This is a genomic window from Latilactobacillus fuchuensis (assembly GCF_900258455.1).
GTDB lineage: Bacteria > Bacillota > Bacilli > Lactobacillales > Lactobacillaceae > Latilactobacillus > Latilactobacillus fuchuensis.
In genome coordinates this window covers 1,190,290-1,247,960 of sequence record NZ_LT984417.1, presented here as the reverse complement: position 1 = coordinate 1,247,960, position 57,671 = coordinate 1,190,290, and the positions used below count along the sequence as shown (strand labels likewise).

The 57,671-nt window shown below is 42.5% G+C and carries 56 protein-coding genes (1 of these 56 running past the window's edge); 48 read left to right on the top strand and 8 right to left on the bottom strand.

Annotated features, from left to right (window positions below; all coding sequences use genetic code 11):
• From LFUMFP_RS05880 to rpsA, 3 genes are all read left to right on the top strand, one after another.
• Positions 1 to 356 carry the 3' portion of a LysM peptidoglycan-binding domain-containing protein gene (locus LFUMFP_RS05880; RefSeq protein WP_025082343.1) on the top strand. It extends 304 nt beyond the left edge of the window, so the window shows 356 of its 660 coding nt (coding positions 305–660); its start codon lies off the left edge, out of view; its stop codon occupies positions 354 to 356.
• A 64-nt stretch (positions 357 to 420) separates the two neighbouring features.
• Positions 421 to 1,086, top strand: coding sequence for a (d)CMP kinase (gene cmk, locus LFUMFP_RS05875; RefSeq protein ID WP_025082342.1), 666 nt, complete (start codon positions 421 to 423; stop codon positions 1,084 to 1,086).
• A gap of 91 nt (positions 1,087 to 1,177) precedes the next feature.
• The gene (rpsA, locus tag LFUMFP_RS05870; RefSeq protein ID WP_025082341.1) at positions 1,178 to 2,389 is read left to right on the top strand and encodes a 30S ribosomal protein S1; all 1,212 of its coding nucleotides are present in this window, start codon (positions 1,178 to 1,180) and stop codon (positions 2,387 to 2,389) included.
• A gap of 438 nt (positions 2,390 to 2,827) precedes the next feature.
• On the opposite strand, the gene LFUMFP_RS05865 is transcribed toward rpsA, so the two are convergent.
• The 5 genes from LFUMFP_RS05865 to LFUMFP_RS05845 are packed head-to-tail and all read right to left on the bottom strand — an operon-like array spanning position 2,828 to position 7,975.
• Positions 2,828 to 3,559 (bottom strand): ABC transporter ATP-binding protein, encoded by a 732-nt coding sequence (locus tag LFUMFP_RS05865; protein WP_025082340.1) that lies wholly within the window; start codon positions 3,557 to 3,559, stop codon positions 2,828 to 2,830.
• 13 nt (positions 3,560 to 3,572) lie between these two features.
• Entirely contained in the window at positions 3,573 to 4,343 is a 771-nt protein-coding gene (locus LFUMFP_RS05860; protein WP_106483251.1) for an ABC transporter permease subunit, read from the bottom strand.
• 17 nt (positions 4,344 to 4,360) lie between these two features.
• Positions 4,361 to 5,335 carry an aliphatic sulfonate ABC transporter substrate-binding protein gene (locus tag LFUMFP_RS05855; protein ID WP_106483250.1) on the bottom strand — a complete coding sequence of 325 codons (975 nt, stop codon included), beginning with the start codon at positions 5,333 to 5,335 and terminating at the stop codon, positions 4,361 to 4,363.
• Positions 5,328 to 6,845: an AMP-binding protein gene (locus LFUMFP_RS05850; RefSeq protein ID WP_025082337.1), complete on the bottom strand. Its 1,518-nt coding sequence runs from the start codon at positions 6,843 to 6,845 to the stop codon at positions 5,328 to 5,330. The genes LFUMFP_RS05855 and LFUMFP_RS05850 overlap by 8 nt, the downstream gene beginning before the upstream one ends.
• Positions 6,782 to 7,975 carry an acyltransferase gene (locus LFUMFP_RS05845; protein ID WP_106483249.1) on the bottom strand — a complete coding sequence of 398 codons (1,194 nt, stop codon included), beginning with the start codon at positions 7,973 to 7,975 and terminating at the stop codon, positions 6,782 to 6,784. The genes LFUMFP_RS05850 and LFUMFP_RS05845 overlap by 64 nt, the downstream gene beginning before the upstream one ends.
• A 233-nt stretch (positions 7,976 to 8,208) precedes the next feature.
• On the opposite strand from LFUMFP_RS05845, the gene der reads away from it, so the two are divergent.
• From der to LFUMFP_RS05830, 3 genes are all read left to right on the top strand, one after another.
• Positions 8,209 to 9,519, top strand: a complete 1,311-nt coding sequence (gene der / locus LFUMFP_RS05840; RefSeq protein ID WP_056950739.1) for a ribosome biogenesis GTPase Der — start codon at positions 8,209 to 8,211, stop codon at positions 9,517 to 9,519.
• A gap of 206 nt (positions 9,520 to 9,725) precedes the next feature.
• Positions 9,726 to 10,001: a non-specific DNA-binding protein Hbs gene (locus LFUMFP_RS05835; protein WP_106483248.1), complete on the top strand. Its 276-nt coding sequence runs from the start codon at positions 9,726 to 9,728 to the stop codon at positions 9,999 to 10,001.
• Positions 10,002 to 10,107: 106 nt separating this feature from the next.
• Positions 10,108 to 11,382 carry a tetratricopeptide repeat protein gene (locus LFUMFP_RS05830; RefSeq protein ID WP_025082334.1) on the top strand — a complete coding sequence of 425 codons (1,275 nt, stop codon included), beginning with the start codon at positions 10,108 to 10,110 and terminating at the stop codon, positions 11,380 to 11,382.
• Between the two features lie 186 nt (positions 11,383 to 11,568).
• Here the strand turns inward: LFUMFP_RS05830 and LFUMFP_RS05825 are convergent, their stop codons facing one another.
• Positions 11,569 to 12,462 carry a YitT family protein gene (locus LFUMFP_RS05825; protein ID WP_106483247.1) on the bottom strand — a complete coding sequence of 298 codons (894 nt, stop codon included), beginning with the start codon at positions 12,460 to 12,462 and terminating at the stop codon, positions 11,569 to 11,571.
• A gap of 140 nt (positions 12,463 to 12,602) precedes the next feature.
• Here LFUMFP_RS05825 and LFUMFP_RS05820 point away from each other — a divergent pair, with 140 nt between their 5' ends.
• The 11 genes from LFUMFP_RS05820 to LFUMFP_RS05770 all read left to right on the top strand — a co-directional run bounded on the left by LFUMFP_RS05820 (position 12,603) and on the right by LFUMFP_RS05770 (position 22,035).
• Positions 12,603 to 13,820 carry a CCA tRNA nucleotidyltransferase gene (locus LFUMFP_RS05820; RefSeq protein WP_025082333.1) on the top strand — a complete coding sequence of 406 codons (1,218 nt, stop codon included), beginning with the start codon at positions 12,603 to 12,605 and terminating at the stop codon, positions 13,818 to 13,820.
• A 48-nt stretch (positions 13,821 to 13,868) separates the two neighbouring features.
• Positions 13,869 to 14,330 (top strand): hypothetical protein, encoded by a 462-nt coding sequence (locus LFUMFP_RS05815; RefSeq protein WP_025082332.1) that lies wholly within the window; start codon positions 13,869 to 13,871, stop codon positions 14,328 to 14,330.
• Between the two features lie 112 nt (positions 14,331 to 14,442).
• Positions 14,443 to 16,326, top strand: a complete 1,884-nt coding sequence (locus tag LFUMFP_RS05810) for an ABC-F family ATP-binding cassette domain-containing protein (RefSeq protein ID WP_106483246.1) — start codon at positions 14,443 to 14,445, stop codon at positions 16,324 to 16,326.
• 21 nt (positions 16,327 to 16,347) lie between these two features.
• Positions 16,348 to 17,298 (top strand): thymidylate synthase, encoded by a 951-nt coding sequence (locus LFUMFP_RS05805; protein WP_106483245.1) that lies wholly within the window; start codon positions 16,348 to 16,350, stop codon positions 17,296 to 17,298.
• 11 nt (positions 17,299 to 17,309) lie between these two features.
• On the top strand, positions 17,310 to 17,807 hold the full coding sequence (locus LFUMFP_RS05800) for a dihydrofolate reductase (RefSeq protein ID WP_106483244.1): 498 nt from the start codon (positions 17,310 to 17,312) through the stop codon (positions 17,805 to 17,807).
• Positions 17,808 to 17,965: 158 nt separating this feature from the next.
• The gene (locus tag LFUMFP_RS05795) at positions 17,966 to 18,811 is read left to right on the top strand and encodes a DegV family protein (RefSeq protein ID WP_025082328.1); all 846 of its coding nucleotides are present in this window, start codon (positions 17,966 to 17,968) and stop codon (positions 18,809 to 18,811) included.
• A gap of 91 nt (positions 18,812 to 18,902) precedes the next feature.
• Entirely contained in the window at positions 18,903 to 19,814 is a 912-nt protein-coding gene (locus LFUMFP_RS05790) for an SGNH/GDSL hydrolase family protein (protein WP_025082327.1), read from the top strand.
• On the top strand, positions 19,814 to 20,449 hold the full coding sequence (locus LFUMFP_RS05785) for a YpmS family protein (RefSeq protein WP_025082326.1): 636 nt from the start codon (positions 19,814 to 19,816) through the stop codon (positions 20,447 to 20,449). Before LFUMFP_RS05790 ends, LFUMFP_RS05785 begins: the two co-directional genes overlap by 1 nt.
• Positions 20,450 to 20,458: 9 nt before the next feature.
• A complete protein-coding gene (locus LFUMFP_RS05780) occupies positions 20,459 to 20,683 on the top strand; it encodes a YozE family protein (protein ID WP_025082325.1) in 225 nt (74 codons plus the stop codon).
• An 11-nt stretch (positions 20,684 to 20,694) separates the two neighbouring features.
• The gene (gene lepB / locus LFUMFP_RS05775; RefSeq protein ID WP_025082324.1) at positions 20,695 to 21,222 is read left to right on the top strand and encodes a signal peptidase I; all 528 of its coding nucleotides are present in this window, start codon (positions 20,695 to 20,697) and stop codon (positions 21,220 to 21,222) included.
• A 123-nt stretch (positions 21,223 to 21,345) separates the two neighbouring features.
• On the top strand, positions 21,346 to 22,035 hold the full coding sequence (locus tag LFUMFP_RS05770; protein ID WP_025082323.1) for a glycerophosphodiester phosphodiesterase: 690 nt from the start codon (positions 21,346 to 21,348) through the stop codon (positions 22,033 to 22,035).
• A 150-nt stretch (positions 22,036 to 22,185) separates the two neighbouring features.
• On the opposite strand, the gene LFUMFP_RS05765 is transcribed toward LFUMFP_RS05770, so the two are convergent.
• Entirely contained in the window at positions 22,186 to 23,352 is a 1,167-nt protein-coding gene (locus LFUMFP_RS05765) for a hypothetical protein (protein WP_106483243.1), read from the bottom strand.
• Positions 23,353 to 24,098: 746 nt separating this feature from the next.
• On the opposite strand from LFUMFP_RS05765, the gene LFUMFP_RS05760 reads away from it, so the two are divergent.
• From LFUMFP_RS05760 to budA, 20 genes are all read left to right on the top strand, one after another.
• Positions 24,099 to 24,530, top strand: a complete 432-nt coding sequence (locus LFUMFP_RS05760) for a MarR family winged helix-turn-helix transcriptional regulator (RefSeq protein ID WP_158697731.1) — start codon at positions 24,099 to 24,101, stop codon at positions 24,528 to 24,530.
• 31 nt (positions 24,531 to 24,561) lie between these two features.
• Positions 24,562 to 25,770, top strand: a complete 1,209-nt coding sequence (gene lepB, locus LFUMFP_RS05755; protein WP_106483242.1) for a signal peptidase I — start codon at positions 24,562 to 24,564, stop codon at positions 25,768 to 25,770.
• Between the two features lie 106 nt (positions 25,771 to 25,876).
• Positions 25,877 to 26,200 carry an LPXTG cell wall anchor domain-containing protein gene (locus tag LFUMFP_RS05750; protein WP_025083267.1) on the top strand — a complete coding sequence of 108 codons (324 nt, stop codon included), beginning with the start codon at positions 25,877 to 25,879 and terminating at the stop codon, positions 26,198 to 26,200.
• Position 26,201: 1 nt separating this feature from the next.
• On the top strand, positions 26,202 to 26,951 hold the full coding sequence (locus tag LFUMFP_RS05745; RefSeq protein WP_106483241.1) for a WxL domain-containing protein: 750 nt from the start codon (positions 26,202 to 26,204) through the stop codon (positions 26,949 to 26,951).
• Between the two features lie 35 nt (positions 26,952 to 26,986).
• Positions 26,987 to 27,715 (top strand): WxL domain-containing protein, encoded by a 729-nt coding sequence (locus LFUMFP_RS05740; RefSeq protein ID WP_035439057.1) that lies wholly within the window; start codon positions 26,987 to 26,989, stop codon positions 27,713 to 27,715.
• 46 nt (positions 27,716 to 27,761) lie between these two features.
• Positions 27,762 to 28,748, top strand: coding sequence for a WxLIP family cell surface protein (locus LFUMFP_RS05735; protein WP_035439066.1), 987 nt, complete (start codon positions 27,762 to 27,764; stop codon positions 28,746 to 28,748).
• Positions 28,749 to 28,871: 123 nt separating this feature from the next.
• Positions 28,872 to 31,415 carry a DUF11 domain-containing protein gene (locus tag LFUMFP_RS05730; RefSeq protein ID WP_025083271.1) on the top strand — a complete coding sequence of 848 codons (2,544 nt, stop codon included), beginning with the start codon at positions 28,872 to 28,874 and terminating at the stop codon, positions 31,413 to 31,415.
• Positions 31,416 to 31,707: 292 nt separating this feature from the next.
• A complete protein-coding gene (gene ylqF / locus LFUMFP_RS05725) occupies positions 31,708 to 32,565 on the top strand; it encodes a ribosome biogenesis GTPase YlqF (protein ID WP_035439058.1) in 858 nt (285 codons plus the stop codon).
• Entirely contained in the window at positions 32,558 to 33,319 is a 762-nt protein-coding gene (locus LFUMFP_RS05720) for a ribonuclease HII (RefSeq protein WP_106483240.1), read from the top strand. Before ylqF ends, LFUMFP_RS05720 begins: the two co-directional genes overlap by 8 nt.
• Before the next feature lie 61 nt (positions 33,320 to 33,380).
• Positions 33,381 to 34,247 (top strand): DNA-processing protein DprA, encoded by an 867-nt coding sequence (gene dprA / locus LFUMFP_RS05715; RefSeq protein ID WP_106483239.1) that lies wholly within the window; start codon positions 33,381 to 33,383, stop codon positions 34,245 to 34,247.
• Between the two features lie 90 nt (positions 34,248 to 34,337).
• Positions 34,338 to 35,201: an NAD(P)H-binding protein gene (locus LFUMFP_RS05710; RefSeq protein WP_106483596.1), complete on the top strand. Its 864-nt coding sequence runs from the start codon at positions 34,338 to 34,340 to the stop codon at positions 35,199 to 35,201.
• Between the two features lie 2 nt (positions 35,202 to 35,203).
• Positions 35,204 to 35,638, top strand: coding sequence for an Rrf2 family transcriptional regulator (locus tag LFUMFP_RS05705; RefSeq protein WP_106483238.1), 435 nt, complete (start codon positions 35,204 to 35,206; stop codon positions 35,636 to 35,638).
• Positions 35,639 to 36,108: 470 nt separating this feature from the next.
• On the top strand, positions 36,109 to 38,193 hold the full coding sequence (gene topA, locus LFUMFP_RS05700; RefSeq protein WP_106483237.1) for a type I DNA topoisomerase: 2,085 nt from the start codon (positions 36,109 to 36,111) through the stop codon (positions 38,191 to 38,193).
• Positions 38,194 to 38,214: 21 nt separating this feature from the next.
• A complete protein-coding gene (gene trmFO, locus LFUMFP_RS05695; protein ID WP_025083277.1) occupies positions 38,215 to 39,525 on the top strand; it encodes an FADH(2)-oxidizing methylenetetrahydrofolate--tRNA-(uracil(54)-C(5))-methyltransferase TrmFO in 1,311 nt (436 codons plus the stop codon).
• Between the two features lie 67 nt (positions 39,526 to 39,592).
• Positions 39,593 to 40,498 (top strand): tyrosine recombinase XerC, encoded by a 906-nt coding sequence (xerC, locus tag LFUMFP_RS05690; protein ID WP_081779535.1) that lies wholly within the window; start codon positions 39,593 to 39,595, stop codon positions 40,496 to 40,498.
• Between the two features lie 107 nt (positions 40,499 to 40,605).
• A complete protein-coding gene (hslV, locus tag LFUMFP_RS05685) occupies positions 40,606 to 41,151 on the top strand; it encodes an ATP-dependent protease subunit HslV (protein WP_025083279.1) in 546 nt (181 codons plus the stop codon).
• A gap of 11 nt (positions 41,152 to 41,162) precedes the next feature.
• The gene (gene hslU / locus LFUMFP_RS05680; RefSeq protein ID WP_158697730.1) at positions 41,163 to 42,584 is read left to right on the top strand and encodes an ATP-dependent protease ATPase subunit HslU; all 1,422 of its coding nucleotides are present in this window, start codon (positions 41,163 to 41,165) and stop codon (positions 42,582 to 42,584) included.
• 22 nt (positions 42,585 to 42,606) lie between these two features.
• Entirely contained in the window at positions 42,607 to 43,482 is an 876-nt protein-coding gene (locus tag LFUMFP_RS05675) for an aldose 1-epimerase family protein (protein WP_025083281.1), read from the top strand.
• 168 nt (positions 43,483 to 43,650) lie between these two features.
• Complete coding sequence (gene alsS / locus LFUMFP_RS05670; RefSeq protein WP_106483236.1) at positions 43,651 to 45,333, top strand: acetolactate synthase AlsS; 1,683 nt, start codon at positions 43,651 to 43,653, stop codon at positions 45,331 to 45,333.
• Positions 45,334 to 45,350: 17 nt separating this feature from the next.
• On the top strand, positions 45,351 to 46,070 hold the full coding sequence (gene budA, locus LFUMFP_RS05665; RefSeq protein ID WP_025083283.1) for an acetolactate decarboxylase: 720 nt from the start codon (positions 45,351 to 45,353) through the stop codon (positions 46,068 to 46,070).
• 112 nt (positions 46,071 to 46,182) lie between these two features.
• Here the strand turns inward: budA and LFUMFP_RS05660 are convergent, their stop codons facing one another.
• A complete protein-coding gene (locus LFUMFP_RS05660; protein ID WP_025083284.1) occupies positions 46,183 to 47,025 on the bottom strand; it encodes a pyruvate, water dikinase regulatory protein in 843 nt (280 codons plus the stop codon).
• Between the two features lie 208 nt (positions 47,026 to 47,233).
• On the opposite strand from LFUMFP_RS05660, the gene rpsU reads away from it, so the two are divergent.
• From rpsU to rpoD, 11 genes are all read left to right on the top strand, one after another.
• Positions 47,234 to 47,410 carry a 30S ribosomal protein S21 gene (gene rpsU / locus LFUMFP_RS05655; protein WP_004270806.1) on the top strand — a complete coding sequence of 59 codons (177 nt, stop codon included), beginning with the start codon at positions 47,234 to 47,236 and terminating at the stop codon, positions 47,408 to 47,410.
• Positions 47,411 to 47,433: 23 nt separating this feature from the next.
• Positions 47,434 to 47,877 (top strand): GatB/YqeY domain-containing protein, encoded by a 444-nt coding sequence (locus tag LFUMFP_RS05650; protein ID WP_025083285.1) that lies wholly within the window; start codon positions 47,434 to 47,436, stop codon positions 47,875 to 47,877.
• A gap of 239 nt (positions 47,878 to 48,116) precedes the next feature.
• Entirely contained in the window at positions 48,117 to 48,593 is a 477-nt protein-coding gene (ybeY, locus tag LFUMFP_RS05645; protein ID WP_025083286.1) for an rRNA maturation RNase YbeY, read from the top strand.
• On the top strand, positions 48,571 to 48,972 hold the full coding sequence (locus LFUMFP_RS05640; protein WP_025083287.1) for a diacylglycerol kinase family protein: 402 nt from the start codon (positions 48,571 to 48,573) through the stop codon (positions 48,970 to 48,972). Before ybeY ends, LFUMFP_RS05640 begins: the two co-directional genes overlap by 23 nt.
• A gap of 33 nt (positions 48,973 to 49,005) precedes the next feature.
• Positions 49,006 to 49,908: a GTPase Era gene (era, locus tag LFUMFP_RS05635; protein WP_025083288.1), complete on the top strand. Its 903-nt coding sequence runs from the start codon at positions 49,006 to 49,008 to the stop codon at positions 49,906 to 49,908.
• Between the two features lie 8 nt (positions 49,909 to 49,916).
• The gene (gene recO / locus LFUMFP_RS05630; protein ID WP_106483235.1) at positions 49,917 to 50,735 is read left to right on the top strand and encodes a DNA repair protein RecO; all 819 of its coding nucleotides are present in this window, start codon (positions 49,917 to 49,919) and stop codon (positions 50,733 to 50,735) included.
• Positions 50,736 to 50,974: 239 nt separating this feature from the next.
• The gene (glyQ, locus tag LFUMFP_RS05625) at positions 50,975 to 51,889 is read left to right on the top strand and encodes a glycine--tRNA ligase subunit alpha (protein WP_025083290.1); all 915 of its coding nucleotides are present in this window, start codon (positions 50,975 to 50,977) and stop codon (positions 51,887 to 51,889) included.
• On the top strand, positions 51,882 to 53,966 hold the full coding sequence (glyS, locus tag LFUMFP_RS05620; RefSeq protein ID WP_025083291.1) for a glycine--tRNA ligase subunit beta: 2,085 nt from the start codon (positions 51,882 to 51,884) through the stop codon (positions 53,964 to 53,966). The genes glyQ and glyS overlap by 8 nt, the downstream gene beginning before the upstream one ends.
• 20 nt (positions 53,967 to 53,986) lie before the next feature.
• The gene (locus tag LFUMFP_RS05615; RefSeq protein WP_106483234.1) at positions 53,987 to 54,349 is read left to right on the top strand and encodes a DUF488 domain-containing protein; all 363 of its coding nucleotides are present in this window, start codon (positions 53,987 to 53,989) and stop codon (positions 54,347 to 54,349) included.
• A gap of 153 nt (positions 54,350 to 54,502) precedes the next feature.
• Complete coding sequence (gene dnaG, locus LFUMFP_RS05610; protein ID WP_035439061.1) at positions 54,503 to 56,374, top strand: DNA primase; 1,872 nt, start codon at positions 54,503 to 54,505, stop codon at positions 56,372 to 56,374.
• A gap of 24 nt (positions 56,375 to 56,398) precedes the next feature.
• Positions 56,399 to 57,508 carry an RNA polymerase sigma factor RpoD gene (gene rpoD / locus LFUMFP_RS05605; protein ID WP_025083293.1) on the top strand — a complete coding sequence of 370 codons (1,110 nt, stop codon included), beginning with the start codon at positions 56,399 to 56,401 and terminating at the stop codon, positions 57,506 to 57,508.
• Positions 57,509 to 57,671: the final 163 nt, after the last annotated feature.

Below are 57,671 nucleotides of genomic sequence, written 5' to 3'. Positions count from 1 at the left end.
CAATTAGCGAGAGTAAAGCGAAAGTTGCCAGTGAAGACAAAGCTAAGGCAGCCAGTGAAAGTAGCGCTAAAGCGGCCAGTGATGAACAAGCCGCCGCTGCAAGTAGTAGTCAGGCAGCCGCTGAGAGTCAACAAGCTGCAAGTGCTAGTCAAGCAGCTGCTGATAGTAGTAGTGCTGCTGAAACGAGTAGCAGTAGCTCTGAATCAGCAACTGGGACTTACACGCTTAAATCGGGCGAAGGCCTGTACCGTGCAGCGGTTAATAACGGGATGACGTTAGATCAATTATTAGCGTTAAATCCAGGATTAACCTCTAGTTCAAGTGTTGCACCAGGGACGCAACTCAATATTAAATAATAACAATTGAAGGCCTGGAGGATTTTCTCCAGCCTTTTTTAATGATTTTTAGGAGGATTTTTGAATGCAAATTGCAATTGATGGACCAGCATCATCTGGTAAGAGTACCGTTGCGAAGATTGTTGCGACGCAATTAGGTTTCGTATACGTAGATACCGGTGCGATGTATCGGGCGACAACCGTGCTTGCGAATCGTTTGGGGCTAGATTACGGGGATGAAGCGGGTTTGATGGCTAAATTAGTGGACGCTCAAATTGAATTCCAACCCGATCAAGCGGGTCAAAAAGTTTTCCTAAATGGTGAGGACGTCACATTGACGATTCGGACACCCGAAATTACTAATAACGTCTCACAAGTGGCAGCCTTAGCAGCGGTGCGAACAGAAATGGTTAAACGTCAACGGCAGATTGCCGATCAAGGACAAGTTGTGATGGACGGTCGGGATATCGGAACTACGGTGTTGCCCGATGCTGCGGTCAAGATTTTTATGGTCGCCAGTGCCAAAGAACGTGCACAACGCCGATACGCTGAAAACATCACTAAGGGCATCGATACGCCATTAGCAACGTTGCAAGCTGAAATTGAATTAAGAGATCAAAAAGATAGTACGCGGGCCGTTTCACCATTGCGGAAAGCGGCCGATGCGGTTGAAATTGACACGACTAAATTAACAATTGAGCAAGTTGTCGCTGAAATATTAGCGATTACGAAACAAAAGATGCCAAATTAGTGAATTACCAAGGGAAAAAACTGGTAATTCAGCGGGAATTCAACTAAAATAGAAGTGTATAGACAGTCAGTCGTTAAGGAGGATTTTAGGTATGAGTGATGCTAACTTGAATGAAACTCAGAGCAGCGAAGCTATGGCAGCTGCTTTGAACAGTGTCCACGAAGTCAAAATTGGGGACGTTGTTCAGGGTGAAGTTTTAGCAATTGAAGATCGCCAAGTCATTGTTGGAATTCAGGGCACTGGTGTTGAAGGGGTCGTTCCTCAAAAAGAACTCTCAAGTCAACCCATTGACCAATTATCAGATATCGTTAAGGTTGGGGATGAAATGGCCTTAGTCGTTATTTCAACAATTGGTAATGATAAAGAAAATGGTAGTTATTTATTATCAAAACGTCGTTTAGAAGCACGTAAAATTTGGGCTGAAATTGAAGCTAAATTTACGAATCAAGAAACCGTAACAGCGACTGTCTCAAGCGTTGTTAAGGGTGGTTTAGTCGTTGATGTTGAAGGCGTTCGTGGTTTTGTACCCGCTTCAATGATCTCAGACCGTTTTGTCCGTAACTTGGATGGTTATAAAGGCCAAGAAATGACCTTACAAATTATTGAAATTGAACCAAGTGAAAATCGTTTAATCTTATCACGTAAAGCGTTAGTTGAACAAGAACGTAAAGCACAATTGCAAGCCGTTTTTGAAAAACTATTACCTGGTGATATTATCGAAGGTGAAGTTGCGCGTTTAACCAACTTTGGTGCCTTTATTGATTTAGGCGGCGTTGACGGTTTAGTCCACGTTTCTGAAATTTCATATGACCATATTAAACAACCAGCAGATGTTTTGACGGTTGGTGAAACGGTTAAGGTGAAGGTCTTAGCATTAGATCAAGAAAAAGGCCGGATTTCATTATCGATTAAAGATACACAACCTGGTCCTTGGGATGAAATTGCTGAAAAAGCACCTGTTGGAAGTGTTTTAGAAGGCGTTGTCAAACGTTTGACAACTTTCGGTGCTTTTGTTGAAGTATTCCCAGGTGTTGAAGGTCTTGTGCATATTTCACAAATCTCACATCAACACATTGCGACACCAAACGATGTTTTAGAAGAAGGTCAAACAGTTCAAGTTAAAGTCTTGAATGTTGATCCAGATCAACAACGTTTAGGTTTATCAATCAAAGCGTTACAAGAAAAACCAGCGGGTGCGAAAGATTCTGAACCAAAAGATGTTGCACCATCTGATTATCAAATGCCAGAAGAAGAATCTGGTTTTAGTATCGGCGATTTGATTGGTAAATCATTAGATAAATAAGTGCTTACTCAAGTTGGTCAGGCTTTGAGGATTAACCTACAAATCAGCGTTATGATTTGTACTCTGAATCATAACGCTGATTTTGTAGTTAACCGGAAAAGGCTACTTGAGAAGCACGTTATAATCGAAGTGCTAAATACAGCCGATCAGCTTCTGAGTATAGCCTAGAATTGTGAGTTATGACTGGGGTTAGTCATAACTTGCGATTCGTAGCTAGACGGAAGAAGTTGGCTGGGAAGCACGTTATGATCGAAGTGCCGTCACTCACGGGTAGTTTCGGAGCATTAGCCTAGTCTGGTGAATAAAGGCCGCACTATGGACTTTGTTTGCCAGACGTAGCTGAGCACAGGAAACTGTGAGTAACTGCACGTTATCAATTATCTAGCAATTCAAAAAAGGTGTTTATCCTGAGTTTTCAGGATAAACACCTTTTTTTGGTTATCCAGCCGGTTGAACTTGGCTGGTTTCGAGTTGGCTAATGATTTGTTGAACGATCGCTTTAAATGCTGGACTATGCCGATCTCGTGGACGCGGTAGATTAATCGGAATTTCTTGGAGCAATTGTTGTTGGCCGACAATCACGATTTTAGAAGCGAGCGCAACGGCTTCTTCAATATCATGGGTCACCAATAGGGCGGTTAATTGTTGGGCTTTCCACAGGTTTTCAATGAGTTGTTGCATTGATTGTCGGGTGAAAGCGTCTAAGGCGCCAAACGGTTCGTCAAGCAATAGTAGCTCGGGATGGTGTAATAAGATACGTGCTAAGGCAACACGTTGTTGCTGGCCACCAGAGAGGGTTAGCGGGTATTGATGTTGATTGGCCGTCAGATCAACTTGGGCTAAGGTGGTTGCTAATTGTTCAGAGGTGATTTTAGCTTGGCCAATACTGAGATTTTGTGCGACGGTTTTCCAAGGGAGCAACCGAGGATTTTGGAACATGATTCGGGTCATGGCGTTGGTGGTTGTGACGCGCTGCTGGTTTTGCCAGATGCTGCCTGAACTAGGGGCACTTAAACCGGCGATCATCCGCAGTAATGTACTTTTACCAGCACCACTTTTCCCGATAACGGCGATAAAGTCGTTTTGCTGAATGGTCAAATCAATCGGATTTAGAATGGTTTGGCCGTTGAATTTTTTGGTAACTGCTTTTAATTCCAGAACTGTTTGCATTTTAAAACCACCTTTATTCATTAATTTGCCAGTGATTGGCTTCATTTTCGAAAAACTTAGCAATTAAATCTGATATTTTACCGAGTAACGCATAAATCAAAATACTGACGAGAATCACATCCATCTGCATGAATTCACGGGCGTTCATCGCCATATAGCCGATACCAGAATCCGAAGCGATCGTTTCGGCGACGATTAGTGTCGTCCACATAATGCCGAGCGCGTAACGTAGCCCGACTAGGATGGCCGGCAGCGCACTCGGAAAGATAATATCGGTGAAGAGTTGCCAACGACTCAACTGGTAAACGTGGCCCATTTCAATCAATTCTGGATCAACGCTTTGAATCCCGTGTACCGTGTTGGCGTACAGGGGAAAGAAGACGCCAACGGCCACTAGAAAAATCTTACTGGTTTCGCCCACCCCGAACCAGGCGATGACGAGCGGGAGTAATGCGAGATGCGGGATGTTGCGGATCATTTGGATGGTCGAATCGAGTAATTGGTTGGCACGGTGGGAGAGGCCGGTCAGTAACCCGAGTAGTAAGCCTAGACTGGCACCAATGCCGAGACCTAAAGTGGCACGGTAAAGACTGATAGTGACGTTTTTGAAGAGTTCCTGGCCCTGTACCAAGGTGTAAGCTGTTTTGATGATAGTCGAAGGGGCCGGGAAAAACTTAGTGGAAATTAAATTGAACTGACTCGCGACTTGCCAAATCAGTAGTAAACTGACGGGCAGTAATGCCGGTAAACAGAAATTGAGGAGCTTAGTTTTGAACTTTTGCATGACACACCTACTGACTATTAATTTTCGATTTTAGCGGATTGAACATCAACTTTCTTTTTGATTAATTTTAAATCGTAGAAAGTATCGGCGATGGATTGTTGTTCTTTCAAAATTTCGGTGGAGATTGATTCTAGCCCGTAAGTCCGGCGGTTGACCATCAAGGTAATCGTCGCTTGATCCATCTTCAACGCTTTAGCGAGATTTTTAATCAATTGGCTTTTATTTTGATTGGCGCGTTTGAGGGCCTTATTGGTCTGACTGACGACTAGTTTAGTCACGTCAGGATTAGCGGTTGTAAAGGATTTAGTGGATAAAATGAAATCACGATCGGTCGTATAACCTTCGGCGGTCGTTAGGATTTGCGCGCCGATATCAGTTTGTGCCGAAGCGGTATAGGGGTCCCATGTGACCCAAGCAGCAACGGAGCCCTTTTCAAAGGCAATCCGGGCGGCACCAGCGTCTAGATATTGAACATCAACATCGTTCAAAGTCAGGCCAGCTTTTTTGAGGGCTCTGATTAAGAAGTAATGAGCGCTAGTGCCTTTCGCAACTGCAATCTTTTGGCCTTTCAAGGCTTTGACTGATTTAACGGTACTATTTTTAGGAATCAGGATTGCACTACCTTGGTATTTAGAATAACCGGCAGCGGCATAGACGATTTGCGCGCCACTGCTTTGCGCAATCACCGGTGGCGTGTTACCAGTCCGACCGAAGTCAATTGAACCGGTTTTAAGCGCTTCTTGTAAGGCGCTACCGTCGACGAATTCATGCCATTTAACGGTGTAGTTTTCCTTTTCCAACGCTTTTTCAAGACCACCATCGAGTTTGGCAATCTGGAAAATATCGCCTTTTTGATAGCCAATCGTAATCACGGTTTTGGCTTCGGCTGTTTGATTACCGTAGAGATAGTGGTAGCCAAAGGCGGCGCCGATTAACCAGATGCTACAGAAAAGTGCGACGGCCAGTTTTTTAAACCAATGTGTTTTAGCCATAATGGGCCACCTCCTGTAAATTAAAATCAGTTAATTGATGCCGTTTAACTTTGCCGGTCGGACCACTGGGCAAGGCTTGGACGAAATGAATGATTTCGGGCTGTTTAAACCGGGAGAGGTTGTGTTGGCAATGTTCGATAATGGCTTGGTGATACGCTTCGAGTTGTTGTGCATCGGTTGAGTGATTGGTGAGGATAATGTAAGCACTGACGCGTTCGCCGAGAATCGGATCCGGTTGGCCAGTCACACAAACTTGTTCAACGAAGGGTAATGCTAATAAAATATTCTCGACTTCTGTGGGGCTTAATTTTTCACCCCCGCGATTGATCACGTCTTTTTGCCGACCGTTGATGAAGACGTAACCTTCGGAATCCTGATAACCGAGGTCGCCGGTTATCAGCCAACCTTGATCGAAGTCGGTGTTTCCTAAACTGTTTTGATAGGCCGTAATCACGTTAGCCCCACGAATGGCGATTTCACCCATTTGGTTGGCGGGTAAGGTTGAATGATCGGCTGCGACAATTTTTAAATCAAGACCAAGGGGTACGCCAACGGAGCCTAACTTACGGTGTTGGAGTGGATTGGCGCAAATTTGGCTGGCAGCTTCGGTCATGCCGTAGGATTCGATTAACGGTACTTGAAAGGTCTTTTCAAATTGACGTGCCGTCGTAATGGCGAGTGGGGCTGAAGCTGATCGAATGAAGCGCAAGTGATGATTGATTGCGTACTGGGGGGCTTTTTTGAGTAAGATGTTGATGATGGTTGGGGCTAATGAGACCCACGTGATTTGCGCGGTTTGAACCGTGGCCCAGAATTGGCTGGCACTGAATTTAGGGGCAATCACTAGTTGTCCGCCGGAAACCGTCGTGGCCAATAAGGAAATGACTTGGGCGTTAATGTGAAAGAGCGGTAAACAGAGATAGGTGCGATCCGCGGCGGTCAATTGATGGCCCGCGATGATGTTTTGAATAGCTGCCAATAGTTGAGCGTGGGTTAAGCCAACTGCTTTGGGGGTCCCAGTCGTGCCTGACGTATACATATAAATCGCTAACGAATTTTCGGTCGGCACGCAATTAGTGGGTTGGTGATGGTTAATTGATTGACGTTGCCAGTAATGACTAGTCGCTAATTCAGGATTGATACTCAATCGTAGGTGGGGTTCGGGGGTACTAAAATGAGTGTCGTCGGCGAAAATAACGGCAGCGTAAGTTTGTTTGGCTAAGAGTTGGTGCGCTTCGTTATTGGGAATTTGGGGGTCAACGGCGGTAATCGTTAAACCCGTGATTAAGGCGGCGAGATAAGTAATGTAGAATTGGTAAGAATTGGGCAAGCCTAACATGAGGTAGTCGCCAGTTTGTAAACCTTGATTATTAAAAAAAGTGAGACAGTGTTGTAAATCACGACTAACGGTTGCCGCATCGAAAACGTGTTGTGCGGCTAAATCAGTTACTCGTGTTTTGGCTGTTGATTGTAAGAGTTGTTTTTGCAGGGTTGCGCTGAGTTTAGACATGACGAGGACCTCGTTTTAAGTATTTTTTTGGGACGACCGATACAATAAGCTAAGTAGGGCGTTTGGTAACAGAGATAGGCAATCCCGAAGGATAAACCGTAGATGACAAGGAGCGCAATTGGTGTGATTAAGATCAGCGCCAGGGTGCTCAGGTGAGTATTGGCTAAGAACCATTTGAAACCAGTAATCGCAATCGGTTGGGCAAGATAAATGCCGAATGATAGCTGGGCGCCGAGTGCGACCCATTTTGAAAACCAGCGCCAATGTGGTTCTAATCGGTGAGCGGCCCAACGTCGACCTAAATATAGGATGATCAGAATGAAAAGGCAGGCGTATAAAACAAATAACGGTTGATGAACGGATTTAGAAGCAATATCACCTAAATGGAGAATGAAACGATCATAATAGTAATAAAGCCAGATGGCTGGCACGGCGATCCATAAAAGATGAATGAGCTTGGGACCGTGACTATCGAGCCATTCAGTCAATTCTTGGTAGTTCAAGCAGGTGATAGCACCGGCGATGAAATAGAATTGATAAGTCCCGACGAAAACGCCGTAATGGGAGAGTAGGTAAGGCCAGTGGCTGGTATCGAGGTGGGGAATCACGAATTTAATCAATAGGGTAATGAGAATTTGACACCAGAAACTACTGTAGAGAATGACGCGGTGGTAACGTTGATTGTGTTGCAACCATTTGAATAATGGCGGAATAATCAGATAGAGTTGCATCGTGACGAGTACATAATAGAGATAGCCTAAATCACCGTGTAATAAATGCGGGCCCAGTTGCTGATAAAAGGTCAGCGTTAACGGGGATTGACCGTGCAACATGAGATAGACCAGATTCCAAGCGAGATAGGGAATCCCAATCAGCCAGAATCGTTTACGCCAGAACTTCAATAAGCTGACGGGTCGACGACTGAGACTAAAAAAGAGTACCAAACCACTAACAAACATAAAACTGGTTCGGGTAAAATGAAAAGAGGCGTGCAAACCACCAAAAATTTGGTAAGTTAGGCTAGTTGGATCGAATTGTTTTTTGACGATGCCGATGGTGTGAATCGCTAAAACGCCAATGATAAAAAAGAAACGCATAAAGTCGATTTCATAAAGGTGTTTCTTGTTCAAAAGCAGGAGCCCCTTTGTTAAGTATTAGTTATTATGAATAACTTGATGAGTACTTTACCGGTTAAATGTGACTTTTCTGTAAGTTTTAGATGGTTAAAATCGGATTTAATTTTGAATAAAATGGGATAGTGGCCTTTTTTTAGGAATTGCGGAATCGGCGCCATAAATATGCTATAATTGATTGTTATAGCTTGATCTCGGAATTATTATCAAGTTTGAAAGGAATGATTATTATGACAAAACCAGTTGTCGCGATTGTTGGTCGCCCGAATGTTGGGAAATCAACCATCTTTAATCGAATTGCCGGCGAACGGATTTCGATTGTTGAAGACACACCAGGGGTTACTCGTGATCGCATTTACACGAATAGTGAATGGTTAGGCCACGAATTTAGTTTGATTGATACCGGTGGGATTGAAATTAGTGATGCACCATTCGTTGAACAAATTAAGCAACAAGCAGAAATTGCCATTGAAGAAGCCGATGTGATTATCTTTTTAGTCAGTGCACGTGAAGGCGTGACGGATGCGGATGATCGCGTTGCTCAAATTCTTTACCGGGCCGATAAACCAATTCTATTAGGGGTTAACAAAGCTGATAATCCTGAACAACGTCAAGATATCTTTGATTTTTACAGCCTCGGCTTCGGCGATCCAATTGCCGTTTCCGGGAGTCATGGTCAAGGGATTGGGGATTTATTAGACGCTGCGGTGGCTAAATTCCCAACTGAAGATCAAGAAGAAGAAGACGACAGTATCAAATTTAGTTTGATTGGTCGTCCGAACGTTGGTAAATCATCATTGGTTAACGCGATGCTCAAAGAAGAACGGGTCATTGTGTCGAGTATTGAAGGCACGACGCGGGATGCGATTGACACCAAGTTTATGGCTGAAAACGATCAAGAATTTACGATGATTGATACGGCCGGGATTCGTAAACGGGGCAAGGTCTACGAAAATACTGAAAAGTATGCCGTCTTACGGGCTTTACGGGCGATTGACCGTTCTGACGTTGTCTTGGTTGTCTTGAATGCTGAAGAGGGTATTCGTGAACAAGATAAAAAAGTCGCAGGGTACGCGCATGAAGCCGGCCGTGGGATTATCATTGTCGTCAACAAATGGGATACTTTGGAAAAAGATAACCATACAATGAAGGAATTCGAAGACCATATTCGGAGCCAATTCCAATACTTAGACTACGCACCGATTATTTTTGTTTCCGCTAAAACGGGCGTCCGTCTACAGAACCTACCAGCGATGATTGAACAAGTTAGTGAAAATCAAAACCGGCGGATTCAATCGTCCCTATTAAATGATGTCTTAATGGATGCGACAACCGTCACACCAACACCAGCGATTAATGGGAAACGATTACGGATTTATTACATGACACAAGTGGCGGTCAAGCCACCAACGTTTGTCGTTTTTGTGAACGATATTAATCTACTTCATTTCTCATATCAACGCTTCCTCAAAAATCAATTGCGTAAAACCTTTGACTTTACCGGTACACCAATTCATTTGATCCCTAGACAACGAAAATAGGTCAATTTTAACCGAATTTAGCTAATATGATTAACTAAATGGTGACGAAAGCCTTTTTTTAAGCAAAAAGCCTTGCTATCACTAGGTTTATATGATAAATTAAAAAATGAAATGGTGATCAAATCATTGTTTCGTCATTTTTGACCACTCAAAAATGGTTTCGGTAGACAATACTGATTATCTGTGATGAGCAGGAGGTGAAAACTATGGCAAACAAAGCACAATTGATCGAAGGCGTTGCAACAAAGACTGGTTTAACCAAGAAAGATGCAACTGCTGCAGTTGATGCAGTATTTGGTTCAATCCAAGATACTTTGAAACAAGGCGACAAGGTACAACTTATCGGTTTTGGTACATTCGAAGTACGTGAACGCGCAGCTCGTAAGGGTCGCAATCCACAAACTGGTGCAGAAATTAAGATTCCTGCAAGCAAAGTACCTGCATTCAAGCCAGGTAAAGCATTAAAGGATTCTGTTAAATAAGAATTCAAACTTAGGACTGGGATCTCCCAGTCCTTTTTTAGTGTCAATTAACGGTTAAGTGAGTCGAATTGTGATAGAATAGGACAATTGAAAAAGGGTGGTTGAAATGACGAATTCAGAAGAGATGTTAACAGCATTAGAAGATAATAATTTAGAAGCCGCGGATAAATTTTTTAAACAAGCGCTAACGGCTGATGATCCAGATACGTTGTATAGTTTGGCTGAAGAACTGTACGCAATGGGTTTCTTAGAACAATCTGAAGCAATTTATCAACAATTACTCAAACAGTTTCCCGATGAAGACCAAATTCGGACGACATTGGCGGATATTGCGGTCAGTAATGGACAGCACGACGAAGCGTTGGCTTATTTAAGTGACATTACGCCGGAGTCAAACGCTTATGCGGAAAGTTTATTGACAGCCGCTGACGTTTATCAAACCATGGGACTGCCAGAAGTCAGTGAACAAAAATTATTAACGGCGATTCGTGCCTTTCCTGAAGAACCTGTGATGCAATTTGCCCTGGCTGAATTATATTTCGAATTAGGGGAATACCGGAAAGCGGCTAATTATTACGAAGCCTTGATTGACCAAGACGTGACGGAACTTGGCCAAGTCGATATTCAAAAACGGTTGGCAACGAGTTATGCCAGCAGTGGCGCGTTTGAAGAAGCGCTTGAAATCTACGAGAGTCTGCGTCAAGAATTTTTAACGGCGGACGATCAATTCCAAATGGGCTTTTTATATCTCCAGATTAAAGATTACGAACGGTCAATTAAGTTATTGACGGCCTTGCAAAAATCAGATCCACAATACACATCACTGTATGCGTATCTAGCAACTGCTCAAGCGGCAATCAATCAACTGGAAGCGGCTCTAGTAACCGTCCAAACCGGGATTGGCTACGATCAATATAGCGAAGTCCTTTACCAAAAAGGCAGTGAATTAGCGCTCCAATTGGGAGACGATGTGGTGGCTGAACAAATGTTGACGAAGGCGCTAGCGATTAATCCCGATAATATGGGTGAAATCAATGCGTTGAGTGCGGTTTATCGCCGGCAAAATCGCCATGCTGAAAATATCAGCTTGGTTCAAGAGGCTATCGAAAATCATAAACCAACGGCGGAATTATATTGGTCATTGGCGCAATCTCAATTTGCCGAAGAACAAATGACGGCGGCGCGGGAGAATTATTTATTAGCCTATCCCGAATTAAAAGCCGACCCAGAATTCCTGCACGATTTAATTCGTTTCTTCCAAGAAATGGCGCAAGTGCCAGAATTATTATCGGCACTAGAACAATACCTAAAATTAAAACCGAATGATTTAGACATGCAAGAAATGTATGAAGACTATAAGAGCGCTGATTCAAGCGATTAGACCTCGAGCATAACCTAAAAATAGTCCAGATGGTTGGAACTTAAACCATCTGGACTATTTTGTAGTTAGACGGAGAGGTTGGCCTAGAAGTGCGTTTTAGATTAAGCGGAAGTTGTTACAACCAAAAACGCGTCTTCGTAATCAAAAAAACCCCGCAACTTTTACGAGTTGCGGGTCTTTTGCTATCTATTCAGTTTTAACAGTTGGTTTTGTGGGTGTGGCAGATTCATACGTAAAACCTTCGCCAAGTGCTTCATGGACGTCTAAGATGGAGACGAAGGCTTGTGGATCGTGGGCTTCAATAATTCGTTTTAGCTGTGTAATTTCAGTTGGACTGACGACACAGTAGAGCATTGGTTGTTGTTGATGGGCATAAGCGCCCTCTGAATGGAGGAAAGTAACGCCACGTTCCATATCGGCGATCACATCGTCGGCAATCGGTTGGAATTGTTGACTGATGATCAGAACCCCTTTAGCGGCATAAGTGCCCTCAAGCGTGAAATTAACGACGCGGGAGAACACGTAAGACGCCAGTAGCGTATACATCATATGTTCAACATCTAGATAACTCAATGAAGCAATCAAAACAACAATATCAAACATCAGTAGTGAGCGGCCCATCGGCAACCCTTTTTCTTTTTCAATAATCCGGGCAATCACGTCGCTGCCCCCAGTAGTGCCGCCGTAACGGTAGATAATGCCGCTGCCAAAGCCGCCGCATAAACCGGCTAGAATTGACGCAATTAAAATGTCGTGGTTTAAATCAATCATGATTGGCACCCGTTGCCAAATCCATAGGAAGACGGACATCATCGCTGTCCCATAAATCGTATAGGCGAGGGCGCGCTTGCCCAAGAAACGGTACCCGAGAATAATTAAGGGGATGTTTAAAACAATCGTCGTATAGGCGGGATCGAAATGAAACCAATAGCGCAAAATCAGGGTGACCCCGGTTAAGCCGCCTTCAGCTAAATGATTTTGAATGTTGATGGTCACTAACCCAAACGCATAGATGGCACACCCCAAGGCAATGACGACTAAATCGCGAATCGTCGTAGCCGTTGTTATTTTTTTTGTCAAAATAATCCCTCCTCCAAACAATCGTTACCTCAAATATAGCACGAATTTGCAAAAAACCAACTGTTAGAAGGGCAGTCATCGATAAATAAGGTATGGTATGATAAATAAGAATAATCAAGTAGTAGATAAGAGGTTAATGTATGAAAGTCACAACTTTTGCGCCAGAATTTGAAATGGCGTTACCAATTTTACACCAAATTGAAGCGGCGGGTTTTGAAGCTTATTTTGTCGGCGGGAGTGTCCGCGATTACTTATTAGGGTTGCCCATTCACGATGTCGATATTGCGACGTCCGCTTATCCAGCCGAGGTCAAAGCCATATTTGACCGGACGGTTGATACCGGTATTCAACACGGAACAGTGATGATTTTGGATCACGGGACGGGTTATGAAGTGACCACTTTTCGAACGGAAACGGGTTATCAAGATTTTCGGCGCCCCGATTCAGTTACTTTCGTCCGATCATTAGCTGAAGATTTAAAACGACGCGATTTTACAATTAATGCGCTAGCGATGCGTGCAGATGGTGAAATTATTGATTTATTTGACGGGTTAGCGGACTTAAAGGCGCAAAAAATTCGGGCAGTTGGCGTGGCCGACGAACGGTTTCATGAAGATGCGCTCCGCATGATGCGGGCGGTGCGTTTTGAAAGTCAACTCGGTTTTGATGTGACGCCGACAACCCAAGCTGCGATTCAAAAACACGCGGCACTGTTAGCGAAAATTGCAGTTGAACGGATCCATGTTGAATTGATTAAATTGATGCAGGGCCAACGACGACATAATGGTTTAAAGACGTTACTCGCAACGGGTTTAAATCAGTATTGTCCGGGCTTAGTGGATCAAACGGCTGCATTACAACGATTGATTGATTTACCCACACAACGTGTCACATCAGAAAGTGCGGCGTGGCTCTTGTTAACGGCGACACTGCAACTAACACCTGCGACCGCTAATCAGTTCCTTAAACAGTGGAAATGTGCCAACGACGTGATTGCTGACGTGACGGCTGGTCTGGTGTTATTACCGCAATTAATCGAACAGCGTGCGCAAGCTTGGAATTTATACGAAGCAGGCGAGGCTGTATTGACCATTTGTTTACAGGTTGGTCAGTTGTTAGCGCCGAGTGCAATTATGGATCAGGATTGGCTGGCACACTACGCGGCATTGCCCATTAAAACGAAGCGTGAACTCCAAATTAACGGTCAAATTTTAATCCAATCATTAGGGATTCAACCAGGGCCAAAACTCGGGCAAACCTTGACGCAGCTTGAAAAATTAGTGGTTAATGGGCAGTTGCCTAACGAGCAGGATAGGTTAGTCCAGTGGGTTAAACAAAATAGCGCTCTTAGCGACTAAAGTATGGTAAAATACGTTTGTAAGCACATTCAGAAAGGATGAATCGCAATGACACAACATGTTTTTAAAGAATTGAAATTTTATTTTCGTAATGGTGACGTTTGGACCGTCAACCATAAAGAATTGAACGATATTTGGATTAGTCGCGTCACCACTAGTTACGGCCGCATTGAAGGTGGTCCGATGCAAGAGATTCATCCTTGCAAGAGCTTTAAAGCGGAAATTTTACCTGAAGCCGATCACGTTAAGAGTGAAGACATCAACACCGGTTCATTAGAGATGGGCATGTTTGGTCGAGCGACTAAGTATCAAGATATCGAAAAATTGGATTTAGTCTTCCAAGACGATCAAGATAAGGCCCCGCAACAAATCTATTTCCCATTTAAAAATAAAGACAATAGCGGTTTGGATAATATTTATCAAAGTAGTCAAATTTCTCAAAAGAACAGTCACCTCTACATTGTGATTGATGCAGAACATACGATTGCCGATATTTATCCAGAAATTTAAGGCCTATTCAAAAAAAGTGAGCGATCCGATTAGGGATTGCTCACTTTTTGATTGTTAGTTAGACCAAAATTCGCTATGATTGAAGATAACGAAAGTAAAAAAGGTGAGCTAATTGCAAACATTAACAGCGACAGATTTAACCAAGACATACGGTGAAAAAACGTTATTTGAAAAGATTTCATTTTTAATTCGCGAAGGGGATCGAATTGGTCTCGTCGGGATTAACGGGACTGGGAAGACGACGCTCTTAAATGCGTTAACCGGAACTGATTCATACGACAGCGGGCAAATTGAAACGCCTAATCAGTATTCAATTAGTTATTTGGCACAAAAGCCGAATTTTGATTCTGAATTAAGCATTATGGCGGCCATTTTTGCGGGCAATAACCCGGTTTTTAAAACCATTCAGAATTATGAACGGGTTTTAAATGCGTATACCAGTGATCCGACTAATCCGAAATTACAAACGCAATATGAACAAGCGGATGCTCAGATGACGCAACAAGATGCTTGGTCGGTCGATACCGATATTAAGACGATTTTAACGCAATTGCATTTAACCGATTTAGACCAACCGATTAATACGTTATCCGGGGGCCAGAAAAAGCGGGTTAGTTTGGCGCAGGCTTTAATTGAAAGTCCCGATTTGTTGATTTTGGACGAACCCACCAACCATTTGGATTTTGATTCCATTGAATGGTTGGAAAAACGCTTGGCGCAATACCAAGGCGCATTATTGATTGTCACGCATGATCGTTACTTCTTGGATCGGGTCGCTAATCAGATTTTTGAATTGGATGCCGGCCAACTCTATACGTACGATGGCAACTATGAACAATTCTTAATACAGAAAGCGGACCGCTTAGAACGGGAACAACAAGCCGCCCACAAACAACAACAACTCTATAAACAAGAATTAACGTGGATGCGTGCCGGTGCCAAAGCACGAACCACAAAACAACAAGCCCGCATTAATCGCTTCAACGATTTGAAATCGAATTTAACGGCCGGACCGGATGATTCAGAAGTCGATATCCAGATGGGTCAATCGCGACTCGGCAAGAAAGTTTTAGAATTGAAACAGGCGAATTTAACCTTAGACACGCATCGGATTTTAACCGATTTTAGTATCTTAATCCAAGCTAACGACCGGATTGGGATTACTGGGGTCAACGGCGCGGGTAAATCATCTTTACTAAACATCTTAGCGCAACGGATTCCGTTAGACAGTGGCGAATTAATCGTCGGTGAAACGGTCAATTTAGGCTATTATACGCAACAGAATGAAGATTTTGATCCAAATAAACGGGTGATTGCCTACTTACAAGAAGCCGGTGAAGAAGTTGTTGGTCGGAATGGCGAACGCATCAGTGTCACCCAATTATTGGAACAGTTCTTGTTCAACCGTTCAATGCACGGGACTTTAATCGGTAAATTATCCGGTGGCGAAAAACGCCGTTTGTATTTATTGAAAATCTTGATGCAACAACCAAACGTTTTATTACTCGATGAACCAACCAATGATTTAGATATCGGCACGTTAACGATTCTGGAAAATTATTTGGATAACTTCAACGGCACCGTGATTACGGTCTCGCATGATCGCTATTTCTTGGATCAAGTGGCTGATAAGTTATTGGTGTTCGAAGGTGCGGGTCAGATTACGAGTGAAGTGGGTTTGTTTAGTGATTATTTAGCGAAACAAGGCGCACCCACGACTAGCAAACCGGCGAATGTTAAACCGGTCGTGGCAGAAGCACAGGCGGAACCCGTTAAAACCAAACAGAAATTAACGTACGCGGAACAAAAAGAATACGACCAAATTGAAGCTGAACTAGAAGGCCTAGATGAACAGATTGAAGCCATCAAAACGCAAATGAACGAAAATGGCGCTGATTATGATAAACTAGCACAATGGCAGTATGATATGGATCAATTGAATCAACAATTAGATGTTAAAATGGCGCGCTGGGATTATTTAAGTCAATACGCCTAAGTAGCGAATAAGGAGACTATTATGTCAGAACAAACTTATCTGGATTTAGCACGGACTATTTTGGAAACGGGTCATTATAAAGAAGATCGGACCAATACGGGTACCTATAGTTTGTTTGGCTATCAAATGCGCTTTGACCTACAAGCTGGTTTTCCATTATTGACGACTAAAAAAGTACCGTTTGGCTTAATTAAAAGTGAATTACTGTGGTTCTTGAAGGGCGATTCGAACATTCGCTATTTGTTAGAACACAATAATCATATTTGGGATGAATGGGCGTTTGAACGCTACGTGCAAAGTGCTGATTATACCGGCCCTGATATGACCGATTTTAGTCATCGGGCCCAATCCGATGCAGCCTTTAATACGGTTTACCGCGAGCAGATGAAACAGTTCGACGACCGAATTTTAGCCGATCAAGCGTTCGCAGATCAATACGGTGAATTAGGCGATATTTATGGGAAACAATGGCGTGCTTGGCAAACCCGCAGTGGTGAAACGATTGATCAAATTAAAAATGTGATTGAAATGATCAAAACCAATCCGGATTCACGACGGTTAATTGTGTCGGCGTGGAATCCAGAAGACGTGCCCTCAATGGCTTTGCCACCGTGTCACACGATGTTCCAATTTTATGTTAACGACGGTAAATTATCGTGCCAGTTGTATCAACGTAGTGGGGATGTCTTCTTGGGTGTGCCATTTAACATCGCTAGTTATGCTTTGTTGACACATTTAATCGCGCACGAAACGGGTTTAGAAGTCGGCGAATTCATTCATACCTTAGGGGATGCGCATATTTACAGCAATCATCTCGAACAGGTTAAGACCCAATTAGAACGGCCAATTCACGCGGCCCCTCAATTGTGGTTGAATCCGGATAAACAAAGTATCTTTGACTTTGACGTTGCCGATATCAAAATTCAAAACTATGAATCAGAAACGGCGATTAAAGCGCCGGTTGCTGTCTAGGAGGAAAAGCGATGATTGCATTTTTATGGGCCGAAGATCAAAATGGGTTGATTGGACAAGACGGGCATTTACCGTGGCGTCTCCCTAATGATTTGGCTAATTTTAAACGTGAAACGATCAATGAAGTCGTTGTGATGGGCCGTAAAACCTACGATAGCTTACCCAAACGGCCATTACCCGGTCGGCAAAACATTATCATCACGCGTCAAGTCGGTTTAACGGCTGAACCAGGGGTCCTCGTGATGACGCAATCAGCCGAATTATTGACTTACGCGCAACAAAATCCGACTAAAAAGCTATTCATCATCGGTGGTGCTGAGATTTTTAACCTCTTTAAGGCGGATGTTGACTATTTATACGTCACGAAGATTGCGGCCGCTTTTAAAGGGGACGTCTATATGCCAGAACTGGATTACACACAATTTAAGCGAATTGATGTCAAAGCCGGGGTTGTCGATGACCGTAATCGCTATCCGCACACGTTTGAAATTTATCAAAGGCTTGATTAACCGCTAGCCAATGGCCGAATTCTTGTTAAATTTTGCTGAAAAATTTGACGTGTTCTGATATACTAACGATAGGTATTTATCATTTGATGAATACGCAATCAAGGGATGGCTAACAACAATTATCCTAAGAATGAATAGAAAGTGTGGCTGAAGTAACAGTGGCTAATATTAAAATTGTAACGGATTCATCAATCCAATTAACAGCTGAAGAAATTAAAGAACATCACATTACAGTGATTCCATTGACCATTATGATTGATAATACGGTCTATATTGATGGCGAAACGATTACCCGTGATCAGTTTATGACTGAAATGGCTGGCGCTAGTGCTTTACCTAAGACGAGCCAACCAGCAATTGGTAATTTCATTGAAACTTACGAAAATTTGGCCGCTGATGGCAGTCAAATTTTATCAATTCATATGTTGCGTGCCATTAGTGGCACGGTTGATACTGCTCGTCAAGCCGGCGAAATGGCTAAGGCAGACGTCACCGTAATCGATAGTGATTTTACAGATCGTGCGATGGCCTTCCAAGTGTTGAAAGCGGCCGAAGTTATCGAAACCGGTGGTTCAATGGCGGACGCTTTAACGGCGATTCAAACCGTGCATGATCACACTAAGTTGTATATGGGCGTCACTGATTTGACGAACCTGGTTAAGGGTGGCCGTTTAAGTCACGCTGCTGGTGTGATTTCAAGCCTATTGAATATCAAAGTAATCTTAGAAGTCGCTGATAGTGAACTGAAGGTATTGCGTAAGGGTCGCGGTATGAAGACCATTACGAAGTTCATTGATGAGATGGAAACTAATTTACGTGAATTAAAAAATGTTAAAGCAATTGGCATTTCACATGCGGACGGTTTGGAATTAAGTCAGAAAATTCAAACGCAGTTACAAGCTGGGTTTCCCAATATTGAAATTCTAGTTCGGACAACCGACCCCGTGATTGCAACGCATGCGGGTGCCGGTGCGTTTGCCGTCATGTATTATACAGAAGACTAAGGTTTAAATTGTAAATGTAACACATAAGGCTGGTTGACATTTTACGTGTCCCAGCCTTCATTATTATCTAGTTTATTTTGAGGTGGCAGAATTGAAAAAAACGCGACAATTATTGATTGACTTGGGAATTTTAGTCGGCGCGATTGTCATTGTTTTTGTAATTTGGCAATTGTTGACCCCTAAACCCAAACAAGTCACGAACGCAACTGAAAAAACGGCTCAGACCGAATCGGTTCAAGCCAGTCAGCCTAAGCAGACCCTCCAACTGGTCGCGATTGGTGATTCATTGACGCACGGAGTTGGTGACGAAACCAACAAGGGCGGCTACGTCCCACTCGTGGCCCAAAAGATTAAACAGGCGACTGGTCATCCAGTGGCCACCGTCAATTATGGTGTGACGGGTGAAAAGAGTTATCAGATTGAAAAACGGATTCGTGAGAAAACCACGATTCAAAAGAAACTCAAACAAGCTGATTTAATCACACTGACGGTCGGTGGCAACGATTTAATGGCCGTTTTACAAGATGATTTCTTTGAGTTAGACCAGGCCAAAGTCACGGCGGGTCAGAAGCAATATCAAACTCATTTAACGACTTTATTAACGCAAATTCGCCAACAGAATCCGGATGCGCCGATTTTTATCATGGGCGTCTACAACCCATTTTACGTTTATTTTCCAGAAATCACCGGGATGTCAAAAGCCGTGACGCTCTGGAATCAGACCGCTAAGACGGCCGCTAAGGAATTCAAAGGGATTTATTACATTAACAGTGATCAAGATTTAACTCACGGTGACGGTCATTACGTGAAACAAACGAAGTCATTGGCCAAAATGGATAGCACGCAGATGCAAAAAACGTTGGCGGCTAATGAACATTTGAATCCGTATATTAGTGATACTGATCATTTCCATCCGAATCAAAAAGGCTATCAATTATTGACTAAATCATTTTGGTCGGTAATGAAGGCCCATCAAAAGCAATGGCTCAAAGGAAGTAACTGATGACAACTAGACAATCTATGAAACAACAAAAAAAGGGCCAACAGCCCAAGAAAACGATTAATTATTGGAAATACAGTTTCATCGTGTTACTGGCGCTAATTATTGGCACTGTGGGCTTTGTTGGCTATAACGTTTCGGCGCCGCAAACCCCTGCAGTTAAGACTGAAAAAGTGATTAAAGCGGATAGTACGTTTGAAATTCAAATGCAGAAGAAACAAATCAATAGTTTAGTCGCGTATTATTTGCAAAATTACCTACAAGATTCTAAAATAAAGTATCAATTTACATTGGGCCAACAGGCGATTTTATCCGGCCAGTTTAAATTCTTAGGGTTTCCGGTCGAATTTAATTTATTCTTCCAACCCTATGTCTTGGAAAACGGCGATGTTCAATTAAAGGCGAAACAGCTAGCAGTTGGTCAATTGAAAGTGCCGATGTCCTTTGTCTTTAATTACATCCAACGTCAATATAAATTCCCTAAGTGGGTGGTTTTAAACGCTAAGAAGAATACGATTACCTTACGCTTAAACGAATTTAAACTCGATAACGGGATTCAAGTGACGGCTAAACACATTAATTTAAAACAGGATAAAATTGATTTATCGGTTTATATACCATTAAAAAATAAGAAATAAGGTGGCGGCATGAAGCAGAGTTTTTATCGCTATTTAATGACCCAGCGTGATCCCAATAACTACGAACCAATTGCTCAGTTTGCGAACAATGCTTTTTTTGATCAATCATTTCCCAAACAAATCGGCGAGTATGAACCGCTATCGCGATATTTAGAGCTCAACGGGAGTTATTTGCCCAGTATGACGATTTTTGATGAAGCCTACGTGTTGTATCAAGAAAGTGAACAAGCCTAAGGAGAGCCATCATGAAACGGCGATTCAGTAGATTGAGCAGTTGGTTATTAATCATCGTCATCACCGGTTTGGTAGCGCTCGGGATTCGCACCTGGGTATTAGTGCCAGCAACGGTTGTTGGGACGTCGATGCGACCAACATTAGAACCAGGGAATTATCTCGTATTGCAGAAATTTGGCCAGATTAAACGTTTTGAAGTGATCGTCTTTAAATTGGATGGGACGACGTATATCAAGCGGGTGATTGGGTTACCGGGAGAACGGGTTAGTTACAAGGATGATCAATTGTCGATTAATGATCATCCGGTTGCCGAACCTTTCTTGACGACTAAAAAAGATCAAGAGACTGTTTTGACCTCTGATTTTGATTTGTCGATTTTAACCGGGCATCAAACGGTCCCTAAAGGCCATTATTTTGTACTCGGTGATAATCGACGCATCAGTAAGGATAGTCGCACGTTTGGTCCAATTGATGAAACAACAATTATTGGCCGTGCGAAGTTGGTTTATTATCCGGTTTCAAGAAGGAAATTACTATAAATGGAGGCAGGTGATTCCGGATTAAGGATCACTTGCCTTTTTTTGAGTTGACTAAGTTGACTAATTAGCGAATCTTGCTAATATTAAGCGTAGTATTATTGTGGCAGTAAAGGAGAGAGTCGTATGCAATCTAAAACATTAATCTTTGGTCATCGCGGTTATCCCAAACAATTTCCGGAGAATAGTTTGGCGGGTTTTCGTTACGCTTTGGCACACGGAATTGAGGGCCTTGAATTCGATGTCCATTTAACGCGCGACCAAGTACCAATGATCATGCACGATGAGAAGATTAACCGGACAACGGATGATAAAGGTTTCATTCAAGACTATTCATTGTCTGAATTACGGCAAGTCCACTTGAAGAACGGTGAATCAATTCCGACGTTAGCTGAATTCTTAACGCTGGTTGGCAATAGTTCAGTGCAGCTTAATCTAGAATTTAAAACGGATCAAATTCAGTATCCGGATATTGAACGGATTGTATTTGCGATGCTGAAAGAAATGACACTCAACAAACCGGTTATTTTCTCATCATTTCATTTACCAACCTTAGAACGCTGTCAGCAATTGGCCCCTAATGAAATTTATTGCTGGCTAACCAAAATGAATGTGCCTAATCCAAACCAATTTTTGATTGATCACCACTTAGCTGGGTTACATTTAAAACACTATCAGTCCGATATGACTGGCACACAACGCATTTGGACGGTCAATCGAAGAGGGCCAGCAATCAAGTTATTTAAACAGCAAGTCGCCGGCATCTTTACGGATGATTTTGTGCAGATGATGCAAATACGTGATCAAACCATGTAAAAACAAGCTGTGACAGAAATTGATGAGTTCTGGCGCGCGTCAAAAAATAATGTTCGTTTAATATCAGAATACGACGACTTATGTCACAGCCCCATGTAAAAAGGCGCAACACCAGTATATTTACTGATGTTGCGTCTTTTTTTAGCTGGATTAATCAAGCGTAACCGTTCCATTATTAATACTGACCGGGTCATTACTATTGATTTGGCCAGCGGTCGCATCCGTTAAATATTTAATACTATCGGTCATGCCGACAATCGGAGGGCCGGCCTTAACGGTAATCGTTGAAGCGACTTCGCCGGGTTTTAGGGTCGCCATTTGTTCAAAAATTGTAACATCTGTTTGTGGTAAATCACTTGCGGCAACGAGTGCATTCGTTCTTTGATAAGTGGTCGTGACACCTTGACCGATTCGAATGAGTTGGTTGGCACTGGTGAATAGATAGAGATAACCAATGCTGTCACCACTTGCGACGGATTTAGAAGTGAGTTGATAGCCAGCTTGGGCGGCGTTGACCTTTTGGGCCGCGTAAATTGTGTTTTGATTCAGTGAAACGAGGGCATAGTCGCCTAACGATTGAATTGCAGATCTTTCGAAACTATCGTAACGGTGTTGATACAAATAACCGTCTTTAATCATGATCTTACCCGTGTCATTGGCACTCGTCGTCGTTTCGGGCGCAATCCACGTCCCATTTAACCGATCTAAGGCGATGGCACTGGTTGTTTTCTTGGTAGCGGTGTCCGTAAAAGATTGACCGCGATCAATGGTCGTTGTTTTATCAGTATCCCTGTAATAAATATTAATAGCGTATAAGTGATGTCCGCTCGCAATAAACCCTTGAGGTAGGGTCATACCGCTGACTTTGGTTTCGAAGAAAACTAAATCGGAAAGTTTAGTCACTTTAACCGTGGCACCTAATTTTTTGAGGACCGCGTTGATTTGGGGGACCGTCATTAAATGAATTTGGGCTTGGGCACTTTTGGTAAAATGTTGGCGCATATCGGTTTGCCATTTTTTAAGTGAAATTTGCTTATATTTAACGGAAGTACTAATGAGGGTTCCTTTAGAGGCTGTCCAACTTGATTGATTATCGATTTTGGAGACTTCAGAAGCCGTCAGTGTATCGGAAACTCCGTGGCTAGTCTGTTGCGAGCTGATACTCTGACTAAACGTCCAGGTTTTGGAAGCGGATTTTAAAAGACTTTCGGTCGTCGGTTTGACCGAATTAACCTTGGTTTGTTTGGTTTGTGGTTGACTGCAACCGGTTATTAATAATGCTAATAAAGGAAGCATTAAGAAGATTGATTTGCGCATGCAAAGGACTCCAGTTCGTATTTAGTGCTTTAATTATAGCATTAAACTAAGATGACGCTAAAAAATTATTGAGCGCCTTTAATTTTTGAAGTTAACCCCTGAAATTGGAGAAATACAATTTCAGGGGATTTTTGATGTGGCGAATTATCAATTCGGCACAATGATATAAAAAAAGCCGCTAGTGATAGAATTCGCTATCACCAACAGCAGACATTGTAGAATTAATTTAATTAACAGTAATAATCTCGTTAATAACGTCGATTACCTATAAGATATTAAAATATAAATATTTTTCATGCGTCCCAGTATATAGGACGAATTAATATACAATATGGGCATAATAATAAGGTCATAACTCAAAAGTTATGACCTTATACCTTATGTGAATAGTTTAGGCTATTTCCTAACGGATTGCAACTATTTTTTAGGTTAAAGTTAATAATATTAATAATTTATGTAATCCGCCGTATATTAATATTTATGCATGAATTTTTGGAAAAGGACAGTTTTTGTCAAAAAAAAGGATTTGGATGTTGTAGACGATTACATTGCCGGTGTCATAACTTTTGAGTAGTGATTGGTAAATTGTTAAACGCTGAAAAGGGTGCAATTCAATTGATGAGATTCATTTGATTAAGTTAAATGTCGCGATTAACAACTAATGGCGATGATTATTCAAGAGGTGAACTACTAACTAATCAGGATGCTGTTATACATAATATATATTAGTGGAGGAAACTATGCAGGTGGAATTCGAAACACTTCACGTACTTAAACGAAAAATCGATGAATTATTTAATAGTGTGTTAGGTGGGGTTGAACTTACCATAGAACAGTACATTTTAATGACTGTTGTCCATAAATCAGGTAGACAGAACCCGACTAAGATTGCGGCTGAATTGAATATTTCAAAAGCAGCGGTTTCTAGGCGTTGTCGAGAGTTGGAGCGTAGAAGATTTTTTGAACGATTGCAGCCTGATGTTGAAGATGATTGTCGGGTTATCTATTACACGTTAACGAGAGAAGGTGAACGCTTGTTAAATAAAGTAAACGGTCTGATTAATGAGGTTTATCAAATGGATACTGAAGATGCTCATCAGCTAGATAGTGACGGCTGCATCATTAATGCCATCCAAGTGGTTAATACAATGATTACAACGAATAAGCATGCAAGTTAATCATTGAGACATAGAAGGAGCGTATTCAATAATGGGGGGCATCACACAAAAAGAGTTGGAATCGCTTGAAACTGAAATTAGTCAAATTATTGATAACCTTGATCAAGAGAAGCAGTTAAAACAACAATTGTTGACGGAAAACGAAACGTTAAAACAGCAATTGACTGAATTCAAACGGTATAAAACGAAATATCAGCAACTATTACTTGAAACTGCACATTTGAAATTAAATCAGCCGGCACAATCTTCTCAAACTGCGTTATCTGAAAGAGAGATTGCGGAAGTGCTATTAAGCGCTAAAATGACGGCTAAACAGATTATTCAAAGTGCTAAACAAGAAGCCCAAGAAATTGAACAGATTAAGAAATCCGCACTACAAGCGATTAAAACTGATGAGCAACAATTCCAAAATCAGATTGAGGCCTCTAAGTCATCGGAACCTAGAATTTATGTAAATCATCTAGAAATGAGATTTGGTAATGAACGTACTTTAGACAGCATTAAGGAACAGATGCAAGCCGTTTTCCAAGAAATGTTCTCGATTAGCCCGGACAACCCACAAAATGAAGTCAATCTAACTGTGAAGAAAACTAAGTCTGAAGAGATCAAACCAGAGACCATTCAAAAGCGTAAAACAACTGATACAAGTGTCCAAACATCGAAAGCTGAATCAAAGAATCAAGAAGGCGCAACATCGTTAATTGCAAAACTCAAAAAAAAAAATGACCGACAGCACGTCAAAGCCGCTGTTCGTAAACGAAAACGAATTCGCCGTGGCGTGATTGGGTTACTAGTCGTTGGAGGGCTGGTTTCAATGACCGTTACATTAGGTCAATTTTACGCGATTGCTCAAGTACAAGGGCATTCGATGAAGCCAACGTTGAAAAATAAGACGATTATGGTGATTCAAAAGCCACCCGTTAAGTTAGCCCGTAATGATTTAATTACCTTTAGCGTGCCTAGTATGGGCAATGAACACTTTGTTAAACGAATTGTGGCCTTACCAGGCGATTCAATTTACGCCAATGGTGGTGATCTATACGTCAATGGCAAACGTGTTAAAAAAATCTATTCAAAACAAACGACCGCTGATTTTTCATTGTTTGAAACAAGTGGTCAAAATACCGTGCCCGCCAAGAAAATATTCGTGTTGGGGGATAATCGCCAACATTCAACCGACAGTCGTAGTTATGGCTTTATCGATGACAGTCAGGTCGAAGGCAAAATATTATTTAAATAATGGCTAACACGAGGCAATCTGGGATTCGTTTAGTTAAGTATATTAATGGCAGCGAAACTAAATTAGTTTAAATCGAATCCAGCCATATTAAGGAGGTGATTCAAAGATGCGGAAAGTTCCCAAGTACTTGGTTATTTTAGTGCTTATGTTGCTATATGTGGTTAATACTAATCAAATGAGTCATGCAGAAACAGTGGGGTCGGTTATCAGTCAATCTACAATTAGTTTTAATCAGACCTACATTCCACCAATTGATAATCAAACGACGGTGATTCCTGATGGTAATGTGGTCGTCCCACCAAGTCAATCGAGCACTAAACTGCCACAAACAGGACAAAAGTCTGAAGGTTATCTAGTATGGATTGGGGTAGTACTTATTTTTAGCAGTATCAAATTGAGAAGACGTAACACTATTCTGGGAGGAATATAACATGAAAATCAATAAAGTTCTAATGGCAAGTGCAGTTGTATTGGCAACATCAGTCAACCTATCATCAGTCGCAATGGCAGCTGAAGCAGGTAGTGTGACAACTAAGGGCGATGTCACTTTTGTAGAAGATACTGATCCAACAACACCGGTTGACCCAACAGATCCTGATATTCCGGTTGATCCAACTGATCCAGATAAACCAAACCCAACTGAGGGACCGTTGAGTATCGATTATGCGTCAAATTTACATTTTGGCGAACAAAAAATTTCAGCCAAAACTCAAACATATTTTGCCGCAATGGACAAGATTAAAGACCCAGCGGATGCCAATAACACGCTTGATAAACCAAACTGGGTACAAGTGACTGATAAACGTGGGACTAATGTCGGTTGGAAATTACAAGTTCAACAAGGTGCGCAATTTGCAACTGGTGCAGCCGAAGAATTAAAGGGTGCCGAAATTAAATTAATGAATGGTGCGACTAAATCAACATCTGATAACCAAGCTGGCGTACCAACAGCCTCACAAGAAATCACGTTGGTTCCTGGTGACAGCACAACAGCCGGGGCTGCTCAAGATGTCATGACTGCTCAAGCTGATCAAGGTATGGGTACTTGGACCAATGGTTTTGGGGATGATACAACTGGCAGCAAGAGTATTTCACTAACGGTTCCTGGTGCATCTGCGAAAGTCAAAGATGGTAAATACACAACTGATTTAACTTGGGTCTTAACTGATACACCAGCTTAAACAACATCAATAACTTATTTGGGGAGATAAGAATAATGAAAAAATCAATTAAATATTCAACAGCAATGCTTGCGTTGCTATTAGGAACGACAATTATGAGCAACACCGCTTTTGCAGCTGACGGAGCATCCGTCAAATCAATCGGGACCATTTCATACGTGCCAGATGATTCAACGGTGACGCCGATTGATCCGATTGATCCAGATCCTGAAAAACCAATTGTACCAACTGATCCAGGAGATCATGAAAATCCAACGGCTGGACCATTGAGTATTGATTATGTGTCAAATTTACGTTTCGGTGAACAAAAGACAACGGGCCAAAATGCAACTTACTACGCTAATCTGGATAAAATCATTGAGAGTGATGGTAGTCAGATTGAACGGCCTAACTTTGTCCAAGTTACCGATAAACGTGGTAGCAATGCTGGTTGGCATTTGACAGTCACTGAAGATGCACAATTTAAGAGTGGCGAAAATGAATTAACGGGTGCGCAACTGACATTAATGAACGGAACAATGGCAACTCCTAATGATGGGATCGAACCAACGGCTGAACAAAAAATTGCCTTGACACCTGGGACGGCTTCAGATGTCTTGGATGCAAAAGCAGATCAAGGGACTGGGACTTGGTTAGACCGCTTTGGTACTGACGAAGCAGCAGGCAAGAAGAGTGTTTCGTTATCAGTACCTGGTAAAACCAAGAAAGTACAAAGCGAATATAAAACAAGTTTAACTTGGACATTAACCGATACACCAGCATAAAGAATGGAGATTTGACGTGAAAAAGAGAAATCTATTGGTATTTTTAATGGGATTTATGTCTTTATTGATTGGCATTAACAAAGTTTCAGCAGCGGAAATGAGCTTTTTAGTTCAAGCGGATATTCCAACCAATCAGGTGGATAAGTCACAAAGTTATTTTGATTTGCGGATGAAACCGGGCCAAGCCCAAGATTTAACGGTTGAGATGCGTAATGATACGAAGGACGACGTGACGGTCGAGGTCTTACCGAATACCGCTATTACCAACGATAACGGAATCGTCGAGTATAATAACACCACCAAAAAACGTGATAGCAGTTTAAAAGTCGGATTCAAAGATATCGCAACCGCGGATAAAGAAGTGACGATTCCAGCTAAAAGTACCAAATTACTCAAAATTCACGTTCAGATGCCTAAAAACGAGTATACAGGGACTATTCTTGGGGGCGTTTATTTCACTGAGAAGACTTCGGCAGAAACAAACAAGACACAAAAAGGAAGTCAGATTGTTAATCGCTATGCCTATGTGATTGGCGTTAAGTTAACGGAGAATGATCAAGTTGTTAACCCGGCATTAAAACTAAATTCGGTCAAGGCCGATCAAGTTAATTATCGGAATGTGGTGACTGCCAATATCCAGAATACTGAATCAGCGATTCTGACTGATTTAAGTATTAAAGGTCAAATTTATCGTCAGGGTCAAAAAGAGGTGCTTTATCAAGCAACCCGCAAGAACCTTAGAATGGCGCCTAACTCTAATTTTGATTATGGGATTAGTCTTAACAACAAGGCCTTTAAACCGGGTAAGTACACTTTTAAAGGGGTTGCGAAGTCGAAGGATAAAACTTGGCGTTTTGAAAAGGATTTCGAAATTAAAGGTGAAACCGCAAGCAAATACAATAAGAAGGCAGTCTCACTAGAAAAAGATAATACTTGGATTTATATTTTAATCGGCGTGATTATCTTTGTGCTGTTATTGATTGTCATTTTAGTTTTAATGCGTAAATTGAAGAAAGCAAGAGATGTAGACTAGTTGATATCTTGCATTTTTTAACTCGATAGTTAATGGTTTTGATTTACGAGGTTAACAGAAACTGGGAACTTATCGAAGAATAGCGATTCTTTTGATAAGTTCTTTTTTAATGAGGTGGGAATAATGCGAAAAATATTTATATCTATCAGTTTGAGTTTAATGGTATTAATCGGGATCGGTGGCATTTTATGGGGCCCTCAATTATTAGCAGGGGATGCAACTGTGACTGATTTGACGCTTAAAACAACCGTCAAAGCGCAAACAATCCTGGTTGATGTTGACGATCAGAATCCAAACGATCAAAAGATAGTCATGCCGTTACCGAAGAACATTGACTATCAACAGACCAGTTATGCTAACGCGGCGGTGACGGTTGATCAAGCGAATCAACAACTGGTCATTGATTGGTTAGCGGGCCAGCCTAAGCAAATTCAAATCAAGTTAACGGCAGCCGAACCCGGCGATTATCAAATGAAGTTGCAGACCGTTCGTGATGGGGTATCGGTTGAATCTAAACCGGTTGTTGCGCAGACAACAGCGCCCAAGGTAGCGACTAACAATAGTAGTGTCATTGTGAATCGGACAGCAGCGGTTGCCAAGGTGACTGGTCGGGCGATGACGATGAATGATAGTGATGTTTACAGTCTTAGCGGGTATAACCTGTCGCGACTAACTGCGGCCGACCTGACTAATAATATTGTGAAGGTGATAGAGTCAGTGACCTATCCCACCAATACCGCTGTTTATAATAATGATATATCTTATTATAATGGTAAGCTATATACATTTAATAGTGCGGCTGGGACGTTCGCCATTTGGAATGCCAATGGTACACATACGGTTTCTAAAAAATATAATCAGGCAGTCGGCAAGATGACAGTCTCTACGATATCAGCAGATGGTCAATTCTATGGTTATTATAGTGATGGCACTAATTTTCATTTAAGTAAACTAAATAGTAATACCGGGGATTTTAGTGACAAAGTATTAGTATTTAATACTGATGATGAGAAAAAAATTTTTGGAATTAATGGTGATTCAGTTGTCGATGGCGATGGTTATATTTGGAAGGCGTCGAATTATGTATCAAATAATGTATCAACGGCTTACGTACAAAAAATCGATGTTACATCAGGTAAAGTGCTGCAGACTATACATGTCCGACTCGCAGACGGTAGTTATAAAATTAGTTCAATTGTTGCGCTAGCATTTTTACCAAATGGACAGTTAGTTATCGGAGGAGAAAATAAATTTGGTACGATTAATTTATCAACAGGCGTTGTTTCATATATGTCAGGTACTTTAGCGTCAGGTGATATTGCATCAGGCAGTACACCATATTTGAATACGCATTTAACGGCTGATTTAAGTGCGTCGCCAACTGTCGATACGCTTTTACGTCGAGATGACGTGGTGACGTATACCCTTAAAGTAGCGAATGATGGTAACTTGGCGTCTTCCAATACAGCGGTGACTAACGCAATGCCAGCTGGCACAACTTATGTTCCGAATAGTACAATGTTGAATGGGGCCAGCGCAGCTGATGTGAACGGGACATCGCCGTTAGTGGCTGGATTACCGATTAAATCGGCTAGTTCAGCTGATGGCGTTGTCGGTAAAGGGCAACCAGTGACGATTACGTACAAGGTCAAGGTTAACCGAAATGTTAAAGATCAGGACAAAATTATTGATCAAGCAACTGTTAAATCACAAAATAATGCGGATCTTACTTCCAATCAATTGACCCATACTGTCTCAATTGTCAATCCGCCAAAAGCGCAATATGCGGTTCAGGTCTTGAATAATTACACGGTGCCTGACGATAAACGAATTCTATTGGGTGATCAATTACAGGTTCGTTATCAAGTCAAGAACGCTCAAAGTTCGAATTCAGCCTTTCAAAAAGACAAGGCGACTTGGTCTTTTAAATTGCCTGAAGGTGCTGATCTAGATAGTACCGAAGCGACAATTAACAAGTCATACGGGACTTCTACAACGGTACCAGTCAGTCAAATATATGATGCAAAAACACGATTGATCACAATTAATTCAGCAACCGTCGGTGATTTTAAATTGGATGCACAAGATACAGTCAGTGTAGATCTCAAGGTGCAGGTTTCTGATAGTGATTTATCGTTGGTTGGGGAAAATATCGAATCGGTACACACGGTCTCAGGAACGGATTTAAATGGCGATCAACAGACTTTAACCAGTGATGGCGCCATTGGTTATGGACCCATTTATTCTGGTAAATTACGGTTTAAAGAAGTGCCAGCAACCATTTCGTTTGCTGATTCAAGAATTGCCAGTAAGACAACTGAAAGCAAACGGAAATTGGCCGACTGGAAAATCATAGTCGATGATTCTAGACGACGTAAGAATAATTGGCACGTAACGGCCAAACTAAGCACACCATTTGAGTCTACGGATGGGTCTCAATTAGCCGGCGACAGCTTAGTCTTTAGAAAAACGGACACTGCCGATCAATACATTGATTCAACGAGCAACGTCGATGTTTATGATGGCATCAGTACAACGACCGAGGATGATTACGATATTTCTTGGGCGGCAGCCAACGGACCATTATTACAAATTGCACCAGGTACAGCCAAAGTTGGCACGTATCAAGGCACGCTTCAATGGACGTTAATTGATGCGCCAGTGTAAAAAGTGGTCGCGTAAAACAATGATTCGAATATAAAAAAAGAATTGATTAATAAAAAAAGTGAAGATATGATAGAATTATACTAACTGATTCAGTTTTAGTAATAATAACTATTAAGTCTTCGCTTTTTTGTGGTGTGTAATAGTTATTTCCTATTATAATTGTCATATCTAGTCAAACGTTAAGTAGCATTTTTCAGAAAACCGTTCGTAAGAATGTAATCTCTACGTATTTTCAGTAAATGAGTGACCACCAAGTGTAAACCGCTTTGGTATGAAAGGAATTAAAATAATTATGACGATTCAATGGTATCCGGGGCATATGGCCAAGGCCCAAAAACAAATTAAAGAACGACTAAAATTAGTTGATATTATCCTAGAGATTGTTGATGCGCGTGTACCAGAATCATCAATTAATCCGATGATTCAAGAACTCGGTCAAAATAAACCAGTGCTTCTAATTTTAAACAAGGCCGATATGGCCGATGCCCAAAAAACGCAACAGTGGATTGAAACGTTTAAAAAACGGGGCATCACGGCGATCGCGTTAGACGCGCAACATAAAGCCAAATTACCAATGATTGAAAAAGTCGCGCAAGAAATTCTAGCTGACAAATTAGCGAAGAAACGGGCCAAAGGAATTAGAAATCCGGTGATTCGTGCGATGTGTGTTGGGGTGCCAAACGTTGGTAAATCAACGATTTTGAACCGACTAATGCATAAGAATATTGCCGTCACGGGTAACCGGCCCGGGGTCACTAAAAATCAACAATGGTTAAAGGCCAGTGAACGTTTTGAAGTACTAGATACGCCTGGTGTTTTATGGCCTAAGTTTGATGATCCCGCAGTTGGTAATAAATTAGCGTTAACCGGTGCGATTTCGGATGTGGTTTACCATGCGGATGATGTGGTTGTGTTTGCGTTGGATTATTTCAAGCAATTTTATCCAAATCAATTACGGAAAACGTATCAGGCAACCGATGCTGATTTAGAACAATCATCACCGGAATTAATTATGATTCTAACCAAGCGACTTGGGTTTAAAGAAGATTATGACCGTTTCTGCATTAAGTTTATCAACGATGCGCGGCAAGGTAAATTAGGCCGCTTCACATTAGATCCTGTGCCTGCGGAGGCGAAAGGCAATGACTAGCAAACAGTCAATTGCGACGATTAAGGCGTTACTCGCTGAACCAGTTGCTCAAGCTGTACTGACCGAACTAGCATTAGATGACCGGAGTGGTGTTCAAAAACTACTGGTTCAATATGCGAAACGCCAAGCTAAATTAGTGGCCCAACAGGCTGCTTTTGAAGAACGGCGCCAAATGGAATTAGCGCTCTGGCCCGATTACCCGCTTGTTGCGGGGATTGACGAAGTTGGTCGAGGACCGTTAGCGGGACCAGTCGTGACGGCAGCGGTAATCTTACCGCATGATTTTGATTTATGGCAAGTCAACGATTCTAAGCAGTTATCCTTTAAGCTGAAACAAACCTTGTATCGGCAAATTATGGACTGCGCGATTAGCGTCAGCATTGGGATTGCTGATAGTCAGCGGATTGATATCGAAAATATTTATCACGCGACTGAACTTGCGATGGGCGAAGCGGTCGCCGGGTTAGATAAGAGACCTGATTACCTGTTAGTCGATGCGATGACGGTGCCGACCGATATTCCGCAAGAAAAACTGATTAAAGGTGATGCGCGTAGTGTCAGTATTGCGTCGGCCAGTATTGTCGCCAAAGTCATTCGGGATCAATTGATGATTAATTATGATCAACAATATCCGGGGTATGATTTCGCCAATAACATGGGTTACGGCACGGCGAAACATCTAGCCGGTTTGGCTGAATTAGGGGTGACCCCGATTCATCGACGGAGTTTCTCACCGGTTCAAAACGCATTATAACAGTTAAAAAAACAACAGCTCTTTTGCGTAAGATTAATTAACGTAAAGGAGCTGTTTTTGTATGGTTAGTAAACGACAATTATTATTGAAAGTTCATTTGGCGGCCGGTTTTGGCTTGACGAGCGAATTAAGATTAGCCACTTGGTTATTAACGAGTCAGAATTGGGAATTGTCGGCCGTTGAATTAGCGCAGATTGGTCGGTTGCCAGAACGTTATTGGTCGACTTTTCAGGCCAGTTTTCAAAGTGCCACATTGCAATGTGCTTGTGAATATCACGAACAGTTTGCGGCGTATCTGACGATTATTGACGAAGCCTATCCGCAACGGTTATTAGAAACGTATCAACCACCGATTGTGATTTTTTATCGGGGAGCGTTGGCTTGTTTGAAGCAACCGGCCTTAGGAATCGTCGGTGCTCGTCAAGCGGGACCCTATACGAAATTAGCGTTACACCAATTAGAGTCCTTGCCAACCACGACCGCGATTATCAGCGGGCTGGCTCAGGGTGCGGATGCGATGGCCCATCAATGGGCGTTGCAACAGGGCCGCGCACCGATTGGCGTGATTGGCACCGGCTTGAATTGTTGTTATCCGCCGCAAAATGAACAGTTACAGCAAACCGTTGCCCAGTGTGGCTTATTACTTTCAGAATACCCGTTGGATACGCCGGCCCGCAAATTTCAATTTCCAGCGCGCAACCGGATTATCGCTGGGCTGTGCCACGGATTATTGGTAACTGAAGCGCGTCAGCGAAGTGGCAGCTTAATCACGGCTAACTTAGCATTGCAAGCGAATCGCAACGTTTACGCTGTACCGGGGCGACTCGATCAATCCTTGTCGGCGGGCTGCAATCAATTAATTCTAGCGGGGGCCACACCGCTGTTAAATGCGACGTTATTGACTGATGAACTTCGTTATTTTGAATAAGCCAAGCAAAATAATTGCTTACAAACGATTTCCTGTTGTTATTAAAGTTACAGGTTAATGATTAGCCAAATGGGAAGGAAGTTTTTAATGATGAAATATGCAATTACAGGTGCAACTGGTAAATTAGGTTACGGGATTTTAACGGAATTAATGACAGTAGTGGCGGCCAAAGATATTATCGCAATTGTCCGCAATGTTGAAAAAGCCCAAACAATTTTGCCAGCAGGAATTGAAATTCGCCAAGGGGATTATACGCAAGCGTCTGCGATGACGACAGCTTTGATAGGTGTTGATCGCTTGCTATTCGTCTCTTCACAACCAGGTGGTGCAGTCAGTCGTGAACAACAACACTTAAATGTTGTTCAAGCGGCTAAAAATGCGGGCATTCAATGGATTGGCTATACCAGCTTCCCAGATGCGGACCATGCAACGACCCCATTAGCATTGGACCATCAAGCAACGGAAGCGGCGATTCTAGCCGCTGGGTTAGCCCATTCATTCTTACGTAATAATTGGTATCTTGAAAATGAGCTAGGATTAATCAATGCTGGGTTACAAGGTCAACCATTTGTCTATGCTGGTGGGGATGGTCAAGTCGGTTGGACACTAGAAGCTGATTATGCCAAAGCGGCCGCACATGTTTTGGTAACAGCCCAACCGAAAGACATCTATGAATTTTCAGGTGAGGGCCATACGTACGCCGAATTAGCAGCGGTGGTTGCTGAATTGAGTCCCAAGACGTTCACGGTCGAAGCGTTGGATCTGGCAACTTACCAACAACAATTGACGGCTCAAGGGTTAGACGAACAAACGGTCGCTATCATGGGGATGTTGCAAAAATTGATTCGAGATAATCAATTAGCCAACACGACGGATGATTTAGCAACCGTCTTAGGTCGACCAGCACCTAGCTTAAAAACGTTAGTCCAAACGGTCATTAAGGAACAAGCCTAAAGATGCGCTATTCACATCAATTAAGTGATGCCGTGCATATTCTAACCTATCTCGCAATTTATCCGGATGGCGATTTATCGAGTCAACGGATTGCGGGTAGTATCAATGCTAATCCCAGCTTAGTGCGACGCTTGATGGCGTTGTTGAGTAAGGCGGGGTTGTTGAATTCACGAGCAGGTGTTAGTCAACCGAGTTTAGCCCAGCCGGCGGATCAGATAACGTTATTGATGATTTATCAGGCGTTAGAAGATGCACCGCCTTTGTTGCACGTCGATCCTAAAACCAATCCGGATTGTGTGGTTGGTGGTAATATCCAAGAAACCCTGAATCAAGTTTACGCCGACGTTCAGACGGCTGCTGAACAACAAATGGCGCAAGTCACGTTAGCCGCGATTATGGGTGATATTTTAGAGAGACAAGCGGCTAAAACAGAATAGGTAAGTGCTGTCACTCACGGGTAGTTTCTGAGCATTAGCCTAGTTTCGTGAATTATGACTGTATTTAGTCATAATTTGCGATTCGTAGCTAGACGGAAGAAGTTGGCTGAGAAGCACGTTATAATCTAAGTGTGTTGAGTTGCGGTCAGCAACCGAGCATTAACAGAAGATCTCCCAGTTATCTTGATTTTAAGATAACTGGGAGATTTTAGGTTAAGCGGAAGTTGTTGCAACTCAAAAGCACGTTATCAATTCCCAATCGTTTTTTAGCTGGATTGGATAGGGTTAATCAAGACCATCAAGTTTAAAATTTTTCAACATTTTAAAAAAATTCCAATAAGTTTCCTTTGATTACGGGGAAACCTATGCTATGCTTTAAGCTGTTAATGAACCGGAGTTCGCTATTAGCAACAATCAACAGCTAATAGGCATCAATTTAAATCGAGAACTCTGTCGAAAGGAGTTTGTCCATGGCAGGCAAAAATTTAGTCATTGTAGAATCACCTGCAAAGGCCAAAACAATCGAAAAATACCTTGGTCGTAATTATAAAGTAGTTGCGAGTAAAGGCCATATCCGCGATTTACCCAAGAGTCAGATGGGTGTGGATTTTGAAAATAACTATGAACCTAAATACATCTCAATTCGCGGTAAAGGCGATACCATTAAAGAATTAAAGAAACAAGCAAAAAAAGCGGACCATATTTTCCTCGCAGCCGATCCCGATCGTGAAGGGGAAGCCATTGCGTGGCATGTTTCGCATATCTTAAAATTAGACCCAACCGAAAAAAATCGGGTGGTCTTTAATGAAATTACCAAAGAGACTGTCAAAAGTGCCTTTAAAACACCGCGTAGTATCGACATGAAACTAGTCGATGCCCAACAAGCACGGCGGGTGTTAGACCGGATTGTCGGCTATTCAATCAGTCCATTACTCTGGCAAAAAGTTAAAAAAGGCTTGAGTGCTGGTCGGGTCCAATCAGTTGCTTTGAAACTCGTGATTGATCGGGAAAATGAAATTAAAGCGTTCGTGCCTGAAGAATATTGGTCACTAGATGCAGAATTCAAAAAGGGTCGTAGTAAGTTTGCGGCCAGCTTCTATGGTTTAAAAGGCAAGAAGTCTGCTTTACCAAACAATGAAGCGGTCCAAGCGGTTCTGAAACAAATCGATAAAGAAGCGGCCTTTACGATTGAAGACGTTAAAAAACGTGAACGTAAACGATTCCCAGCCGCACCGTTTACGACAAGTTCATTGCAACAAGAAGCCAACCGTAAGTTAAACTTCAGAACCCGTAAAACGATGATGCAAGCCCAACAATTATATGAAGGGATTAACCTTGGTGGTAAAGAAGGCACCGTCGGGTTAATCACCTATATGCGGACGGATTCAACGCGGATTTCAACGGGCGCTAAACACGAAGCGTCTAAATTCATCCATGACGAATATGGTGAAGCTTATGCTGCGATTAAGGCCCACCAAACTAAGAATCCAGAAGGCGCGCAAGATGCCCATGAAGCGATTCGGCCAACGTCCGTGATGCGGACACCGAAGAGCATGAAGGACGTTTTAACCAACGATCAATACAAAATCTATAATTTAATTTGGTCGCGCTTTGTTGCCAGTCAAATGACACCAGCCATGTTTGATACGGTGGCTGTTAAAATTGGCCAAAAAGATGTTTTATTTAAAGCCAATGGTTCCCAAATGAAATTCCCTGGCTTTACGAAGCTCTATGTTTCTTCACGTGATAAAGAGGATTCGGCCAAGGATAACGTTCTACCTGATTTGACGGTCGGCGACGAAGTGAAGTTAGCCAAGACTGATCCGGCACAACATTTCACACAACCACCTGCTCGTTATTCTGAAGCCAACTTAGTCAAAGCACTTGAAGAAAACGGCGTCGGTCGGCCATCAACCTATTCACCAACGATTGAAACCATTCAACGGCGCTATTACGTGAAGCTCAACGCCAAACGTTTTGAACCGACGGAACTCGGTGAAATCGTCAATAGCTTGATTGTCGAGTTTTTCCCGGATATCGTCAATATCGATTTTACAGCCGATTTGGAACATCGTTTAGATGATGTTGAAACCGGTCAAGAAAATTGGATTAATATTATTGATAATTTCTACAAGCCATTTGAAAAAGCGGTCGAAAAGGCCAGCGAACAGATTGAAAAAGTTCAGATTAAAGATGAACCAGCTGGTTTCAACTGTGATATCTGCGGGGCGCCGATGGTCGTTAAAATGGGCCGGTACGGCAAGTTCTTCGCTTGTAGTCGATTCCCAGATTGTCGCAACACCAAGGCAATCGTTAAGGAAATCGGTGTGACTTGTCCGAAATGTGGTAAGGGTCAAGTGATCGAACGTAAATCGAAGAAGAATCGTTTATTCTACGGTTGTGATCGCTATCCAGATTGTGATTTTGTGACTTGGGACAAACCCGTGGGCCGTAACTGTCCTAAATGTGAACATTATTTGGTTGAAAAGAAGATTAAAGGTGGCAAACAAGTCATCTGTCCAAACGGGGACTATGAAGAAACCGTTCAAAAATAAATTAAAAATTGAGGTTATCGTATGACAGCAAAACCTTTTGTAAACGTCGTTGGTGCTGGCTTAGCAGGCTCTGAAGCTGCTTGGCAAATTGCGAATCGCGGCGTCGATGTTCATTTGTATGAAATGCGACCGGTTAAAATGACACCGGCCCATCACACTAAGAATTTCGCAGAATTAGTCTGTACCAATTCATTGCGGGCTAACCAAGTGACTAACGCGGCTGGTTTAATCAAGGAAGAGATGCGCCAATTAGATTCAGTAATTATTAAGACGGCGGATCAAAATGCCGTTCCAGCCGGTGGTGCTTTGGCGGTTGATCGGGAACCTTTCTCGGCAATGGTTACTGAAAAATTAGCGAATCATGAACGGATTACTGTCCATTATGAAGAATTAACGGCCTTCCCTGAAGGGCCCACCGTGGTTGCGACGGGTCCGTTAACTTCTGAAATTTTAGCGGCGCAGATTAGCGCGTTAAACGGTAGTGACGGGCTGTATTTCTACGACGCAGCTGCGCCGATTTTAGATAAAAACAGTATCGATTTTGATCAGGTCTATCTAAAATCGCGTTATGATAAGGGCGAAGCGGCCTATCTCAATTGTCCAATGACGGAAGCCGAATTTGTCGCGTTCTACAAAGCGTTAATTAGTGCGGATGTCGCTGAAATGCACGAATTCGAAGATGAAAAATTCTTCGACGGTTGTATGCCAATCGAAGTCATGGCGAAACGTGGGATTAAAACCATGTTGTTTGGTCCGTTGAAACCAGTCGGACTCGAAGATCCTAAAACGGGTGACCAACCGTACGCAGTCGTTCAATTACGGCAAGATAATGCGGCGGCTAGCTTGTACAACATCGTCGGCTTCCAAACGCATCTGAAGTGGGGCGAACAAAAGCGGGTCTTCCAAATGATTCCTGGTTTGGAAAATGCTGAATTTGTCCGTTACGGTGTCATGCACCGCAACACCTTCATGAAATCGCCTGAAGTCTTGTTGCCCACCTATCAATCGAAGGTCCGCAACGATTTATTCTTCGCTGGTCAAATGACCGGGGTGGAAGGTTATGTTGAAAGTGCGGCCTCAGGTTTAGTGGCCGGAATCAACGCGGCGAAGTTAGCCTTGGGTGAAACGCCGGTTGAATTTCCAACCGATACCGCAATGGGCGCGATGGCCCATTACATTACCCATACCAGTGCGAAACATTTCCAACCAATGAACGCTAACTTTGGAATTTTTGAACCCTTAAAACAACGGATTCGGGACAAAAAAGAACGAAATCAAGCTTTGGCTGATCGGGCCTTGGCGAGTCTTGAAGCGTTTAAGACAACGCTTTAGTGAACATCCTTTTAAATCTCTCCAGGCTTGTGGTACAGTAGTACTATTCAAGCTTGGAGGGATTTTTTTGGCGTTGGAACAAGACTGGTTGGCCCGGTTCTTACAATATTTAATTGTGGACCGGCATTATTCAGAAGAAACACAAAAAGCCTACCGAGCGGACATCAAAGCTTTCGTTGATTTTCTAACCAACAACGGCGGGTTAACGTCGTTTAAACAAGTCGGTAACTTAGAAGTCCAAACGTATTTAAACGAAATGGATCAAAAAGCTTATAGTCGCGAAACGGTCGCACGTCGGATTTCGAGTTTACGGTCGTTTTACCGTTATCTGGTTAAAAATGAGTTTTTAACGGATGATCCGTTTGAAGCGGTCCAACTTAAGAAGCAACAACATAAATTACCGCGTTTCTTTTACGAAAAAGAAATGGATGCGCTATTTGCGGCCATCGAGGGTCAAAAACCGTTGGATCAACGCAACCGTGCGATTTTAGAGTTATTGTATGCGACTGGGGTGCGGGTGAGTGAATGTGCTCAGTTAACAATTGGACAGATTGATTTTGGGTTACGCGTGATTTTAGTCCACGGTAAGGGCAATAAAGACCGTTACGTGCCGTTTGGCCACCATGCGGCGGATGCGTTACGTTTTTATCTCGATCACGGGCGAACAACGTTACTTGAGAAGCAAGCAACCAGTCATGATGTGGTGTTTGTCAATCGGCTGGGCGCACCGATTACCAGTCGCGGGATTGAATACGTCTTAGACCAGATCATTAAGAAAACCAGTTTAACGACGGACATTCATCCGCATATGATTCGCCACACTTTCGCGACTCATCTGCTGGACCACGGCGCTGATTTACGAACGGTTCAAGAATTGTTGGGTCACAGTAGTCTGTCGACGACCCAAATTTACACGCACGTCACGACGGCGCACTTGCAAAAAGACTATCGACAATTCTTCCCGCGAACGTAAAACTCGGTCTAAAGGTTGATTTTTTTTAAATCAATTAACGCTAGAATTAGCACACAGCCTTAAAGACTGCTAAAATGACATTAACGCAATTTAAAGGAGCTATTTAAATGACAACAATTTGTGCAATTAAACATAATGGTAAAACGGCGATTGCCGGTGACGGTCAAGTCACGATGGGTGAAAAATTCGTCACGAAGGATTCTGCTAAAAAGGTGCGCCGGATTTATAATAACCAAGTCGCAATCGGGTTTGCCGGTGGCGTCGCTGATGCGTTTACGTTACAAGAATGGTTTGAACAAAAGCTTGAAAAATATTCTGGTGATTTGCAACACGCCGCGGTTGCTCTAGCGCAAGACTGGCGTAAAGATCCAACTTTACAAAAGTTAGAAGCGATGTTAATCGCCGTGAACGAAAAGGATATTCTATTGATTTCTGGTAATGGTGAAGTGATTACGCCTGATACATTGGCTGAAACCGGCGATCAAGTGATTGCAGTTGGTTCGGGTGGTAATTTTGCTCAAGCATCAGCAACGGCCTTGATGTTAAAGGGCCGTTCTGAATTAACGGTTGAAGAAATCGCTGAAACCAGTGTTGATATTGCGGGCTCAATCGATGTTTATACCAACCATAATATTATTGTGGAATCATTCTAGGAGGCAGACAAATGGACTTAATGAATAAAACCCCTAAATCAATCGTGACCGAACTTGATGAATTTGTCATCGGTCAGGATCAAGCTAAAAAAGCGGTCGCGGTCGCTTTATATAACCGCTATCGCCGAATGCAATTGAGCGAAAAAATGCAACAAGAGATTACGCCTAAAAACTTATTGATGATTGGACCAACCGGGGTCGGCAAAACTGAAATTGCCCGCCGGTTAGCCAAAGTAGTGGATGCGCCTTTTATCAAAGTTGAAGCGACTAAGTTTACCGAAGTAGGGTATGTTGGTCGTGATGTCGAATCAATGGTCCGCGATCTTGCTGACATTGCCGTGCACATGGAAGAACAAGAACAATTCAAAAATGTGCGTGGTAAAGCTGCTCGTCAAGCGGATAAACGCTTGGTGAAGTTACTCGTGCCAGGGATTAAAAAAGAACAACGTAAAAATGACAAAGCTGGCATCAACGATTTGATGGGCATGTTTACGGCCTTGCAAAATGGCGAAACGCCGGCCGGCTTTGGTCAACCAGAACCCGAAGAAGTGACTGATGACGTTCGTAACGAACGGCTATCCGTTAAAGAACAACTCGACAAAGGGTTGTTAGACGATCGTGAAATTGAAATTCAAGTGGATGAACCTAAAAAAGCAGCACCAATGAACGATATGATGGGTCAAATGGGCATCGATTTAAACGATACTTTAGGCTCAATTATGCCGAAGAAAAAGATTACACGCACGGTGACGGTTAAAGAAGCACGTGAAGTCTTTATTCAAGAAGAATCTGATAAATTGGTCAACCATGCTGATATTTATCACGATGCATTGCAAAGAGCCGAGAATACCGGTATCATCTTTATTGATGAAATCGATAAAATTACGGCTGGTGGCAAGAAACAATCCGGCGAGGTTTCTCGTGAAGGGGTTCAACGTGATATTTTACCAATCGTTGAAGGCTCACAAGTCAATACGAAGTACGGCATGTTGAAAACGGACCACATCCTCTTTATCGGTTCCGGTGCATTTGCCGAATCAAAACCAAGTGATTTGATTGCTGAATTACAAGGTCGGTTCCCAATTCGGGTTGAATTACAAGATTTAACTGAAGCCGATTTTGTCCGGATCTTAACCGAACCTAGTAATGCGCTGGTGAAGCAATATATGGCGTTGATCGGTGCCGATGGCGTGCATGTGACTTTTACGATGGAAGCCATTCAACGGATCGCTGCGATTGCTTTCCAAGTGAACCACGATACCGACAATATCGGTGCGCGGCGTCTAGCGACAATTCTTGAAAAATTATTGGAAGACATTTTATTTGAAGGTCCCGATATGCAAATGGGTGACATCACGATTACGGAACAATACGTCAATGATAAAATTGGCAAGATTGTTGCTGACAAAGATTTAACCCGATTTATTTTATAATAGTTAAAGGTGGTAGTTAATAATGGTCCAAATCGCAAATGAATTTTTAACCGTTGAAATTAATCCCCTCGGTGCTGAACTGACGAGTTTAAAAGGCAACGTATCAGGCTTGGAATATCTCTGGCAAGCAGATCCAGCTGTCTGGAAACGGCATGCGCCCGTTTTATTCCCGTTTGTTGGGCGTTCTAAAAACGATCAATATACGTATCAAGGCAAAACGTATCCAATGGGGCAACATGGTTTTGCCCGTGATCGTCAGTTTGAAGTTGAAGAAAGCGGTGATCAAAAAGCGGTTTTCTTGCTGAAATCAGATGAAGCCAGTTTAGCCATCTATCCGTTTGAATTTGAATTGCGGGTCAGCTATCAGGTTCAAGACATGCATTTAGTGGTTAATTACGATGTTAAGAATACAGCGACAACGGCCCCAATGTACTTTTCAATTGGCGGTCATCCGGGCTTTAAAGTGCCAATGACGGCCGATACGCAATTTGACGACTATTTTGTTGATTACCGTCCACAAAAATCGCGGGTTAAGATTCCATTGCAAGGGGCGTTCATTAATTTAAATGAACGGACTTTGGCACCAACCGATGTCGCAACCGATATCAGTCACGATCTTTTCAAAGATGATGCGATGATTTACGAATTAAAGGGCCAAGAAAACGTCTTTAGCATTCGTTCTGAAAAAACACCGCATGCAATCTCAATGAAGCTATCAGCACCGTTTATCGGTGTTTGGTCGCCACACCCAACAGAGGGCAATCTTGTTTGCCTTGAACCTTGGTGGGGGATTGCGGATGATGTTGCTGCAACCGGTGAATTATCTGAAAAGTTTGGTGTCAATCAATTAGCGCCACAAGCGACTTTTAATGCGAATTATGAAATTACGGTTAAATAGTTTGTGAATTTGTTCTAAAAGCAGTCCTTTTTTTAGGGCTGCTTTTTGTTTGTTTACGGGTTTTAAAGCATTTTCAAGTGTGAATTATTTGATTTCACAAACATCACTAGTTTTTAAAGAACTGGCGTGCTAAGATATTAGTAATCAACCAATAGACGGGGGCAAATTATGACTGAAGATAAAAAGTACTATGGTGCGGATGCAATTGTAGACAGTTTAGCCAATCATGAAATTGAATATGTTTTTGGAATTCCGGGTGCTAAAATTGATCGCGTGTTCGAGCGATTAGAACACCCAGTCAATCCGAAAGCACCTCGATTGATTTTGGCGCGCCATGAACAAAATGCGGCTTTTATGGCCGCTGGGATTGGCCGGATTACGGGAAAACCCGGCGTAGCGATTGCGACTTCTGGTCCGGGTGCCAGTAATTTAGCAACTGGGGTCGTCACGGCAACGGCTGAAGGCGATCCGATGATTGCGATTGCCGGCCAAGTCAAACGGGCTGATTTATTACGTTTAACGCATCAAAGTATGAAGAACGCAGCCTTATTCGCACCGATTACTAAATTTAGTGCAGAAGTCCAAGAACCAGAAAATTTATCCGAAGTGATCGCCAACGCTTATCAAGAAGCCGAATCGGCTAAACAAGGGGCGGCTTTTGTCAGCATTCCGCAAGATGTGACGGATTCAGAAGTCCATGCTAAAGTCATTAAACCGTTGATGGCCCCAAAACTCGGACCTGCTAGTCCGGTTGAAACCACTTTGTTGGCCCAACGGATTAAAGAAGCAAAATTACCGGTTCTGTTAGTTGGGATGCGGGCCTCTTCACCTGAAGTGACGGCGGCGATTCGCAACTTAATTGCAGAAACACATATTCCAGTTGTTGAAACCTTCCAAGCTGCCGGAATTATCTCACGTGATTTGGAAACTGATTTCTATGGTCGGGTCGGATTATTCCGGAATCAACCAGGGGATCAAATTTTGAAACGCAGCGATTTAGTGATTACAATTGGTTATGATCCGATTGAATACGAACCCCGTAACTGGAACGCTGAGAGTGACGCGAACATCATGGTGATTGATGACATGCGTGCTGAAATTGATCATAATTTCCAACCTGAAAAAGAATTGATTGGCGATATCGCCCAAACGCTCGATTTCTTATTGCCTTACATGAAAGGTTATCAATTATCTGATGACGTTCGGGAATATTTAGTGAAACAACATTCTGTGATTCATCAACGTGATGAGGCGCCAGTCGCATTAGCTGATAATCCACTAAGTCATCCGTTAAACATTGTGTCTGAATTACAAGCGCGGGTCACGGATGAAATGACCGTCACGGTTGATGTCGGAAGTCATTATATCTGGATGGCACGCCATTTCTGGAGTTACGAACCCCGTCACTTATTATTTAGTAACGGGATGCAAACCTTAGGGGTCGCGTTGCCTTGGGCGATTAGTGCGGCTTTAGTGCGGCCTAATACGCAGATTGTCTCGGTTTCCGGTGATGGTGGTTTCTTATTTTCAAGTCAAGAATTAGAAACAGCCGTTCGCTTGAATTTAAACATCGTGCACGTTATTTGGAATGATGGTTACTATGACATGGTTAAATTCCAAGAAGAGATGAAATATGGTCAATCGGCCGCGGTTAAATTTGGACCAGTTGATTTCGTTAAATATGCTGAAAGTTTTGGCGCAACCGGCTTGCGGGTCGATAATGCCACTGAATTAGGTGCGGTTTTAGATCAAGCTTTCGCAACTGACGGTCCAGTGATTGTCGATATTCCAGTTGATTACAAAGATAATCAATTATTAGGCCAAGCATTATTACCAGATCAATTAGTTTAATTGGGAGGTTCACGAACATGGCACACGATTCAACACGGGTTTATCAACACGGGACGTTAGCGTTACTCGTTCCTGGTTTATTTACGGGTACGCAATCCGTTCATGATTTATTACAACATGGTGATTTTGGGATTGGCACGGCGCACGGTTTAGCTGGCGAATTAATCGTATTAGATGGTCAAGCTTATCTCGTTGCTGGCACGGGTGACGTTCGCCCGGTCAAGACGACTGAAACGGTGCCGTTTGCGACGGTCCATTTTCAAGATGCGGCGTTAACGAGTCAAACCATTAGTGGCATCACTAAAATGGCTTTAGAACAACAATTGTTAAACCAAGCACCGCTTAAGAATTTATTTTTTGCGGTTAAAATCACGGGTCAATTCAAAAAGATGCATACGCGCGCGGTTGAAGCGCAGGTTGAACCTTATCCGAATCTAACGGCGGCCACCCGCGTCCAACCAGAATTTACGGCTGACATGGTTGAAGGGACGTTAGTCGGCTATTACGCACCAGCGTTATACCAAGGGGCGGCCGTTGCCGGTTATCATGTGCATTTCTTGAACACGGCGCATGATTTTGGCGGGCACGTGTTAGATTACGAAGTAGCGGACGCGCAATTAACGGTCCAACCGTTTGAAACGTTCGAACAACATTTCCCCAATCAAAATGCGGCTTTCTTAGAAACCGATTTTGATTTGCACGCCGTTAACGCGGATATTGAAGAAGCGGAACACTAAAAAATGAGTGTGTTGAGTTGCGGGTAGCAACTGAGCATTAACAGAAAATCCCCCCATTATCTTGATTTTAAGATAATGGGGGGATTTTAGGGTAAGTGGAAGTTGTTGTCATTTAATTAACGTGATCGACCGTTGAATCAGCGAAATCAAGGCCCATCTGTTCGAGAATAATAGTAGCCGTTTCTTCGATTGATCGGTTGGCTACATTGATGACTTGGCAGCCGATTTTATCGTAGAGGTCTTGGGCAAAGGCTAATTCAGCTTTAATTTCATCCATATCTGAATAGGTCGTGTCAGGATTTAAACCGTACGCAATCATCCGTTCGCGGCGAATGTTGTTCAAGACTTCGGGTGAATTCATCAAACCAATCACTTTTTTAGGATCGACATGCCAAATTTCATCCGGAATGTGCGCCTGAGGGACGATTGGTAAGTTAGCGACTTTGAGGTTCCGGTTCGCTAAGAATAACGACAACGGGGTCTTAGACGTTCTAGAAACACCTAATAACACGATGTCGGCCTCTAAGAAGCCTTTCGGATCTTTGCCATCATCGTACATGACGGCGAATTCCATCGCTGAAATCCGATCGAAATAGCGATCGTTTAAGTGGTGGAGGGCACCAGCTTCGCCAGAAGGTTGTAATTCAGTTTTGGCGGTAATTAATTTAGTGACCGGGGACATCATATCGAAACTAGCAATTTGGTTGGTTTGGCAATAGGTTTCAGCAATGTCAGCGAGTTCTTTAGTGGCTAGCGTATGGACGACAATCGTTTCGGTCGGGACAGCCTTGCTGAGCACATCCGTCAGCTTGTCGGCCGTGTGAATAAATGGAAAACGGACAATATCCGGTTTTAAATCTGGATATTGCGCCAAGGCTGCTTGCGCCAATTGTAAGGCAGTTTGACCAACTGAATCTGAAATTACAAAAAGCGTTAATGGCGTTGATTGTGTCATATTAAGACTCCTTTGAACATTTTTATAGCGTTATCATACCATAATCGGCTAAAAATAGAGAATAATTGAAAAAAGATTCAATTAATTAGCAATGAGTTATTGACCGTATTTTCAACATTCGCTATAATAGCTAAGAACGGTTTAACTCGTCGCAACTAGTTGTCATGATTAAACGGTTATACTTAGCACGCGAGGGGAGGGATATCATATGGGCAAGACAGTCGTTCGCAGTAACGAATCTCTAGATGATGCTCTTCGTCGCTTCAAGCGTTCCGTATCAAAAGCTGGTACTATACAAGAATATCGTAAACGTGAATTTTACGAGAAACCAAGTGTAAAACGTAAGTTGAAATCAGAAGCAGCAAGAAAACGTAAGAAATTCTAATTTCTCGTAAAGGAAATGATTGAATGAGTTTACTTGAACAATTAAATTCTGATTTGAAAACGGCGATGAAGGCCAAAGATAAGTTGCGGTTAACAGTTATTCGGAGTTTAAAATCCGCTTTAACTAATGCACAAATTAGTGCTGGGCAAGACTTATCTTCTGATGAAGAATTAAGCGTACTATCATCACAACTTAAGCAACGCAAAGAATCGCTACAAGAGTTTGAAAACGGTGATCGTGCAGATCTCGCGGATCAAACAAAAGCAGAGATTGAAATTGTGACTGCTTATCTACCAGAACAACTTGATGAAGCAGCGGTAACCGCCATTGTTGATGAAGCAATGAAGGCTACTGGGGCAACAGGTAAAGCTGATTTTGGTAAAGTGATGCAATATGTAATGCCGAAAGTTAAAGGACGTGCTGATGGCGCTTTGGTCAATCAAGTCGTTAAGTCAAAACTGAATTAATTTTTGGTAGGCCTCGAAAGAGGCCTATTTTTATTGTTTTTTACATAATGGCAGGGGGCCAACCTTTGAAACCCGATATTTAAAGTGAATTATGAGGGAAACTCGTGACGGATGAAGCCTTGCTATGATAGAATGAACGTAGTTTTCATTCTGTAGATAGTCATTTATTGGTTTGGGGTGCGTCAGATAATCAAAGGCGGCCCTATAAATTGAGAATAGAAGAAAGTGGGAATTTAGCAATGGATATTCAAATTGTTGATGAAACCAAACAAGTACCAGAAGCGCAAATTAAATTAGTGACTGATATTTTACAGTTTGCGGGTAAAGAATTAAAACTGGCTGATGACACAGAAATGTCAGTGACTTTTGTCACGAATAATCGGATTCAAGAGATTAATCGTGAATACCGAGACACTGATCGCGCGACCGATGTGATTAGTTTTGCGATTGAAGAAGATCCCGAAGGCGAAGGTCTACCAGCGAATTTCGAAGAATTATTCGATATTCCTAAGAATATTGGTGATTTGTTCGTCTCACCTGAAAAGGCGGCTGAACAAGCGAAAACCTATGGTCATTCTTATGAACGTGAATTGGGTTATACGATGGTCCACGGTTTCTTACACTTGAACGGCTATGACCATATTCACAGTGAAGACGAAGCCCAAATGATTCCATTGCAGGAGACTATCTTAGATGAATTCGGATTACAACGCTAAAAAACCGCAGACCACCAAGAATAAATCCTTTTACCAATCAGTCCGACACGCGTTAGTCGGCTTGGTGACCGGTTTTAAGGAAGAACTTAATTTACAGCGGGATTTAATGATGGCGGCTTTAGCGATTATTTTAGGGCTTATCTGTCGCTTGCACTACATCGATTGGCTGTTTCTGATTTTAGCCATTTTTATTGTATTATTAGCTGAATTCTGGAACACCGTTGTTGAACATTTCGTCGATTTGTTGGTTGAACACCAATTTAATCCGACCGCTAAAAAGATTAAAGACATCAGTGCCGCCAGCGTGTTATTGAGCGCGGTGTTGGCACTCGTGATTGGCGCCGTCGTTTTTGGCCACGCCGTATTAACTTATTTGTAAGACTAAACTATAGCAATAACTAAGGGGAACACTATGACAGATACTTATCGTTCAGGTTTTGTGGCAATTGTTGGCCGTCCGAATGTCGGTAAATCAACATTTATGAATCGCATGATTGGTGAAAAAATCGCCATCATGTCAGCTAAGGCGCAAACTACGCGGAATAAGATTCAAGGCATCTATACGGACGAAAACGCGCAAATCGTTTTTGTTGATACACCTGGGATTCACAAACCACACAATGAATTAGACGAATACATGGATCAAGCCGCTTTATCAACGTTTAATGAAGTGGATGCGATTCTATTCATGATCAGTGGTGTCGATAAAAAGGGCCCTGGTGATCAATATATTATGGATCAACTTAAAAACGTGAAAAAACCCGTTTATTTGGTGGTTAACAAGATTGATGCGATTCATCCGGACGACTTACTACCATTGATTGAACAATATCGTCATGAATTGGATTTTAAGGCCGTTTATCCGATTTCAGCACTAGAGGGCAATAATGTCCCAGAAATGTTGGCGGAACTCGAACAGACCTTACCAGAGGGCCCACAATACTATCCAGAAGATCAATTAACGGATCATCCAGAATATTTCGTCGTTGGCGAATTAATTCGTGAAAAGATTCTAGAATTAACCCATGAAGAAGTGCCACATTCTGTCGCCGTCGTGGTTGAACGAATGAACGAACGGGTCAATGATAAATTACAAATTGAAGCCACCATCGTCGTTGAACGTGACGGTCAAAAACGAATCGTCATCGGTCAAAAAGGTGCGATTATTAAAGCCGTAGGGATTCGTTCACGACGCGAAATTGAAGCGTTACTCGGTGAAAAGGTCAACTTAAAACTATGGGTTAAGATTCAAAAAAATTGGCGTGACAATAATCAATATTTACGTGAATTTGGTTATAACAAGAAACGTTTGTAGGCTAAACTATGGCTGAACATCGTTTCGAAGATTTTAACGGCCTCGTGATTTTTCGGCGGAACTACAAAGAAAAAGATATGTTGGTCAAGATTTTAACCGACCGTTTCGGTAAGAAGATGTTTTACTTACGCGGGGCCAACAGTCCGCGTTTTCGGATGGCGGCGGCAATTTTGCCGTTTACCAAAGCCGAATACGGTGGCGATATTCGCGATGATGGCTTGTCGTTTTTGAATAACGTGAAGTCGGCTAGTCAATTTCAAGCGATTAGTAATGACCTGTTCTTAAACGCTTATGCGACGTATATTTTGAATTTAATCGACGTCGCGTTTCCGGATAGCCAACCGCTGGGGTTTTGGTATGGTCGGATTGAACAAGCTCTGACGCTAATCGATGAGGGCTTTGACGCGGCGATGATTACTCACATTATCGAGATTCAACTGTTGCAAGTCTTCGGGGTTCAACCGCATCTCGAAAGTTGTGTCGTCTGTGGCCGCACCGATTTAGCGTTTGATTATTCGGAAAGCTATGGTGGTTTGTTGTGCCAGCGTCATTGGCATTTAGATCCGAATCGGCTGCACGCTAATTCACGCGCCATTTATTATTTACGCCTGTTTTCAGTGATTGATTTGTTCAAGATTCAATCGGTGACGGTTAAACCGGAAACTGAAGCGGCCTTGAAAGCGATTGTTGATCAGATTTATCAAAATTCAGTCGGTTTGGTCTTAAAAAGTAAACAATTTATCGATAAAATGTTTACTTTTGATAGTGCGATGCCGAAGTTAAAAAAAGTTGCACCAGAAATTGACAGGTCGTCTAAAGACGACTAAAATAGTAATCAACTTAATAGACGTTGAAGAAAAGGGTCTACTTGAACAAGCAAACAGTGATTCTAGGAGAGTGTGAACTAGGACGAGTTTCAAGTAGATTGGCATTTCGGAGTCATACCAATGAAGCAGCAGCTTTCTTTAAAGCTGAAGTAGGGTGGAACCGCGAGCAATCGTCCCTATGTGACTAACTGTCGCATAGGCTTTTTTTATGCGTAAAATGACGGAAAAGAGGAAGAAAAATGGTTAAAAAGCTTAATGTTCAAGAAATGATTTTAACCTTACAACGTTTTTGGTCTGACAAAGGCTGTATGTTAATGCAATCATATGATACTGAAAAAGGGGCCGGCACAATGAGCCCCTATACATTCCTACGGGCAATCGGACCAGAACCTTGGAATGCTGCTTACGTTGAACCCTCACGGCGGCCAGCTGATGGACGTTACGGTGAAAATCCAAACCGTTTATTCCAACATCATCAATTCCAAGTGGTCATGAAACCAGCACCATTAAATATTCAAGAATTCTATTTGGATAGTTTACGTGCGCTTGGAATCGATCCGTTAGAACATGATATCCGTTTCGTTGAAGATAACTGGGAGAACCCTTCAATGGGTTGTGCCGGTGTTGGTTGGGAAGTTTGGTTAGATGGCATGGAAGTCAGCCAGTTTACTTATTTCCAACAAGTCGGCGGTTTGGCTTGCAAACCCGTTACCAGTGAAATCACATATGGTGTTGAACGGTTGGCGTCATACATTCAAGATGTTGATAGTGTCTTTGATCTTGAATGGGGTAACGGCGTTTTATACGGCGATATCTTTAAAGAACCTGAATATGAACATTCTAAATATGCCTTTGAAAATAGTGATCAAGCGATGTTGCTTGAATTCTTTGATGATTATGAAAAAGAAGCCAAACGTTTAATCGACTTAGGCTTAGTACATCCGGCTTACGATTACGTTTTGAAATGTAGTCATGCGTTTAACTTATTGGACGCACGCGGGGCGGTTTCGGTCACTGAACGGGCCGGTTATTTATCCCGCATTCGACGGATGGCGCATTCAATTGCCCAAGCCTTTGTTGCTGAACGTGAAAAATTAGGCTTCCCATTATTAAAACATGCGCAAGAAAAGATGGAGGTAACTGATCATGACTAAACCCTTTTTATTAGAAATTGGTCTGGAAGAAATGCCAGCCCACGTTGTAATGCCTAGCATTCAACAATTGGAAAAACGGGTGCGTGCTTTCTTAACCGAACAACATCTTGAATTCGGCGCTTTAAAAACATATGCGACACCACGGCGTTTAGCGATTTTGATTGAAGATTTAGCTGAAAAACAAGCGGATATTCATGAAGAAGCTAAAGGTCCCGCCAAAAAAATCGCTTTAGATGCAGAAGGCAATTGGAGTAAAGCGGCCCAAGGGTTCGTTCGCGGTAAAGGTCTAACGACTGATGATATTACTTTTAAAGCATTAAAGGGCGTTGAATACGTCTACGTTGAAAAATCAATTATCGGCCAACCCGTTACTGAAATTTTGCCGGGGTTAAAAGACGTCTTAATGGCGATGACCTTCCCAACTAGAATGCATTGGGCTGATTATGATTTCGAATATATTCGGCCAATCCATTGGGTGATTGCTTTATTAGACGATCAATTGATTGATTTTAGTCTGCTAAACGTCACGACCGGTCGGACAACACAAGGTCACCGTTTCTTAGGCCAACCGGTGACCTTAGACCGGGCAACGGATTACGAAGCGGCATTAGAAGTGCAATTCGTCATCGCCGATGAAGCGAAACGTCAAGCAAAGATTAAAATGCAAATCGAAGCCATGGCGACTGCCAATCAATGGCAAGTTGATTTGGATGCCGATTTATTAGAAGAGGTCACCAACCTAGTTGAATGGCCAACTGCTTTTTATGGCCAATTTACGCCGAAATATTTGGAAATTCCTGAAGAAGTGCTGATCACTTCAATGAAGGATAACCAACGCTATTTCTACGCACGAAACCAATCGGGCGACTTATTGCCCATCTTTATCGGGGTTCGCAACGGTAACGAACAACATCTCGATAACGTGATTGCCGGTAATGAAAAAGTGTTAACCGCGCGTTTAGAAGATGCCGATTTCTTCTATCAAGAAGATCAAAAACAATCGATCGCGGACTACGTTGAACAATTAGCCAATGTGTCATTCCACGATAAAATTGGGAGTATGGCTGAAAAAATGCAACGAGTCGGGATTATTGCGCAATTCTTAGGCCAAAAATTTGGGCTATCAACGACCGAATTAACGGATTTACAACGCGCTAGCGATATTTACAAATTTGATTTAGTGACTGGCATGGTTGGCGAATTCCCCGAACTTCAAGGGGTTATGGGTGAAAAATACGCCTTACTTGAAGGTGAAACACCAGCGGTTGCCACGGCAATTCGTGAACATTACATGCCAATTAGTGCAGAAGGGGCGCTACCAACGACTAAAGTCGGCGCCGTTTTAGCGATTGCTGATAAGTTCGATAGCATTGCTGATTTCTTCGCCGTTGGGATGATTCCAAGCGGTTCAAACGATCCATACGCACTCCGTCGTCAAGCTTACGGGATTGTCCGAATCTTAGCCGCCCAAGATTGGCATTTTCCAATGGCGACTTATCAAACCGAATTAACGACGGCCATCAAGGCCAAGCAAGCTGGCTTCAAATTAGATTGGTTGAAGAATCGTCAAGCGATTGGTGAATTCTTAACGGATCGGGTTCGTCAACGCTTTAACGGGCTCCAACGTAAACCACGCCGCGATATCATCGACGCGGTCTTGAAGAATCAAAAGCAAGATCCAATCACGATGTTCCAAGCGGCCGATGTGTTGGATCAACATAAAGCTGATGCTGATTTTAAGGCCACGATTGAGGCCGTCACCCGTGTGTTGCGGTTAGCTGAAAAAGCTGATTTTGATCAAACCGATTTAACGGTTGATCCCGCATTGTTCGAAAACCAAGCTGAAAAAGACTTGTATGTTGCGGTTGAAGCATTGCGCGGACAAGTCGCTAATAATCCGCTTGAAGCCAACTATGCAGCCTTACAAAACTTGCGACCATTGATTGAAGCTTATTTTGAAGCGACGATGGTCATGGCTGACGATTTAACCGTTCGGAATAATCGTTTGAAACAATTATTGATTATTGCGCGGATTGCCTTTAGTTTAGGCGATTTAAACGAATTGATTGTTAAATAAATTAACAAGAAGATGATTGTATGTTACAGATGAAACGTGTTTATGAAGCCGCCAATCCGGCCGATGGCTATCGCATTTTGGTGGATCGACTTTGGCCGCGGGGTGTCGCTAAAACAACGGCGCAATTAGATGACTGGAATAAGGCGATTACGCCGACGACTGAATTACGCCGTTGGTTTGACCATGAACCCGCTAAGTTTTCGGCATTTAAAACCCGCTATTTAGCTGAAATTGCCGATAATCAGGCTTGGCCCGCATTTGAACAACAAATCCGCCAACAATTAGCGGTCGGCAACGTCACGTTGGTCTATGCTGCGAAGGATCCTGAATATAATCATGTGGTGATTTTATTAGCACTTTTAAAAAAGGTCCTTGACAGTTAGCTAAGATGTTTGCTATATTTGTTTGCAACTATATCTAAAACGTGCTATGCTGTATAGTGTATTTTTGTGCTGATAATCCGTAGAAGTCGCATTTCATTGTGAGGTGCGGCTTTTACAGTCTTAGGTACAATTTGATAATGTGAGGTGAGACCAATGGCGAGTAAGATTCCAGAAGAAGTTCTCGATGATATTCGGCGCCAAACCAATATTGTTGATGTTGTTGGTCAATATGTTCAATTAAAAAAAGCCGGCAAGAATTTATTCGGCACTTGTCCGTTTCATGACGAAAAGACGCCCTCGTTTTCAGTCAACGAGGAAAAACAGATTTTTCACTGTTTCTCGTGTGGCCGTGGGGGCAACGTCTTTAAATTCTTAATGGAAATGGAACAATTAAGTTTTCCAGAGGCGGTTGCTAAGGTCGCTGATTTCGTTGGTGCTGACCTGGCAAGTACTTTTCGACCCGTTCAAGGGAGTCGCGAATCTAGTGAAGTTGTGGCGCTTAAACAGCTTTATGAAGAAGCCAGTAAGTTATTTAAACATGTTTTAACGAGTACCGTTGCGGGTCAACCCGCGTTGGATTATCTACACCAACGGGATTTAACCGATTCGTTGATTGAAACCTTTGATATTGGTTTTTTACCGAATCAAGGTGATTTATTATTAACGTTCTTCCAAAATCGGGAGATTGACTATCAAACGTTACGTCAATCGGGTCTGTTTGTGGAAACGCAAACCGGTAAATTACATGATCGCTTCTCAGGACGGGTCATGTTTCCGATTCGGAACGCACAGGGTGCTGTTATTGCATTTTCGGGACGGGTTTTACAAGCGACACCGGATCAACCGAAGTATTTAAATAGTCCAGAGACGCCAATCTTTAATAAGCGCAAAGTGTTATTTAATTTCGATTTAGCGAAAGCAACGATTCATCAAGATAAGCGCGTTTATCTGTTTGAAGGCTTCATGGATGTGATTGCCGCGTATTCTGCGGGAATCCAAAACGGCGTCGCTTCGATGGGGACGAGTTTAACCAGTGAACAATTAAGTTTACTGACCCACCAAGCGCAAGAATTGGTCGTTTGCTATGATGGTGATCAGCCCGGGATTGAAGCGATGAAACGGGCGATTGGCTTGCTTGGTCAACATTCAACTTTGGAATTAGGGGTTGTCGTGTTGCCGAGTGGGGCTGATCCGGATGAATACGTGCGTCAATTCGGTGCGGAACAATTTCGCGAAACATTGCAAAAAGGGGTTGAAACACCGACCGCTTTTGAATTACGCTATTTAAAACAGGGGTTAAATTTAACCAATGAAAAAGATCAATTAGATTATGTGCAACAAGCTTTGGCCGTTGTGGCCCAAATTGATTCACCACTCGAAATCGAGGTCTATCTTAAGCAAATCGAAGAAACCAGCGGAATCACCATTGATACGTTGAAACGGCAATTACAGACGGTACGGGTTAAAAACGTCACCAGTCAACCGTTGCAACAATCAGTGCAACGCGGGGGTCCTGATAGCTATGATGAACCGCCAATGTTGGTCGATGAGGCAACCATGCCCGTTAATCGTGGGAATGCGCCGCAACAACGACAAGTCAAACGTCTATCGAAAATCGAGCACGCGGAACAAGAGATTTTACACATGCTGATGCGCCATGAAGATGTACGCCTACAGTTGGAGAACAACGCTGATTTTAGCTTTGTTCACACGCCGTATCAATTGATTTATGAATTGTGGCGCGCGTATTTAGACGAAGGACACGTTGCTGATATCGCGGGATTTACCACTTATATTCCGGATGATCTGCAAAGCTTGGTGATTCAAATCGACTTGTTGGCACTACCTGAAGAGGCTAATCAAGAAGCGTTAAACGATTGTTTATACGTGATTGGTCAAAATTCGGTTCAAGAACAATTAAAAATGGCAAAAATTGCTTTAAGTGAAGCGAGAAAATTGGGCAACCAGGATGAAGAATTCCGGTTAACTCTAGAAGTAATACGACTTATTGGGAAAATGCAATAAGTTATTTAATTAGGAGGTTTCTGCATGGCTGATAAGAAAAAAGCTGATACTAAGAAATTTGATACGGCGGTTAAAGCCTTAATTAAGGAATATAAACCAAAAAAAGAAATCACCAATGATGAATTGGTTGCTAAAATTGTGAAACCTTTTGCTTTAAAATCCAAAGAAACAAATGAGTTAATGCAAAAAGTAGAAGATCAAGGGATTAGTATTGTCGATGCAGACGGGAACCCTAGTGTCGCAACGCTCAAAAAAGAAAAAGTCTCCGCCAAAGAATTAAAAGATATGACAGCTCCGACTGGGATTAAGATTAATGATCCAGTCCGGATGTATTTGAAGGAAATTGGCCGTGTCTCTCTTTTGAATGCTGAACAAGAAGTTGAATTGGCGTTACGGATCGAAAAGGGCGAACAAGAAGCTAAGCAACGTTTGGCCGAAGCTAATTTACGATTAGTCGTTTCAATTGCGAAACGCTACGTCGGCCGTGGGATGCAATTCTTGGATTTAATCCAAGAAGGGAACATGGGCTTGATGAAAGCCGTTGAAAAATTTGATCACCGTAAAGGTTTCAAATTCTCAACTTACGCGACATGGTGGATTCGTCAGGCAATTACGCGTGCGATTGCCGATCAAGCTCGGACGATTCGGATTCCAGTCCACATGGTTGAAACGATTAATAAATTAATTCGGATTCAACGTCAATTACTCCAAGATTTAGGTCGCGAACCAACGCCTGAAGAAATTGGGGCTGAAATGGATATGAATACCGATAAGGTTCGTGAAATTTTAAAGATTGCGCAAGAACCTGTCTCACTTGAAACACCAATCGGGGAAGAGGACGACTCACACCTAGGTGATTTCATTGAAGATCAAGATGCAACGAGTCCTGAAGACCACGCTTCTTATGAATTGTTGAAAGAACAATTGGAAAGTGTCCTAGACACCTTAACGGATCGTGAAGAAAACGTCTTACGGTTACGTTTCGGGTTAGATGATGGTCGGACACGAACCCTTGAAGAAGTCGGTAAAGTCTTCGGCGTTACCCGTGAACGGATTCGTCAAATCGAAGCCAAAGCATTACGGAAATTACGCCACCCATCACGTTCAAAACAATTAAAAGACTTTTTAGAATAAATAGCTGCGACAGCACTCGGGTATCAATCGAGTACTAAACTGAAAATAACATTATCCAGTTTTTGGGGGTCTTTGTCAACTGGTGTTGGTGAACGATTCAAGTGAACGTTTTGGAAGTATCTGCCGATTAGACAGATGCTTCTTTTTTTAGGCTAATAGGCGT

Excerpts from the sequence above, each read along its gene's own strand:
- LFUMFP_RS05650 (WP_025083285.1), top strand. The coding sequence starts at position 47,434 with ATGAGTTTACTTGAACAATTAAATTCTGATTTGAAAACGGCGATGAAG.
- era (WP_025083288.1), top strand. The coding sequence starts at position 49,006 with ATGACAGATACTTATCGTTCAGGTTTTGTGGCAATTGTTGGCCGTCCG.
- alsS (WP_106483236.1), top strand. The coding sequence starts at position 43,651 with ATGACTGAAGATAAAAAGTACTATGGTGCGGATGCAATTGTAGACAGT.
- LFUMFP_RS05865 (WP_025082340.1), bottom strand. The coding sequence starts at position 3,559 with ATGCAAACAGTTCTGGAATTAAAAGCAGTTACCAAAAAATTCAACGGC.
- cmk (WP_025082342.1), top strand. The coding sequence starts at position 421 with ATGCAAATTGCAATTGATGGACCAGCATCATCTGGTAAGAGTACCGTT.
- dprA (WP_106483239.1), top strand. The coding sequence starts at position 33,381 with ATGGTTAGTAAACGACAATTATTATTGAAAGTTCATTTGGCGGCCGGT.
- lepB (WP_025082324.1), top strand. The coding sequence starts at position 20,695 with ATGAAACGGCGATTCAGTAGATTGAGCAGTTGGTTATTAATCATCGTC.
- hslU (WP_158697730.1), top strand. The coding sequence starts at position 41,163 with ATGGACTTAATGAATAAAACCCCTAAATCAATCGTGACCGAACTTGAT.
- LFUMFP_RS05705 (WP_106483238.1), top strand. The coding sequence starts at position 35,204 with ATGCGCTATTCACATCAATTAAGTGATGCCGTGCATATTCTAACCTAT.
- LFUMFP_RS05730 (WP_025083271.1), top strand. The coding sequence starts at position 28,872 with ATGCGAAAAATATTTATATCTATCAGTTTGAGTTTAATGGTATTAATC.
- hslV (WP_025083279.1), top strand. The coding sequence starts at position 40,606 with ATGACAACAATTTGTGCAATTAAACATAATGGTAAAACGGCGATTGCC.
- LFUMFP_RS05735 (WP_035439066.1), top strand. The coding sequence starts at position 27,762 with ATGGGATTTATGTCTTTATTGATTGGCATTAACAAAGTTTCAGCAGCG.
- LFUMFP_RS05745 (WP_106483241.1), top strand. The coding sequence starts at position 26,202 with ATGAAAATCAATAAAGTTCTAATGGCAAGTGCAGTTGTATTGGCAACA.
- ylqF (WP_035439058.1), top strand. The coding sequence starts at position 31,708 with ATGACGATTCAATGGTATCCGGGGCATATGGCCAAGGCCCAAAAACAA.
- LFUMFP_RS05805 (WP_106483245.1), top strand. The coding sequence starts at position 16,348 with ATGTCAGAACAAACTTATCTGGATTTAGCACGGACTATTTTGGAAACG.
- LFUMFP_RS05770 (WP_025082323.1), top strand. The coding sequence starts at position 21,346 with ATGCAATCTAAAACATTAATCTTTGGTCATCGCGGTTATCCCAAACAA.
- LFUMFP_RS05830 (WP_025082334.1), top strand. The coding sequence starts at position 10,108 with ATGACGAATTCAGAAGAGATGTTAACAGCATTAGAAGATAATAATTTA.
- ybeY (WP_025083286.1), top strand. The coding sequence starts at position 48,117 with ATGGATATTCAAATTGTTGATGAAACCAAACAAGTACCAGAAGCGCAA.
- LFUMFP_RS05835 (WP_106483248.1), top strand. The coding sequence starts at position 9,726 with ATGGCAAACAAAGCACAATTGATCGAAGGCGTTGCAACAAAGACTGGT.
- recO (WP_106483235.1), top strand. The coding sequence starts at position 49,917 with ATGGCTGAACATCGTTTCGAAGATTTTAACGGCCTCGTGATTTTTCGG.
- glyS (WP_025083291.1), top strand. The coding sequence starts at position 51,882 with ATGACTAAACCCTTTTTATTAGAAATTGGTCTGGAAGAAATGCCAGCC.
- LFUMFP_RS05850 (WP_025082337.1), bottom strand. The coding sequence starts at position 6,845 with ATGTCTAAACTCAGCGCAACCCTGCAAAAACAACTCTTACAATCAACA.
- rpsU (WP_004270806.1), top strand. The coding sequence starts at position 47,234 with ATGGGCAAGACAGTCGTTCGCAGTAACGAATCTCTAGATGATGCTCTT.
- LFUMFP_RS05785 (WP_025082326.1), top strand. The coding sequence starts at position 19,814 with ATGACAACTAGACAATCTATGAAACAACAAAAAAAGGGCCAACAGCCC.
- budA (WP_025083283.1), top strand. The coding sequence starts at position 45,351 with ATGGCACACGATTCAACACGGGTTTATCAACACGGGACGTTAGCGTTA.
- der (WP_056950739.1), top strand. The coding sequence starts at position 8,209 with ATGACAAAACCAGTTGTCGCGATTGTTGGTCGCCCGAATGTTGGGAAA.
- LFUMFP_RS05640 (WP_025083287.1), top strand. The coding sequence starts at position 48,571 with ATGAATTCGGATTACAACGCTAAAAAACCGCAGACCACCAAGAATAAA.
- rpsA (WP_025082341.1), top strand. The coding sequence starts at position 1,178 with ATGAGTGATGCTAACTTGAATGAAACTCAGAGCAGCGAAGCTATGGCA.
- LFUMFP_RS05815 (WP_025082332.1), top strand. The coding sequence starts at position 13,869 with ATGACACAACATGTTTTTAAAGAATTGAAATTTTATTTTCGTAATGGT.
- LFUMFP_RS05740 (WP_035439057.1), top strand. The coding sequence starts at position 26,987 with ATGAAAAAATCAATTAAATATTCAACAGCAATGCTTGCGTTGCTATTA.
- LFUMFP_RS05750 (WP_025083267.1), top strand. The coding sequence starts at position 25,877 with ATGCGGAAAGTTCCCAAGTACTTGGTTATTTTAGTGCTTATGTTGCTA.
- rpoD (WP_025083293.1), top strand. The coding sequence starts at position 56,399 with ATGGCTGATAAGAAAAAAGCTGATACTAAGAAATTTGATACGGCGGTT.
- lepB (WP_106483242.1), top strand. The coding sequence starts at position 24,562 with ATGGGGGGCATCACACAAAAAGAGTTGGAATCGCTTGAAACTGAAATT.
- LFUMFP_RS05615 (WP_106483234.1), top strand. The coding sequence starts at position 53,987 with ATGTTACAGATGAAACGTGTTTATGAAGCCGCCAATCCGGCCGATGGC.
- LFUMFP_RS05780 (WP_025082325.1), top strand. The coding sequence starts at position 20,459 with ATGAAGCAGAGTTTTTATCGCTATTTAATGACCCAGCGTGATCCCAAT.
- LFUMFP_RS05675 (WP_025083281.1), top strand. The coding sequence starts at position 42,607 with ATGGTCCAAATCGCAAATGAATTTTTAACCGTTGAAATTAATCCCCTC.
- LFUMFP_RS05765 (WP_106483243.1), bottom strand. The coding sequence starts at position 23,352 with ATGCGCAAATCAATCTTCTTAATGCTTCCTTTATTAGCATTATTAATA.
- LFUMFP_RS05820 (WP_025082333.1), top strand. The coding sequence starts at position 12,603 with ATGAAAGTCACAACTTTTGCGCCAGAATTTGAAATGGCGTTACCAATT.
- LFUMFP_RS05710 (WP_106483596.1), top strand. The coding sequence starts at position 34,338 with ATGAAATATGCAATTACAGGTGCAACTGGTAAATTAGGTTACGGGATT.
- LFUMFP_RS05800 (WP_106483244.1), top strand. The coding sequence starts at position 17,310 with ATGATTGCATTTTTATGGGCCGAAGATCAAAATGGGTTGATTGGACAA.
- LFUMFP_RS05855 (WP_106483250.1), bottom strand. The coding sequence starts at position 5,335 with ATGGCTAAAACACATTGGTTTAAAAAACTGGCCGTCGCACTTTTCTGT.
- trmFO (WP_025083277.1), top strand. The coding sequence starts at position 38,215 with ATGACAGCAAAACCTTTTGTAAACGTCGTTGGTGCTGGCTTAGCAGGC.
- topA (WP_106483237.1), top strand. The coding sequence starts at position 36,109 with ATGGCAGGCAAAAATTTAGTCATTGTAGAATCACCTGCAAAGGCCAAA.
- LFUMFP_RS05860 (WP_106483251.1), bottom strand. The coding sequence starts at position 4,343 with ATGCAAAAGTTCAAAACTAAGCTCCTCAATTTCTGTTTACCGGCATTA.
- dnaG (WP_035439061.1), top strand. The coding sequence starts at position 54,503 with ATGGCGAGTAAGATTCCAGAAGAAGTTCTCGATGATATTCGGCGCCAA.
- LFUMFP_RS05720 (WP_106483240.1), top strand. The coding sequence starts at position 32,558 with ATGACTAGCAAACAGTCAATTGCGACGATTAAGGCGTTACTCGCTGAA.
- LFUMFP_RS05660 (WP_025083284.1), bottom strand. The coding sequence starts at position 47,025 with ATGACACAATCAACGCCATTAACGCTTTTTGTAATTTCAGATTCAGTT.
- glyQ (WP_025083290.1), top strand. The coding sequence starts at position 50,975 with ATGGTTAAAAAGCTTAATGTTCAAGAAATGATTTTAACCTTACAACGT.